We start from the raw sequence: 57165 nt of genomic DNA on the forward strand, positions 1-57165 counted from the left end.
CGCTGTTTGGCAGCCTGTTGTCCCGCTCACAAGGCAATTGGGAACTGTGGACCGCCTTCACCGCCGAAGACCCGGAAGACAACCCGCCAATGGCGCGATGGCTGACCCTGGCCGAAAGCGGTTCGCTGTTCGATATCGAGGTCAATGCCAGCCCGATCCTGGCGGCGGAAATGCTGCGTCGCAACCTGTGGAACGTGGCCTACGGCGCGCTGGTAACCTCCGCCACGCTGACCGCCCTGGGCACGTTCGACCGTTTCCGCATGCGCGCCGGCCTCCCGAAGAAAGCCGTGACCGCCGTGGTCCCGAGCCCCTTCCATCACGCCGATGCTGGCGTGCTGCGGGTGCCGGACCTCAAGGCCGACCCGCGGGATGCCGCCGCCCACACGGCGGCGATCATCCGCGACCTGCCAGAACTGGTGGAAGGCTCACGGGGCACCCTGGTGCTGTTTTCCTCGCGTAAGCAGATGCAGGACGTGTTCGACGGTCTCGACCGTGACTGGCGCAAGCAGGTGTTCATCCAGGGCAACCTGTCGAAGCAGGAAACCCTGAACAAGCACAAGGCACGGGTCGATGGCGGCGATTCCAGCGTGCTGTTCGGCCTGGCGAGTTTTGCCGAAGGCGTGGACTTGCCGGGTGCCTATTGCGAGCACGTGGTGATCGCCAAGATCCCGTTCTCGGTCCCCGATGACCCGGTGGAAGCCGCGCTGGCCGAGTGGATCGAAGCCCGAGGCGGCAACCCGTTCATGGAAATCTCCGTACCGGACGCTTCGCTGAAGCTGGTCCAGGCGTGTGGCCGCTTGCTGCGCACCGAAGAAGACCGCGGCACCATCACCTTGCTCGACCGCAGGCTGGTAACCCAGCGCTATGGCAAGGCGATCCTCAACGCGCTGCCGCCGTTTCGGCGCGAGATTTCCTGAGGCTGCTGCAACTTCACGGTGAGGCAAATGTATTTGTGGGAGCAAGGCTTGCCCGCGATGAAGGTACCTCGGTCTCAGAAAGACCTCACAGACCTCATCGCGGGCAAGCCTTGCTCCCACAGATTCTTCTTGCCACGGGGGCATGCTTAGCCAGCCGTCTTGCGGCGGTTCCCAAAAACCTGAATGGCTGAAACAATGCCAGCCACCTTAAAAGTGTTTGTTTCAAGGGAGTTACGGGTGCAGATTCAAGGCCATTATGAACTTCAGTTCGAGGCGGTGCGTGAAGCGTTCGCGGCACTGTTCGATAATCCCCAGGAGCGCGGCGCGGCGTTGTGCATCCAGGTGGGTGGTCGCACGGTGATCGATCTGTGGGCCGGTACCGCCGACAAGGATGGCCATGAAGCCTGGCACAGCGACACCATCGCCAACCTGTTTTCCTGCACCAAGACCTTCACCGCCGTCACCGCCCTGCAACTGGTGGCCGAAGGCAAGTTGCAGCTGGATGCCCCGGTAGCCCGCTATTGGCCCGAGTTTGCCGCCGCCGGCAAGCAATCCATCACCTTGCGCCAATTGCTCTGCCATCAGGCCGGGCTCCCGGCATTGCATGATTTATTGCCGCCCGAAGCGCTTTATGACTGGCAAGCCATGGTCGATGCCCTGGCCGCCGAAGCCCCTTGGTGGACGCCGGGCGAGGGCCACGGTTATGCCGCGATCACCTATGGCTGGCTGATCGGCGAGCTGCTGCGCAGGGCCGATGGGCGTGGCCCGGGGGAGTCCATCGTGGCCCGTGTGGCCAAGCCGTTGGACCTGGATTTTCACGTTGGCCTGGCCGACGAGGAGTTTCATCGCGTGGCCCATATCGCCCGTGGCAAAGGCAACGTCGGCGATGCCGCGGCCCAACGCCTGCTGCAGGTGACGATGCGCGAACCCACGGCCATGACCACCCGGGCCTTTACCAATCCGCCGTCGATCATGACCAGTACCAACAAGCCGGAATGGCGGCGCATGCAGCAACCGGCGGCCAACGGCCACGGTAACGCCCGCAGCCTGGCCGGGTTCTATGCGGGGCTGCTGGACGGCAGCCTGCTGGAAGGTGAAATGCTCGACGAACTGACTCGCCAGCACAGCTTCGGCGAGGACAAGACGTTGTTGACCCAGACCCGTTTCGGCCTGGGTTGCATGCTCGACCAGCCGGATGTGCCGAATGCGACCTACGGCCTCGGCCCACGGGCGTTCGGTCATCCGGGGGCCGGGGGCTCCATGGGGTTTGCCGACCCGGAACATGATGTGGCTTTTGGCTTCGTGACCAACACGCTCGGGCCTTACGTATTGATGGACCCGCGCGCGCAGAACCTTGCGAGGGTACTTGCCACTTGTCTATAAAACGCCATTGAAGGCGGCGGGCACCGGAACCTCGTTGCCTTTTCAGTTTCCAAGCGTCTGTTTATGCGGCCAAAACATGGCCTTTGTTTTTCCATTTACATCATTTTGTGGATATCCAATGTCATCGAATAAAACCCTCGCTCTGGCGCTGTGCTTCGCTATCACCGGTTGCGCACAAACCCCACAAAATGATGCCGAGGGCGGCGGTAGCTGGTGGTCGTTCGGCTCTTCCGACAAGGTCGTGACCAAGGAAACGGCGCCAGCGGCACCTCTGAAACCGGCCGCCGTCGCACCGCAAGCCAAGGCTGAGAGCGCCACCCACTGGTGGTGGCCGTTTTCTTCCGATGATGCTGCCGACGTTGCGAAGAAAGATGACGTCAAACCCCAGGACAAGCCTGAAGCCAAGGCTCCGGCCGTTGCCAAGGCCGAAGCCGAAAGCAACGGCAAGTGGTGGTGGCCGTTTGGCGGCAAGGATCAGGAAACCGCCAAGGCGGTGCCGATGCCCGATCCTAAAGTCACCCAGGCCTGGCTCGACGACTACGAGCCGAAGCTGCGCACCGCCATCCAGGACAGCAAGCTCCAACTCGAGCGCCGCGACAACGTGTTGGTGGTCACCGCGCCGGTGGACGGCTCCTTCAACCCGGACCGCCCGGCCATGCTGCTGCCGGTGACCCTCGGCCCGTTCACCCGTGTGGCGAAGATCCTTGAAGCCGACCCGAAGACCGCCGTGCTGATCCTCGGCCACGCCGACACCTCGGGCGCCGCACCCGCGAACCTGAAACTCAGCCAGGAGCGTGCCCAGTCCGTGGCGGCGATTTTCCGTCTCAGCGGCCTGCAACGTGATCGCCTGATGCTGCGCGGCATGGGCGCAGTGGCACCACGTGCGGCCAACGACAGTGTGGAAGGTCGTGCTTTGAACCGTCGTGTGGAACTGCTGGTCACGCCGGCCAACACCATGGTTGCGCTGCTGAGCAAATACAACATGCCGGCACCTGCGCCAGTGACGCTGGTGGCGGCCCAGGACGTGAAACCCGCAGCCCCGGCTCCAGCGCCTGCGGCTAAAAAAGCCGTGACCCCGACCAGCAAAAAAGCACCGGCCAAAAAAGCCGTGGCCAAGGCGCCTGCCAAGAAAGCCCCCGCCAAGGCCACTACTGCGGCGAAGAAAACCCAACCGGCCAAAGCCGCCACGGATACCAAGAAAGTCGCGGCCGCCGATACCCCCAAGCAGTGATGGGCTAACCACAAGGAATGCGCCATGACCCAACCGCTGGCTGATATGCGCCGCGACTACACCCGTGATGGCTTGACCGAGGCACAAGCCCCGGCCGAGCCGTTTGCACTGTTCCACCAATGGTTCGCCGACGCGGTGAAAACCGAGCAGGCGCCGGTGGAGGCCAACGCCATGACCCTGGCGACGGTGGATGCAGAAGGGCGCCCGCACTGCCGGATCCTGCTGCTCAAGGGGCTGGATGCCCTGGGCTTCACGTTCTTCACCAACTACGACAGCGCCAAGGGCCAGCAACTGGCCGCGAACCCATTCGCGGCCATGACGTTTTTCTGGCCAGCCCTCGAGCGCCAGGTGCGGATCGAGGGCAAAGTGGTGAAGGTCACGGCGCAGGAGTCGGACGCCTATTACCAGGTTCGCCCGCTGGGTAGCCGTCTCGGCGCCTGGGCCTCACCCCAGAGCCGAGTGATTTCGGGGCGCGCTGAGCTGGACGACTTGCTCAAGGCCACCGAACAACGCTTCAGCGACAGCCAACCGCACTGCCCGGAGCATTGGGGCGGTTATCGTTTGCTGCCCGAGCGCATCGAGTTCTGGCAGGGCCGTCCGAGCCGCCTGCACGATCGCCTCAACTACCGCCTGCAAGGGGCGAACTGGACGCGCGAGCGTCTGGCGCCTTAACTTCGGGGTAACCTGCCGCAGCGGTTTTAAGCCATTGCGGCAAGTCCCGGCGCTTGACCCCTTGCTCCCGGGCGCGGGCCAATTGTTGCAGCATGTAGGTCTTTTTCTGCTCATCCTGCCCCGCCAGGGACAGCGCCAGGTCGCGGTCCATCCAGCGTTTGATTCGTACGTACAGCCACCAGTGGAAGTACAAACCGGCCACGGTGACCGCGACGATGATGAAATAATCCATGAAAAATCCCCGGGTTGATGACGCAGGTTTCGGAAATTGGCGCTACTGTTTGGTGAATTTTTCGGGTGCGCCTGTATCCCACCTGAATGAAAACAATTTTATCCCGGCGAGGCCGTGACAGGCGTCAAGCTGCGGAGTTTAATGAATCCCTGTCTTTTGGAGTTGATGCTATGCGTAAGTCTGTTTTGCTGGTTGCTTCCTTTTCCACGATGGCGATGTTGCTCACTGGCTGTCAGTCGAGCCTGACCGGTGACTCCTACTCCCGTGACGAAGCGCGTCGCGTGCAGACGATTCGCATGGGGACCATCGAATCCTTGCGTCCGGTCAAGATCGAAGGCACCAAGACCCCGATCGGCGGTGCGGCCGGTGCCGTGGTCGGTGGTGTTGGCGGCAGCGCCATTGGCGGTGGCCGTGGCAGCATTGTCGCCGCAGTGATTGGCGCGGTAGCTGGTGGCCTGATTGGTTCTGCTACTGAAGAAGGTCTGACCCGTACCCAGGGTGTGGAAATCACCGTGCGTGAAGATGACGGTAGCATGCGTGCCTATGTGCAGCAGGTTCAGGAGAACGAGGTGTTCCGTGTGGGTGAGCGGGTTCGTATTTCCACTGTGGATGGTACGAGTCGCGTATCGCACTAAGCTTGGTTAGGTAAGAGAAAAAACGGCGCTTGTTCCTGAACGGGAAGGCGTCGTTTTTTTATGGCTTCGTTTCGGGTGACGGCGTGTATATCCGTTTCTTTGGTAACGGCTACTTAGGGTTCCGCCCTTACGGCGGCTCACTTTTGAGAAGCGCAAAAGTAAGCAAAACGCTATATGCCCCACCACTCGGTGCCTCGCCTAGGCTCGGCATGCCTGAACGAAGGCATTGCTCCGTGGGCCGCCGCGAAGGGCCATCCATGGCCCAGCGCGGCTAACCCGGCATCCATGCCGGGTTGCCCACTGCGCAATGCCTTCGTTCAGCCAGCGTGGTTAACGGGGCGCCCCAGATCAAAAACAGAACCGAGGCGGCCTAATAGCCGACCTGGTTCTGGGTGGGACCGCGTTTCTCCTGTGGGAGCGGGCTGTGTTGGATATGAATTTTGTGTCCGCTGAAGATTGAATGTGGGAGCGAGCCTGCTCGCGATAGCGGTGGTTCAGTTATATGGATTTTGGATTTGCCGGCCCCTTCGCGAGCAGGCTCGCTCCCACAGGAGAAACGCGGTCCCACTAGGAACCAGGTCGGCTACTAGGCCGCCTCGCGGTGGACGTTGATCTCGACGCCCCGTTAACCACGATGGCCGAACGCAGGCATTGTGGAGTGGGCATCCCGGCATGGATGCAGGGATAGCCGCGCTGGGCCATGGATGGCCCTTCGCGGCGGGCCCACGGAGCAATGCCGGAGTGAGGGCATGCCGAGCCTAAGCGAGGCACCGAGTGGTGGGGCAGAAGCGCTTTGGTTACTTTCGCGCTTTTCGAAAGTGACCCGCCGTCAGGGCGGAACCTTAAGTAGCCGTTACCGCAGAAACGGATATACACACCATTCCTTAACCTCCCACGGCTCTCAAGACGCTAACGCAGAAGCAAGGATCAGCTTGGCAATGCAGGCTGCTTGCGACTGGCCGCCGCCGTCACCGCATAACCGAGCAACGCCGCCAGGATCGAACCCGTGAGAATCCCCATCCGGTCCATGCCGGCGTAGTCACTCACACCCGGCTCAAACGCGAGGGACCCAACGAACAGGCTCATGGTGAACCCGATACCGCACAAGATCGCCACACCCAATACCTGGCCCCAGTTGGCGCCAAGGGGCAGGCTGGCGATGCCGATCTTCACGGCCAGCCAGGTCAGGCCGAAGACGCCGACGGTCTTGCCCAGCAGCAGGCCAATGGCGATGCCCATCGGCACGTCATGGGTGAAACTCTCGACAGTGATGCCACTCAGGGACAGGCCGGCATTGGCGAAGGCGAACAGCGGCAGGATGCCATAGGCCACCCAGGGATGCAGGGCATGCTCCAGGGTCAGCAGCGGCGAAGTCTCGGCGTTTTTCGTGCGCAGCGGGATGCAGAACGCCAGGGTCACGCCGGCCAGCGTGGCATGGACACCGCTCTTGAGTACGCAGACCCAGAGGATCAGGCCAATGACCATATAGGGCCCGAGCTTGACCACGCCCATCCGGTTCATCGCCACCAGCGCAGCGATGCAGGCGGCTGCCAGCATAAGCGACAGGGTCGACAGGGCGCCGGAGTAAAAGATCGCGATGATGATAATGGCGCCCAGGTCGTCGATGATCGCCAGGGTCATCAGGAACAGCTTGAGCGACACCGGCACCCGTTTGCCGAGCAAGGCCAGCACGCCGAGGGCGAATGCAATGTCGGTGGCCGTCGGAATCGCCCAGCCAGCGAGGGCGGCCGGATTGTCGCGGTTGAGGAACCAGTAGATCAGGGCCGGCACCACCATGCCGCCGATCGCTGCTGCGCCCGGCAAGACGATTTGCGAGGGTTTCGACAGTTGCCCATCGAGGACCTCACGCTTGACCTCGAGGCCGATGAGCAGGAAGAACATCGCCATCAGGCCGTCGTTGATCCACAGCAACAAGGGTTTGGCGATCTTCAACGCGCCGACCTGGGCGACCACCGGCGTGTCCAGCAGGCCGTTGTACAGCCAGGAAAGAGGCGAGTTATTGATGGCCAGGGCCAACACGGCGGCGGCGATCAGCAGCAGGCCGCTGGCAGCCTCCAGTTGGAAAAAACGTGTCAGAGAATTGCGTAGAGCCACGATCGCTCTCCATTCATTGAATCAAAAAGATGGCACACCCTAACCCGTACTGTTAGTTGTTAAAACAAAAGTTATATTCTTTTTTGTTATATGTCGTTACAACGCCAGCGCCACGCAGTCGGGCAGTTATGGGCCATATTGGACCTTAGCTGTACCTGTGCGTGATGTAGGTTTTTTCCTAAGCTTGCGACTGGTTTTTCCGAGACCAAGTTGCGCCTGCATGACCACCAGGTTTCCCAGCGTCGAATCGAGCCAGTGAGAAAACACCATGAACGACCACCGTCAGTGGGCGCGCGAAGCGATCCGCATCATCGAGGCTGACTTCCAGCGCAGCGCCGATACCCACCTGATTCCGCTGCCGTTGCCTGGCCTGCCGGGCATCGAACTGTATTTCAAGGATGAATCCAGCCATCCCACCGGCAGCCTCAAGCATCGGCTGGCGCGTTCGCTGTTTCTCTATGCGTTGTGTAATGGCTGGCTCAAGCCCGGTGCGCCGGTGATCGAGGCCTCCAGCGGCTCGACAGCGATTTCCGAGGCCTACTTCGCCAGGTTGCTGGGCCTGCCGTTCATTGCGGTGATGCCGGCGACCACCTCCCGGGAGAAAATCGCACAGATCGCTTTCTATGGCGGCCAGAGCCACCTGGTGGACGATCCTACGCAGATCTACGCCGAATCCGAGCGCCTGGCCCGCGAGCATGACGGGCATTTCATCGACCAATTCACCTACGCCGAGCGCGCCACGGACTGGCGGGCTAATAACAACATTGCCGAATCGATCTTCCAGCAGATGCGTTTCGAGCAGCATCCAGAGCCCACTTGGCTGATTTCCAGTCCCGGCACCGGCGGCACCACCGCCACCCTGGGGCGCTATGTGCGTTATCGCCAGCACGGCACCCGCGTGCTGTGTGCCGACGCCGAGCGTTCAGTGTTCTTCGACTACTACCGCAGCGGCGATGCCAGCCTGCGCCTGGATTGCGGTTCTCGCATCGAGGGGATCGGCCGGCCCCGGGTCGAAGCGTCGTTCTTGCCGAAAGTCATCGATGCGATGGTCAAGGTCCCGGACGCCTTGTCGCTGGCGGCCATGCATTACCTGGCCCAGCGCTTGGGACGACGGGTTGGCGGGTCCAGCGGCACCAACCTGATCGGCGCCCTCATGGCGGCCCGGCAGATGGTGGATGCGGGTGAGTCGGGGTCGATCGTGGCGATTTTGTGCGACGGTGGCGAGCGCTACGCCACGACCTATTACGACCCGGCGTGGCTCAAGGCCCAGGGGTATGAGTTGAGCGGATTGATGGACGTCGTGGCGGCCAGTGTGGAGCGGGGCGAGGCGCTGCCGGAGAGTGTGTTGCGGGCCAATATCTGAATCACTGAGTTCCCTTGTGGGAGCGAGCTTGCTCGCGATAGCGGTGGATCAGTCGACATCGGTGTTCAATGCCAGGCCGCCATCGCGAGCAAGCTCGCTCCCACAGGGTCATGCTGTCTACTTAGGCTGAGTCATTGGCCCTTCAGGCCTCGAGGCCGAGGATATCCCGAGCCACCGCCTCGGCAATCCGGATTCCGTCCACGCCCGCCGACAGGATTCCGCCGGCATAACCGGCACCTTCACCGGCCGGGAACAGGCCCTTGACGTTCAGGCTCTGCAGCGATTCGTTGCGGGTAATGCGCAGGGGCGATGAGGTGCGGGTTTCGATGCCGGTCAGCACGGCGTCGTGCAGCGAGTAACCGCGAATCTGTTTCTCGAACGCCGGCAGGGCTTCGCGGATGGCTTCGATGGCGAAGTCCGGCAGGGCCAAGGCCAGGTCGCCCAGCGACACCCCTGGCTTGTAGGAAGGTTCGACGCTGCCCAGTGCCGTAGACGGCTTGCCGGCGATGAAATCACCCACCAGTTGCGCCGGGGCCTCGTAGTTACTGCCACCGAGTATGTACGCGTGGGATTCCAGGCGCTCTTGCAGCTCGATCCCGGCCAGCGGGCCACCCGGATAATCCACTTCCGGGGTAATGCCGACGACAATGCCGGAGTTGGCGTTGCGCTCGTTGCGCGAATACTGGCTCATGCCGTTGGTCACGACACGGTTCGGCTCGGACGTCGCGGCCACCACGGTGCCGCCCGGGCACATGCAGAAGCTGTACACCGAACGACCATTCTTGGCGTGGTGCACCAGTTTGTAGTCGGCAGCGCCGAGTTTCGGGTGGCCGGCGTACTTGCCCAGGCGTGCGCTGTCGATCAGCGATTGCGGGTGTTCGATACGGAAGCCCACCGAGAACGGCTTGGCTTCCATGTACACGCCGCGGCTGTGGAGCATGCGGAAGGTGTCCCGGGCGCTGTGGCCCAGGGCCAGGATCACATGTTTCGAATGAATCCGTTCGCCGCTGGCCAGTTCGACGCCGACCAGTTGGCCGTCCTCGATCAGCACATCGGTGACCCGCTGCTGGAAGCGCACTTCGCCACCCAGGGCGCGAATCTGCTCACGCATGGTTTCCACCACACCGGTCAGACGGAACGTGCCAATGTGCGGCTTGCTGACGTAGAGGATTTCTTCCGGCGCCCCGGCCTTGACGAATTCGTGCAAAACCTTGCGGCCAAGGAATTTCGGATCCTTGATCTGGCTGTAGAGCTTGCCGTCGGAAAACGTCCCGGCGCCGCCTTCACCAAATTGCACGTTGGATTCGGGGTTGAGCACGCTTTTACGCCACAGGCCCCAGGTGTCCTTGGTGCGCTGGCGCACTTCCGGGCCACGCTCGAGGATGATCGGCTTGAAGCCCATCTGTGCCAGCAGCAGGGCGGCGAAGATCCCGCACGGGCCGAAGCCGACCACGATCGGCCGCTCGCTCAGGTCAGCCGGTGCCTGGCCCACCACTTTGTAGCTGACATCCGGCGCCTCGTTGACGTTACGGTCATCGGCGAACTTGCGCAGCAGGCTGGCTTCGTCGCGCACCGTCAGGTCGATGGTGTAGATGAAGCACAGTTCGGAGGATTTCTTGCGCGCATCGTAGCTGCGCTTGAACAAGGTGAAGTCGAGCAGGTCATCGCTGGCGATGCCCAGGCGCTGCACGATGGCAGGGCGCAGGTCTTCTTCGGGGTGGTCGATCGGCAGCTTGAGTTCGGTGATTCGTAACATGGTGGGATCCGGTTCGCGGGATGCACAACTGCACCAGGGCGTGAACCGGCGATTATAAGCCAAAAGCTGTGAATCAGTCGTTGCGCGCACCACCGAAGTAGGCGCAGCCGCGCTGGACCTGACCGTTGACCCGCAGTTCGGCGCTCATGTGTTGCACGCTGCCGGTGACGCTGTCGACGCAGCGCTGGGCGGCCACCCACAGTTCGACCTTCTGGCCGTTGGCTTCGGTGCTGAGGTTGAAGCGGCCGTCGCCCAGTTGTTCTTCAAGGAAGGGCACCGCCAGCGTCGGCTGGCCTTCACGCTCAAGCACCATGCCCTTGCCGCTGGCCTTGAGGTTCCACTCCGGGCCATGACCGGCGGCACGCAAGACCAGCAGTTTGAAGTTGCCGTCATCGCAAGCGCTGCCCGAGCGTTCCAGGCGGTACAACTGCTCCAGGTCCAACTGGCTGTCGGTGCCGGCCGCTGCGCTGGAGACGATACGACCGCGCACATCGGCAAATAGCTTGCCTTGGTCATCGGCCAGGCTGGCGGCCTGTTGCAGCACGCTGGTGCCACCGCTGTCGTTGACGATGTAGCGGCGCTGTTCCTGGCACGGCTGGAACACCAGCTTGCCATCGGCCGCCGTGAGCTCGCCCTGCATGCGCGTCTGGCCGGCGTGGGAGGCACTCTGACGAGGGGCGTCGAGCAATTGGCAGCCGCTGAAGAGCGGCAGGAGGGCGACAAACAGCAGGGAGCGGGCGGCACGCATCATTGGGTCTCCAGACAAGTGCCGCCACGTTACTCAGACTGATCCTGCATCACAAGGGGTGTTAGCCCACGTGAAAGGTCTGACCGGTTTGCAGGCCTTCGACACTCTTGGCGTAGGCCAATGCGACATCGATGGCCGGGACTGGTTTGTAGCCGCGAAAGTACGGGGCGTACTTGTCCATGGCTTCCAGCAACACGTTCGGGCTCACCGAGTTGACCCGCAAGCCCCGTGGCAACTCGATTGCCGCAGCGCGCACGAAACTGTCCAGGGCACCGTTGACCAGGGCCGCCGACGCACCGCTCTTGATCGGATCGTGGCTGAGTACGCCGGTGGTGAAGGTGAAGGACGCGCCGTCGTTGGCGAATTCACGACCGATCAGCAGCAGGTTGACCTGGCCCATCAGCTTGTCTTTCAAACCCAGGGCAAAGCTGTCTTCGCTCATGTCGGCCAGGGGCGCAAAGGTGACATTGCCGGCGGCGCAAACCAGGGCATCAAAACGGCCGGTCTTTGCGAACAGGGCGCGAATCGAGGCGCTGTCGCTGATATCCACCTGCAATTCACCGCTGTGGCGGCCGATCCGCACGATTTCGTGGCGGGGCGACAGTTCGTTATCAATGGCCGAACCGATGGTGCCGTTGGCGCCGATCAACAGGATTTTCATGAGCTGTTCCTCAATGGGTTGAATGAGTTTTCAGTCTAGAGAGGTTCTTTCCATTGATAATCATGCTAATAGGCAACCTTTGGTTTTCAATTGGAAACAATCCAATGAGCGAAATGGATGACCTGGCGGCGTTTGCCGTGTTGATGGAGGCCGGCAGCTTCACCCTGGCGGCCCAGCAGTTGGGGTGCAGCAAGGGCCAGTTGTCCAAGCGCATCAGCCTGTTGGAGAGCCGGTTTTCGGTGGTGTTGCTGCAACGCACCACGCGGCGCTTGAGCCTCACGGCGGCAGGGGCGGCGTTGTTGCCCCAGGCCCAGGCGCTGTTGGTGCAGGTGGAACGGGCACGTCAGGCATTGGCGCGTTTGAAGGACGATATTTCTGGGCCGGTGCGTATGACGGTTCCGGTTTCGTTGGGTGAAACGTTCTTCGAGGGCTTGCTGATGGAGTTCGCTCGTACGTATCCCCACGTACAGATCGAACTGGAGCTCAACAACGGTTACCGCGACCTGACCCGCGATGGTTTCGACCTGGCGATCCGCTCCGACGCCGCTATCGATGAGCGGCTGGTGGCCCGGCCATTGCTGGCGTGGCACGAAATGACCTGCGCCAGCCCGGCCTACCTTGAACACTATGGCGAACCCGAGACGCCCCAGGCCCTGGTCGAACATCGCTGCCTGCTCAACAGCCACTACAGCGGCCGGGAAGAATGGCTTTACCACCAGCAACACGAGCTGCTGCGGGTCCGAGTCTCGGGGCCGTTCGCCAGCAACCACTACAGCCTGTTGAAGAAAGCCGCCCTGGCCGGCGCCGGAATCGCCCGGCTGCCGTCGTATTTGCTGCATGAAGAGTTGGCCGATGGACGCCTGCACTGGCTGCTGCGCGACTACCAGACCCGGCGCATGCCGATGTACCTGGTGCACCCGTATCAGGGTGGATTGCCCAAGCGCACCCAGGTGCTGGCTGACTATCTGATCGACTGGTTCAAGCGCAGCGGCGAGGCGTTGGATCGGCTGCAGCGATAGCCCGGTCATCGGCCAGTCCCTGTGGGAGCGAGCTTGCTCGCGAAGGCGGTGGCACATCCGGCATTTGTACAAGCTGACCCGCCGCTATCGCGAGCAAGCTCGCTCCCACAGGGGATCTGTGTTCAGTCGTGGGCGTAACGCTTGGCAATCAGGTGGTCGATGGACAACACCCCCGGCCCACGGGCCATCAGGTAGAGCAAGACCGCCGCCCAGGTGCCATGGGTCGGGTAGGCGTCCGGGTAGACGAACAGCTGGATGGTCATTGTCATGCCCAGCAAGGCCAGCGCTGAAAAACGTGTCGCCAGGCCAAGCAGGATCAGCACCGGGAACACGTGCTCAGCAGCGGCCGCCAGGTACGCGGCCAGTTCCGGCGACAGCAGCGGCAGGGCGTATTCGCTTTTGAACAGGGGAATGGTCGAGTCCGCCAGCCGCGGCAGGCCGATCTGGAAAGTGCCGTCGAACAGGTCGATGGCCAGGCCTTCGATTTTGGTCTGGCCGGATTTCCAGAACACTGCGGCAATCGAGAAGCGCGCGATGAAGGCGATCAGGCTGTGGGGGATTTTTTCCAGCCATTGGATGGAACCGGCAATCAGGGCGTTCATGGGGATATCTCTTCAGCCAGGAGGTGGGTGATGGCCTGGTGGCGGATGAGCCCGGCCAGGGTGTGTTCAAGGTCGAGATCGATCGAGGCTTCAATGGCAGCGCTCAGGGACACCCCCTGTTGCAGGGCCGTGATGAACCCATGGGCCGCGTGACTGATCGCAAACACTTCCACGTCGAGACCGTGGCGCAGCACCAAGGCGTTTTGCGCAGCGAACGCTTCGAACGGCACGGGCGTCTGGTGCTGATGGGCGGCCCAGATCGTCACCACGGCGAAGGGCGATTGCAGCAGCCGCAGTGACGGGTGAAGACCGATCTTCAGGTGCCTTGTCAGCGTGGGAGATGACAGCGCCTCGACGATGGGTTCTTGCGCCATGGGCTCGGCGTCGGCGGCATGCCAGGCTTGCACGTGCAGTCGCTCCAGGCGGGCGACGTCCGCCAGGTACGGCACACAGGCGGCGGGTTCGAATTGCTCGACGAACTCGGCAAAATCATCCCCGTAGTCGCTCATCACCGGGCTTCGCGGCGGTGCCGACTGGACGTAGACCCCGGCCATGCCTCGGAAAAACTCCTCGCCCACCAGTTGCACCACCACCGGGTAGTTGTCGGCCAAGGCGTTGATCAATGAGCTGAGCACGTTGTTGCGGTACACCGCGAAGCGGCTCTGCGGGTCGGCGCCATTGGCGCTGACCACGCCGGGTGGACATGCCTTGCGCGGGTCGAGCAGGGCGGCGGCGAATGCGTGCTGGCCGCTCATGGCCGGGCTCCGGCGGTGGCTAAAAGTTGATCGGCCTGGCGCGCCTCGGCCAGCAGCACCCCCCAGGGAGGGATGTGGTTGTCGCGCTCGATCAGCGTGGCTACCGGCCCGGTCCGCTCCAGTACCTGGAGATACAGTTGCCAGACGTCGTTGTCGATGGGCGCGCCGTGGTTGTCTATCAGCAGGCGTGCGCCGAGGCTGTCGGTGTCCTCGGCAAAGCCGGCCAGGTGAATTTCACCGGTCGCTTGCAGGGGCAGGGCGTCGAGGTAGGCCAGTGGATCGCGGCAGTGGTTGACGCACGAAACGTAGACGTTGTTCACATCCAGCAGCAGGCCGCAGCCGGTGCGCCGGATCACTTCGCTGATGAAGAGGGGCTCGTCGAGGGTCGAGGCCTCGAACGCCAGGTAGGTGGCCGGGTTTTCCAGCAACAGCGTACGTTTGAGGCTGGACTGCACCTGGTCGACGTGTTCGCAGACCCGGTCGAGGGTCGCTTCGTCGTAGGCCAGGGGGAGCAGGTCATTGAGGAACACCGGGCCGTGGCTGGACCAGGCCAGGTGTTCGGAAAAGGATTGGGGCTGATAGCGTTCGACCAATGCGGCCAGGCGCTGCAAATGCGCGACATCCAGCGGCCCCTCCCCACCGATCGACAGGCCGACGCCGTGTAGCGACAGCGGATACTGTTCGCGTATCCGCCCCAAGAAGTGATGAAGCGGCCCGCCGGCGACCATGTAGTTTTCCGCGTGCACTTCGAAAAAGCCCAGATCCGGTCGGGTCTGGAGCACCTCACGAAAATGCTCGCTCTTGAGCCCCAACCCTGCCCTTGGCGGCAGCCGGTTATCAGTGGCGAGGGAGGGGGGATTCAACATGGTGGCGGGCCTCAGGCAGATGCGATCAGGACTTGGCTTTGAACGCTTCGAGCTGGCCGAAACCAGTCGGGGAGGTTTTGCTTTCCATGGTGGTGCAAGTGCCTTTGGGTACCGATTTCCAGGCGTTGCCCTGATAGTCCATTTTTGCCGTACCGGCGCAGGTGGTGCCGGCACCGGCGGCGCAGTCGTTCTTGCCTTTGAGGGCAATGCCGAAGCATTTTTCCATGGTGTCGTCGGCTGCGTGGACGGTCGAGACGGCTGTCATGCTCAGGGCAGAACCCAGGGCCAGGATCAGGGCTGTGGCGGACAGGGTGCGGGTCGAAGCAGTCATGATGATTCTCCAGTCATTCAGGGAAATGAACCGGCGTTAGCGCCGGTCTGCTGAACTAGAGAAGGGGGATAGGGAAGTGTTACAGCGGGTCCTCGATTTTTTTGCTTACCTCAAAAAAAACGGCCCGAAGGCCGTTTTTTTAATGCTGCAGACTCAACCGCCCAGGTACGCCTCGCGCACTTTCGGGTCGGTCAGCAGGGCTTCACCGGTGCCTTGCATCACCACGCGACCGTTCTCCAGCACGTACGCCCGGTCGGCGATTTTCAGCGCCTGGTTGGCGTTCTGCTCCACCAGGAATACCGTCACGCCGTCCTTGCGCAGTTGTTCGATGATGTCGAAGATCTGCTGGATGATGATCGGTGCCAGGCCCAGGGAAGGCTCGTCGAGCAGCAGCAGCTTGGGCTTGCTCATCAGCGCACGGCCGATGGCGAGCATTTGCTGTTCGCCGCCGGACATGGTGCCGCCGCGCTGGGTAAAGCGTTCTTTCAGGCGTGGGAAAAGGTGCAGGACCTTGTCCATTTGTTCCTGAAAGTCGCCCTTGTCGGTGAAGAATCCGCCCATGGCGAGGTTCTCTTCCACGGTCAGTCGGGCAAATACCCGACGGCCTTCCGGCACCACCGCAATGCTCTTGCGCATGATGTGCGACGAGTCCTGGCCCACCAACTCCTCACCCATGTAGCGGATGCTGCCGCTGTGGGCCTGGGGCGAACCGCAGAGCGTCATCAGCAGGGTGGATTTGCCGGCGCCGTTGGCACCGATCAGCGTGACGATTTCGCCCTGGCGGACCTCGACGTTGACGCTGTGCAGGGCCTGGATCTTGCCGTAGAAGGTGGAAACGTTTTCGAATTGCAGCATTTACGCTTCCCCCAGGTAGGCTTTGATCACTTCAGGATTGTCGCGGATCTGTTCCGGCGAGCCGTCGGCCAGGGGGGTGCCCTGGTTGATCACGACGATGTGGTCGGAAATGCTCATGACCAGCTTCATGTCGTGCTCGATCAGCAGCACGGTGACGTTGTGCTCCTCGCGCAGCACGCCGATCAGGGCTTTCAGGTCTTCGGTTTCCTTGGGGTTCAGGCCGGCAGCCGGCTCGTCGAGCATGAGGATCCGCGGACGGGTCATCATGCAGCGGGCGATTTCCAGGCGCCGTTGCTGACCGTAGGCCAGGGTCCCGGCGGTACGGTTGGCGAACTCCTTGAGGTTGACCTTCTCCAGCCAGTACTCGGCGTACTCCATGGCCTCGCGTTCGCTTTTGCGGAACGCCGGGGTCTTGAACAGGCCGGCAAAGAAGTTGGTGTTCAGGTGACGATGCTGGGCGATCAGCAGGTTTTCGACCGCCGTCATGTCCTTGAACAGCCGCACGTTCTGGAAGGTGCGCACCACACCCTTGCGGGCGATCTGGTGACCGGGCAGGCCCTGGATCGGCTCGCCGTCCAGCACGATGGTGCCGCCAGTGGGCTGATAGAAGCCGGTCAGGCAGTTGAACACGGTGGTCTTGCCCGCGCCGTTAGGTCCGATCAGCGCAACGACCTGTTTTTCTTTCACGGTCAGGGCCACACCATTGACCGCCAGCAGACCGCCGAAGCGCATGCTCAAGTTTTCGACTTTCAGGATCTCGCGGCTCATTTGCGCAGCTCCATGTGAGGGCGTTGCATCGGCAGCAGACCTTGAGGACGCCAGATCATCATCAGCACCATCAAGGCGCCGAACATCAACATGCGGTATTCGCTGAATTCACGCATCATTTCGGGCAGCAGGATCATCACGATGGCCGCCAGGATCACGCCCAACTGCGAGCCCATCCCGCCCAGCACCACGATGGCGAGGATGATCGCCGACTCGATGAAGGTGAAGGATTCCGGTGTCACCAGGCCCTGGCGAGCGGCAAAGAAACTGCCGGCAAAACCGGCGAACGCAGCGCCGAGGGTGAAGGCCGACAGTTTGATCACGGTTGGGTTGAGACCCAGCGCACGGCAGGCGATCTCGTCTTCACGCAATGCCTCCCAGGCGCGGCCGATCGGCATGCGCAGCAGGCGGTTGATGACGAACAGCGCGGCCAGGGCCAGCAACAGCGCAACCAGGTAGAGGAAGATCACCTTGTTGATCGAGTTGTATTCCAGGCCGAAGTACTCGTGGAAGGTCTGCAGGCCTTCGGCGGCTTTACGTTCGAAGGTCAGGCCGAAGAACGTCGGTTTCTCGATGTTGCTGATGCCGTTCGGGCCACCGGTGATGTCGGTCAGGTTGCGCAGGAACAGACGGATGATCTCGCCAAAACCCAGGGTCACGATGGCCAGGTAGTCACCGCGCAAGCGCAGGACCGGGAAGCCCAGCAGGAAACCGAAGGTGGCGGCCATCATCCCGGCGATCGGCAGGCAGATCCAGAAGCTCAGGCCGAAGTAGTGGGACAGCAGCGCATAGCTGTAGGCGCCGACGGCGTAGAAGCCGACGTAACCCAGGTCCAGCAGGCCGGCCAGGCCTACGACGATGTTCAGGCCCAGGCCGAGCATCACGTAGATCAGGATCAGCGTGGCGATGTCCACCGCGCCGCGGGAGCCGAAGAACGGCCACACCAGGGCCACGACGATCAGGCCTAGCACGATCCAGCGCTGGGTCGATGGCAGGGTCAGGAAGTTGCTGGCCTTGGCCGGGATCACCGGCAGGCCGGGCGAGGACTTCCACATGGCGCTGATCTGCGTGCTGAACAGCACACGCACGAACATCAGCAGCGAGCACACGGCGATGGTCGCCAGGATGGCCGGGCTGGTGCCGTGCACTTCCAGGTTGATGCCGACGATGGTCAGTTTAAGACCCAGTACCGGGTAGGCCACGGCCCAGACCAGCAGGGCGCTGAAGAGCGCCGATTTGAGATGCCTAGTCATACTTTTTCAACCTCCGGGCGGCCCAGGATGCCGGTCGGCCGGAACAACAGAACCAGAACCAACAAGCCGAATGCCACGACGTCCTTGTACTGGTCGCCGAAGATGTCGGCGCCAAAGGCTTCCGCCACGCCCAGCACCAGCCCGCCGAGCATCGCGCCGGGAATGCTGCCGATACCGCCCAGTACCGCGGCGGTGAAGGCTTTCAGGCCGACGAGGAAGCCGGCGTTGGGGTTGATCACGCCGTATTGCATGCTCAACAGCACCGCGGCGATGGCCGCCAGGGCCGCACCGATGACGAAGGTCAGGGCGATGATGTTGTTGGTGTTGATGCCCAGCAGGTTGGCCATCTTGATGTCCTCGGCACAGGCGCGGCAGGCGCGGCCCAGGCGGGAACGGGAGATGAACAGCGTCAGGCCGAGCATGGCGACCAGGGTCACCACGAACACCACGATTTGCATGTAGGAAATCAGCACTTCATGTGCCCCGCCTGGTCCGATGGCAAAGTTGCCCGGAATCAGGTTGGGTATGGATTTGTCCTTGGAGTCTTGCGAAAGCAGTACCGTGTTCTGCAGGAAAATCGACATGCCGATGGCGGAAATCAGCGGGATCAGACGGTTGCTGCCGCGCAGGGGGCGGTAGGCGATCCGTTCGATGCTGTAGCCATAGGAACTGGTGACGACGATGCTCGCGATGAAAGCCGCGGTCATCAACAGCGGGACACTGTCGAGTCCCATCATGGCCAGCCCGGCGATGGCGATGAACGCCACGTAGGAGCCGATCATGTACACCTCGCCGTGGGCGAAGTTGATCATTCCAATGATGCCGTAAACCATCGTATAGCCGATGGCGATCAGGGCATACGTGCTGCCAACGGTCAGGCCGTTAACCAGCTGCTGGAAGAAGTGATAGATGTCAGGCATTACAGCGCTCCTAAAAACCTGATACGCATTTCACTGGTGGAGTCATTTTCCCGCCCGGGTCCCGTGGATCTGCATCCACTTCGAACACGAGGTTTGCCAGCGAACCGCTGATGACGGTTTTGAGATTTTCAGGTGGGGAGACTGGCGGATCACGCCAGCGCGGCCCAATACATTTAAAACAAAGCCCACGGCACGCCGTGGGCTTTATTGGCAGTCAGTCAGGCCAGGCCTTACTGAGGCGAAGCTTCGGTTTTAGGTTTGCCGAAGTGCCACTCGTAGACCACGAACTTGAAGTCCTTCAGGTCGCCCTTCGCGTCGAAGCTCAGGTCACCGGTTGGGGTCTTGAAGGTGCCGGCGTGGATGGCTTCAGCCACTTTGCCTGCGTCTTCGCTCTTGGCAGCCTTGATAGCGTCGGCGATCACGGTCACTGCGGAGTAGGACGGGAACACGAACGGACCGCTCGGGTCTTCTTTCTTGGCCTTGAAGGCGTCAGCCAGGGCGATGTTGGCAGGGTCCTGGTCGAAAGATTTCGGCAGGGTTACCAGCAAGCCTTCGGAAGATTCCTTGGCGATCTGCGAGATGGAGTCGTTACCCACGCCTTCCGGACCCATGAACTTGGCCTTCAGGCCTTTTTCCTGGGATTGACGCAGGATCAGGCCCAGCTCTGGGTGGTAGCCGCCGTAGTAGACGAAGTCGACGTTGGCTTGCTTGAGCTTGGCGATCATCGAGGAGAAGTCTTTGTCGCCGGCGTTCACGCCTTCGAAGACGGCAACCTTGACGCCTTTGTCTTCGAGGGTTTTCTTCACGGCGCTGGCGATGCCTTCACCGTACTGCTGCTTGTCGTGCAGGACCGCAACGATCTTCGGCTTGACGTGGTCGGCGATGTAGTTGCCGGCCGCAGGGCCTTGGGCGCTGTCCAGGCCGATGGTGCGGAAGATCATCTTGTAGCCGCGAGCGGTGATGTCCGGGCTGGTAGCGGCCGGGGTGATCATGATCACGCCTTCGTCTTCGTAGATGTCCGAAGCGGGCTGGGTGGAGCTGGAGCACAGGTGGCCGACCACGAACTTGATGCCGTCGTTGACGACTTTGTTCGCGACCGCGACCGCTTGTTTTGGATCACAGGCGTCATCGTATTCAACGGCGACGAGTTGCTTGCCGTCGACGCCGCCCTTGGCGTTGATCTGTTCGATGGCCATTTTCGCGCCGCTGAACTGCATGTCGCCGTATTGGGCTACAGGGCCGGTCTTCGGGCCGGCGATGCCGATCTTGATGGTGTCGGCGGCAAACGAATGGCTGGCAACCCCGGCCAGAACCATAGCGGCAAACAGTTTGGAAATCTGCTTAGTAGCCTTAGTCATAGTGCTCCACTCATGCTGTTGTAGTTTTTATAGTCCTGGCGCCGTAGCAGCAGAACCGGGTCAGATATCTTGGATACCCTCGCGGAAAATGCCCCCGGCAACTGTACCGGTACAGTGTAGAGCGCCGATTGTTGGCAAGGGAAGCTGGCGCTTGGGGGCAAAACCTGGGGGTGTCGCTTAATTGAAAGAAAAAGACAGAATAGCGGCGGGGTTTGTCCGGTCATATCGGCAATCCTTGGCTTTCCTGCGCTTTTCATTCGGTACTGCAATTGCTACCGGGTTTTTCTGCCAGACCACCGACGTTATCATTCGCGCCGATTTCTTTTCCGGACAGGTCCCATGAATCAAGAACCTAGCACCCTCTATGCCAAGCTGCTTGGTGAAACCGCATCCATTACCTGGAAAGAGCTGGAGCCGTTCTTTGCCAAGGGTGCCCTATTGTGGGTCGATCCGGCACTGGATTTGATCGCCGCCGCCGAGGCCGTTGCCCAGGACGAAGGTACCAAAGTCGCCGCCTGGCTGGCCGCCGAGCAGCTCGCCAAGCTGTCTGAAACGCGGGCGCTGGATTTTCTGGAGCGCGATCCGCCGCTTTGGGCGGTGGTGGTTTCGCCCTGGATTATGATCCAGGAAAGGGCGTCGAGCTGATCGGCGCACCAAGTTGGTTCGTGTTTTTTGTCCGCTGAAAGTGTGTAGGTGAGTAGCGTGATGGCGTCCTGCCGTGGCGAAACGCCACAAGGGAGGGTGACGTATACGTAACGGGAACAGTTCATGGAGCAGCCTTTGGGCTGCTCAATTGTTTCTGGATGTTGTTCAGGTGCAGGATTCAGGACCGCTATCGCGAGCAAGCTCGCTCCCACAGTGGGTCTGTGTATACCAAACCCTGTGGGAGCGAGCTTGCTCGCGATTGGAGGCAACGTGGTGCTGCGTCAGCCTCAGTAACTCTTGCCAGTATGGTTATTCAGCGAAATAACCTTGGTCTTGCCAATGCGGTGACGGTAGATCTCACGCAGGTACTTGATGGATTTCTTCACGCAGTCGCGGGACAGGCGGATGTCGTTGATCGAGACGAACTTGTCCTTGTCGTTGATCAGCTCGCGATACTTTTTCTCGTACATCGGCTTGATCGCATACCAGTTGGTGTCGAGGATCTTCGCCGGGTTTTCGAATTCGTTGAGCAGGTCGTCGATGCGTGCTTCGTCGAAGTCTTCATTGATGATGAAGTCCAGGATCGAGTTGTCCAGGGTGTCGTCGAAGCGGTACGGGGTGCGGGCGAAGCAGCGTTTGATGAAGGCCACGATCAGGGTCAGGAAATCATCCGACAGGCACGGGCTCTTGGCGATCAGGGTGGTCAGCGACAAGTTGGCCGACGCGCCGATCACCAACGCGTAGCGCTTGAGGGTGGTGTTGGGGAACAGGCTGTTGAGGTGGGTCTTGAGCCGGTTCAGATCCATGTAGGACAGCTTGTAGTCCTTGGGCAAGGAAACGATGGACACCACCGACGAGCAGTTCTTGAAGAAGTGCAGGTCATGCAGGGCGGCTGCGTCGTAGCCGGAATTCTTGTACTGCTCAAGCGATGCCCGGTAGCGCTTGGATTCGATCGGCAACAGGCTGATGCCTTCGATGGCCTGGGTGACCTTGTTGAAGTGCGGCAGGTCGATGGAGCGGAAGAACAGGTCGTCGATGTTCAGGCGTGGCGGCTCTTTCTCGAACACCTTGAACTTGTCGCCGCTCGGCGCCGGGGTTTCCGGGACGACGGACTCGGCGTAGGCAATTGCCACCGGGCCGGCCAGGCTCATGAACAGGTCGTTGGCGTCCAGGCGAATGGTTTCGCCAATGTCGATGCCTGCACGGCGGAAGTAGTTCTGGTCGTAGTCGGTGGTGACCGCCTGGGCCGTCAGGATGTTGAAGATCTGCTGGGAGATGTACTGGTTGGCGTGTTTCTCCATGGCATTGACATCAATGTTCTGGATGTTGCCGTCATCGCTTTCTTCGGCGTAGCGCATGATGTCGTTGGAGATCAGCATCATCGCGTTCCAGGGGCGGATACGCCCCATGACGCTGGCTTCGCTGCTGTCTTCGTTGGCGAAGTTGTACGAGAAATCCCATTCTTCCGACAGGTACTTGCACAGCAGGCGTCCGGCGTTGATGTGCAACGCCTCGGACATTTCGCTGCGGTGGTCGGAAATGTTCGGCAGCACACAGATGCCGCTGGTGAAAATCGGTTCGAAGACGAAGGAATGACCGCTCTTGCTGTCGTGTTCGTCCATCGGCTTGGTGTCGAACGTCTTGTTCATGTACGAGTATTGCTGGGCCAGGCCGAACTCCGAGGCCATGCCTGAACCGGTACCGCCGCCGGCGCTGAAGATCGAGAAGTACAGGCGCGACTGGTTGGCCTTGATGCCGCAGCTGTCGATCAGGTACGAGTGGATCATTTTCCAGTCGGGGCTGGAGAAGCGCTGGGTGTCCTTGTTCAGGATGATCTTGGCCAGGTACTGGCCCAGGATCGGCGCGTTACCGGCGCCACCGGCGTGGACTTCCGAGAGGTCCATGATCTTCATTTTGCTGTAGTCGCGCAAAAAGCCGCTTTTCTCGCCCTTGCGCGAAAAACGGATACGCCCGGCGATGTCCTTGTCCAGGTCGCCGAGCATCACCAGCGGTTCCACCAGGAACACCGGTTTGCTGGCCTTGCTGGTGCCCAGGCGCAGGTTGTTGCGGATCCACTGCGCGGGGCTGTAGCCCTTGTCGCTGTAGGCCTTGTCTTCGGCGTTGAATTCGTTGAGGTAGAACTTGCGGGCGTTGTACACCAGCTCCGCCACGTCCAGGGCGATGTTGGAGCCGCAGCGACCCAGGCCGATCAGGCACACCGACGGGAACTCCTGCTGGGCGCGGTCGCTCTCGTCCTCTACCAGATGGGGTGGTCGCGGGAACACCGCGTCGCGCAGGCCATCAAGGTTGTCGAGGATCCGGTCGGTGTTGGTTTCGGTGAAATACAGATACTGTTGAGTCGATAGGGGACGCGAGCTGCTCGATGGTTTCGAGACTTCAGGGCCGTTGGCGGCCGGGCTCAGGGTCAGATCGGATACCGCAGTGGCTGTTTTTTTGGAAGTCATTGTGCGCCATATGCCTGAACTGGTTGGTTCGACGAGCGCTGTCATCGAACCATCGCGGATGGGAGCTCGCGTCCGTGGATGGCGCGAAGGTCGGCCCGAGCGTCCAGGGCTATAGCCTGAGCGCCGCTCGAGAGATTCTTTCCTGATAGGTTGAATCGGCCACCGGAAGATGATCTTTAATCAGGAATGGGCGAAATGATGGCAATTGTTACAGGAAATTGACCGTTATCAAGAAACGCGCCGCTCGCCATGGGTGGGTATCAGCCTTGCGAATGATTGGAGACAGCCTGCGCGCCGCTGTCTAGATTGCAGATTCCGCTAATGCTCCATAACAATAAAAGAGACGGACCCATGCAGAACTCGACCCAAGCGGCGAATGCCTGGCGCATTCTGTTCCTGTTGTTCCTGGCCAACCTGTTCAACTTCTTCGACCGCACCATCCCGGCGATCATCATCGAGCCGATCCGCATGGAGTGGAGCCTCAGCGACTTCCAGATCGGCATCATCGGCACCGCCTTCACCATCGTCTACGCCATTGCCGGGTTGCCATTGGGACGCATGGCCGATACCGGTTCGCGCAGCAAGTTGATGGGCTGGGGCTTGGCGACCTGGAGCGCGCTGACGGCCGTCAACGGCCTGGTGGGCAGTTTCTGGGCGTTCCTGGTGGTGCGCATGGGCGTGGGGATCGGCGAGGCGAGTTATGCGCCGGCGGCCAACTCACTGATCGGCGATCTGTTCCCGGCCCATCGCCGGGCGCGGGCCATGGGCATCTTCATGTTGGGCCTGCCGATTGGCTTGCTGCTGGCGTTCTTCACCATAGGGGCGATGGTCAAGGCCTTCGACAGCTGGCGCGCGCCGTTCTTTATCGCGGCAGTGCCAGGCCTGGTACTGGCGGTGTTCATGTTCTTCATCAAGGAGCCCAAGCGCGGCGCGGCGGAAGCCGTGCAGGTGTCCCAGGAAAAGATCGACCGGCCGATCCGTCGAGTGTTGGCGATTCCCACTTTCCTGTGGCTGGTGCTGGCCGGGTTGTGCTTCAACTTCGCCACTTATGCCTGCAACTCCTTCCTGGTGCCGATGCTGCAGCGTTATTTCCTGATGCCGCTGCACGAGGCGGCCGTGGCCACCGGGATCATGGTGGGTGTGACGGGGTTGTTCGGACTCACCCTTGGCGGCTGGGTCGCGGACAAGATCCACCAGCGCGTGCCCAACGGCCGCCTGCTGTTCGCAGCGTTCAGCCTGGCGATCTCGACGGTCACCACGGCCTGGGCCCTGCATGCCGGGCGCATTGAGATCGGCGTGTTCGTGGCGGTGTTCAGCGTCGGCTGGCTGTTTGCCTATAACTTTTACACCTGCGTCTACACCGCGATCCAGGATGTGGTGGAGCCGCGCCTGCGCGCCACGGCGATGGCGTTGTACTTTGCCGGGCTGTACTTGCTCGGAGGCGGCCTGGGGCCGGTGGTGGTGGGCGCTTTGTCCGACTACTTCGCCCGCACGGCCATGGCCGCGGCCGGGGTCGACCAGATGACCGAAGCGTTCAAGGCCATCGGCCTGCATGATGCGATGTACCTGATTCCGGTCGCGCTGTTCCTGACCATGGTGTTCCTGTTTTTGGCATCACGTTGTTTTGTGCGCGATGCCAAGCGGATGAAGGACGGGATGAGCACGGTGGTGGTGCCGGAAGGTGTCGTGGCGACGGCCTAAAGAGATTTTGTGGCAATGATGCTTTTGTGGCGAGGGAGCTTGCTCCCGCTGGGCCGGGCTGGCGCTCCAGCGCGAAGCGGCCCCAAAAATGTTGCGGTCGCTGCGCAACCGAGCGGGAGCAAGCTCCCTCGCCACAAAGGCCGTGTGTTACAGGTTATCCAGCCTTTTCGTCCCGCCCACGCAGCAAGCGATTGGGCATCGCCAGCGCCGCGGCCAACCCCAACAGCGACACTGCCGCGCTGATCACCAGCAAATGCCGGAACGTCGCCTGCAATTCCTTGCGCAAGGCGTTCTGCGCCTCGCCTGGGGCGGCGTTCAGGCCGTCCAGCAAGACGTTGCCGGAATGCCCTTCGCCGATCAGCGACGTGCTGGCGAGCTGGGCGAAGCTTGAGTCCTGCAGCAAGGCCAGCAGCAACGCCGACATCAGTGCCACGCCCACCGCGCCGCCAAGGGAGCGGAACAGGTTGGTGGTGCTGGTGGCGACGCCGATGTCCTGTTGGTGTACGGCGTTCTGCGCACCCACCAGCGAAGTGGGAAACTGCATGCCGGAGGCGATGCCGCTGAGCAGCATGAACAGGCTGCTCAGCCAGAGCGCGGCGGGCGGGGTGAAGGCCATGCCGAGGATGGTGAACGGGAAGAGCAGGGCGCCGCTCAGGATCATCGGCTTGTAGCGCCCCGTGACCGAGGTCCGGCGGCCGGCGAAATACGCGCCGATCGGCAGCCCTATCGCCAGCGGCAACAAGTGCAACGCCGCACTGTCGGCGCCCGCGCCGGTCACGCTCTGGAAGCGCAACGGCACCAGCACCGTCAGGGAAATCGCCTGGAAGCTGGTGAAGAACACCGTGCACCAACACAGCACCGCATCGCGGTTGGCGAACAGGTGCATCGGCAACAACGGCTCCCGCGCCCGGCGCTCGTGCCAGGCGAACACCCCCAGCGCCGCTCCTGCGCAACCCAGCAGTCCCAGCACTTCACGGCTGTGCCAGGCATGACCCTGGCCGACCTGGGTAATCCCCAGCAGCAGCGCCGTCAGGCCAATGATCAGCAACACGGTGCCCAGGTAATCGATGATCGGCGTGCGTTGCGGCACTGGCAGCCCGACCAGGCTGCGTCGGGCCACCCACCAGGCCACCAGGCCCAGCGGCAGGTTGATCCAGAACACCCAGCGCCACGACAGGTACTCGGTCATGTAGCCGCCGAGCACCGGCCCGGCCACGCTGGCCACCGCGTACATACTGCTGAAATAACCCTGGTAGCGACCGCGTTCGCGAGGCGCGATGATGTCGCCGATGATCGCCTGGCTCACCGAAATCATGCCGCCGGCGCCGATGCCCTGGAAAATCCGCGCCAGCACCAGTTGCTCCATGTTTTGTGCCAGGCCGCAGAACAGCGAGGCCAGGGTGAACAGGCCCATGCCGAACAGCATCAGCGGCCGGCGACCGTAGAGGTCACCGAGCTTGCCGTAGATCGGCACTGCCACGGTCATGGCGACCATGTAGCCGGAAATCACCCAGGCCAGCAGGCTGACGTCGGCAAACTGTGCGGAGATGGCCGGCATCGAGACGGCGACGATGGTCTGGTCCAGCGCACCCAGGAAAATCGCCAGCATCAGGGCTGCCAGCACGCTGCGGATGGCCGGTTTTGGGGCTTGGAGCGTATTGAACTGAGTCAAGGCAGAACCTGCGGACATCGCGCCGGAGAGGCAAAATGGGACGAAGTCCGCAGTTTAAGTCGATAGGCGACTATTCGATAGCCTCGTAAGGAAGTCCGACGTAATTTTCCGCGATGGTCTTGCGACCGGCCTCGGAGTCGACGAAATATTCCAGCTCGGCTTCGCTGATGCGCTGGTTGAAGGCATCGTCGTCGAAGCGGTGCAGCATCGAGGTCATCCACCAGGAGAACCGTTCGGCTTTCCAGACGCGCCGCAGGCAGATGGCCGAATACTTCTCCAGCAGATCCACACGGCCGTCGCGATAGACCTTGAGCAGGATGTTGAACAGCGTGCTGACATCGCTGGCCGCCAGGTTCAGCCCCTTGGCGCCGGTGGGCGGAACGATGTGGGCCGCGTCGCCCACCAGGAACATCCGCCCATACTGCATCGGCTCGACCACGAAGCTGCGCAGCGGGGCGATGCTTTTCTCGATGGACGGGCCGGTCACCAGGGCTTCGGCCAGGTCGGCGGGCAGGCGGTTTTTCAGTTCATTCCAGAAACGCTCGTCCGGCCAGTCGGCCACTTGTTCCTCGGCGGGCACTTGCAGGTAATAACGGGTGCGGGTCTTGGAGCGCATGCTGCACAAGGCAAAACCGCGTGCGTGGCGAGCGTAGACCAGTTCTTCGTGGACCGGCGGGGTGTCGGCCAGCACGCCGAGCCAGCCAAACGGGTAGACGCGTTCGAAGACCTTGAGTTTTTCCGCAGGAATGGACTGTCGCGCCACGCCGTGGAAACCGTCGCAACCGGCAATGTAGTCGCAGTCCAGGCGCCAGGTTTCCCCTTCATGCTCGAAGGTCACGAAAGGGTTTTCAGTTTGCATGTCGTGGGGTTGAGCATTGCTGGCCAGGTACAGGGTCCGGGCGCCGGCGGCTTCGCGGGCGGCCATCAAGTCACGGGTCACCTCGGTCTGGCCGTAGACCATGACGTTTTTACCGCCGGTCAGGCCCTTGAGGTCGATGTGCACCCGCCGATCGTTGAGCACCAGTTCAAAACCGTCATGGGGCAGGCCTTCGGCGTCCATGCGCTGGCCGACGCCAGCCTGGCGCAGCAGTTCGACCATGCCCTGCTCCAGCACACCGGCGCGGATGCGGCTCAGGACGTATTCCGGGGTCTGGCGTTCGAGGATGACAGTGTCGATCCCGGCGTTGTGCAGCAACTGGCCGAGCAACAGGCCAGAGGGGCCGGCACCGATAATAGCGACTTGGGTCTTGAGGGTTTTCATTGTTCTTATGACTCGCACGAAGCACGCGACCAGGGTCGGTGTTGATTATTAGAAATCGAGTGCCTACATTTTTCGCTTGCGGACCTGTCAATTGAAGGGGAAAACTGAGCCGATACCTGTTCTTTTCGCCAATTGGTGCGATTATCGCCCGCAACCCCAGGCCCGGATCCACGTTATGAAAAAACCTGACCTGCCTTCGATCCCGGTGTTCAAGCTCTACGGTGAGAGCCAGGAATGGCCGACGCCGGACCTGTTGCACTGCGAGACCATCTCCAAGCGCAGCCGCGAGCATCAATGGGAAATCAAACCCCATCGGCATGCCGATCTGTGCCAGTTGTTGTTTGTCTTCAAGGGCCAGGCGGAACTGGAAATCGAGGGCCGGCGCACGCACCTCACCGAACCGGCCGTACAGATCCTGCCGCCGCTGTCGGTCCATGGCTTTCGTTTTTCCGAGGACGTGGAAGGTTACGTGGTGACCCTGGCCGCGCCGCTGGTCACGCACCTGCAAGCGCAACAGGGGCATTCGGTCAACGTCCTGGCCCAGGCTGAAAGCTACCCCGCCCTTGAGAATGCCGAGTACCTCAATAGCCTGTTCAGCGCCTTGCAGAATGAGTACGTGGGGCATCAACCGGCGCGGGAAATGCTGATGCATGCGCTGGTCAGCGTGATCATGGTCTGGGTCAGCCGTCAGGTGATGCAGCGCCACACCCAGGCCCAGCGCCCGCAGCGGGCCCGGGAATACCTCAACGGGTTCATTCAGTTGGTGGAAGAAACCTATCGCGAGCACGTCAAGGTCGAAGACCTGGCCCATCGCCTGGGTATTTCCGTGTCGCACCTCAACGGCACCTGCCGGGAACTGGCGGGGCAACCGGCGTTGCAGATCATGCATGAGCGTCAGTTGCTGGAAGCCAAGCGCCTGCTGACCTACACCGGCATGACCATCTACGAGATTTCCGAAATGCTCGGGTTTTCCGACCCGACCAACTTCACCCGGCTGTTCCGCCGGCGCGTCGGGATCTCGCCCAAGGCGTTCCGCGACCGGCTCAAGACCGATCAACAGGACGACTGACCACGCCTCAGCGCAGGGCGTTCAGGGTCGCGCTGTGGGGGATGCACCGTTCGAAGTTGCAACTGGCGTATTCACGGGGCAGTTGCCGGGCCTGCTCGACCCGATAGGCCGCAGTGCCATACAGCGCTAGCGTGGCGGCGCAGGTGACAAAAATGGCGAGGCGTCTTCTTGTTTTAATGTTCATGGCGGTGACCTCTGAACGAATACCCGGGGGTACTACTTTCAGCATAGGTCAGCTATGGCGAGTTGCCAGCCAGGCAGGCTTTGTGTGTAACCCGATATTCAGAACACTGATAACCCCCTGTTGGGGGAGCAGACCTGTGGGAGCAAGGCTTGCTCCCACAGATCAGTTCCACAGGGGATTGGGGTGGTCTTTTAACCGGGTTATTCCAGGTGTTCTGGCTTCATCGGGTCGCCTGGCTTGACGTCCAGTTGCTTGCGCACGTCTTCGAACATTTCGTCGTAGTACTTGTGCATCGAGCCGATGCTGGCGGTCTTGGGCAAGCCGTATTTCTGGGCGATGCGCGTGGCATGGCGGGCGAAGTCGAAGGCCTGGTCCTTGGCCAGGAAGAACGTCTCGTCCAGGGTCTTGTCCTCGATGGTGCCATGCACCCGGAACGACATGCCCGTGCCCTCCTTGCCGTCCTGATCGACCTTGTAGTCGATGCACAGGTTGTAGCTGAAATCGTCCTTGTTCAGCGCATGGCGCTCCATGTGCAGGTGTCCGGGTTCGAACATGGCCATAAGCAACTCTCCTTCGAAGGCATGGGGAGTAGGGCAGACCCTGGATCCGCCCCGCAAGTTTCCTGTTATCGATAAGTGATGCCGGGTGTCGCCGTGCTGATGCGGGTGCCGGCCTTGCCCTGGACGATCGCGTCGATGTCCGAGAGTGAACCGATCACGGCGACCTTGCCAGTGTTGCGCGCGAATTCGCAGGCCGCCTGGACCTTCGGCCCCATGGAACCGGCGGCGAAGCCGAGCTTTTCCATGTCGTCGGGGTGGGCCTGGGCAATGGCTTTCTGGGTCGGCTTGCCGAAATCGATGAACGCGGCGTTGACGTCGGTGGCGATCACCAGCAGATCGCTTTCCAGCTGTTCGGCCAGCAGCGCCGAGCACAGGTCCTTGTCGATCACCGCTTCCACGCCTTGCAGCTTGCCGTCGGCGTCGTACATCGTCGGAATGCCGCCGCCGCCGGCACAGATCACGATGCTGCCTTTTTCCAGCAGCCATTTGATCGGGCGGATTTCAAAGATGCGCTTGGGCCTGGGGCTTGCGACCACGCGACGGAATTTGTCGCCGTCGGGGGCGATGGACCAGCCCTTCTCCGCCGCGAGCTTTTCCGCCTCGCTTTTGCTGTAGACCGGGCCGATGGGCTTGCTGGGCTTCTGGAAGGCCGGGTCGTTGCCATCCACTTCCACCTGGGTCAGGAGCGTGGCGAAGGGGACTTCGAAGTCCAGCAGATTGCCCAGTTCCTGTTCGATGATGTAGCCGATCATGCCTTCGGTTTCGGCGCCGAGCACGTCCAGCGGATACGGCGTGACCGAGGTGTAGGCCGCCGCCTGCAACGACAGCAGGCCGACCTGCGGGCCGTTGCCGTGGGCGATGACCAGTTGATTGCCCGGGTGGATTTTCGCGATCTGTTCGGTCGCGGTGCGGATGTTGATGCGTTGATTGTCTGCGGTCATGGGTTCACCCCGACGCAGTAGGGCGTTACCGCCCAGGGCAACGACGATACGCATGGTGCTGTCCTTTCAAAAATGGAACGAGAACGCAGTGATGATCGTTCCCACGCTCTGCGTGGGAACGCCGCCCGGGACGCTCCGCGTCCCTGTGACGCAGAGCGTCACCGGATGCATTCCCACGCAGAGCGTGGGAACGATCACTCTTCAAGCGCCTAGATATCCGCCAACGCCGAGACCAGGATCGCCTTGATGGTATGCATGCGGTTTTCCGCTTGCTCAAAGGCGATGTTGGCCGGCGATTCGAACACTTCTTCGGTCACTTCCACACCATTGGCCAGGTTCGGATAACGGGCGGCGATGTCTTTGCCGACCTTGGTTTCGCTGTTATGGAACGCCGGCAGGCAGTGCATGAACTTCACCCGCGGGTTGCCCGAGGCCTTCATCATTTGTGCGTTGACCTGGTAGGGCAGCAATTGCTCGATGCGCTCATCCCAGGCCTCCACTGGCTCGCCCATGGACACCCAGATGTCGGTGTGGATGAAGTCCACGCCCTTGACGGCTTCCTTCGGGTCTTCGGTGATGGTGAGGCGCGCGCCACTTTCGGCGGCGAAGGCCTGGCACTGGTCGATGAAGTCCTGATGCGGCCACAAGGCTTTCGGCGCGCCGATGCGCACGTCCATGCCCAGTTTGGCGCCGATCATCAGCAGCGAATTGCCCATGTTGTAGCGCGCGTCGCCCAGGTAGGCGTAGCTGATGTCATGCAGCGGCTTGTCGCTGTGTTCGCGCATGGTCAGGGTGTCGGCGATCATTTGGGTGGGGTGGAATTCGGCGGTCAGGCCGTTGAACACCGGCACCCCGGCGAACTTGGCCAGTTCCTCGACGATCTCCTGTTCGAAGCCACGGTACTCGATGGCGTCGAACATCCGCCCCAGCACTCGGGCGGTGTCTTTCATGCTTTCCTTGTGACCGATCTGTGACGACACCGGGTCGATGTAGGTGACGTGGGCGCCCTGGTCATGGGCCGCGACTTCGAAGGCGCAGCGGGTGCGGGTCGAGGTTTTCTCGAAGATCAGCGCGATGTTTTTGCCTTGCAGGTGTGGACGCTCGGTGCCGGTGTATTTGGCACGCTTGAGGTCTCGGGACAGGTCCAGCAAATAGTGCAGCTCGCGAGGGGTGTGGTGCATCAAACTCAGCAGGCTGCGGTTGCGCATGTTGAACGCCATGATGTGGATCTCCTCAGGTGTAGGTTATCCCCGGGGCCGGTCTCTGCCGTGGGATGCAGAGCAGTGCCGGCCCAGGCTCAAAGGTTAGTAATCGATCGGGTCGCGGATGATCGGGCAGGTCATGCAGTGACCACCGCCCCGGCCTCGGCCCAGCTCACTGGCGCTGATGGTGATGACTTCCACACCGGCCTTGCGCAGCAGGGTGTTGGTGTAGGTGTTGCGGTCGTAGCCGATCACCACGCCCGGTTCCACGGCCACCACGTTGTTGCCGTCGTCCCATTGCTCGCGCTCGGCGGCGAAGCTGTTGCCGCCGGTTTCGACCACCCGCAGGGCCGGCAGCTTGAGGGCCGCGGCCACGGTGTCGAGGAAGCTGCCGTCCTCGCGACGTACATCGATGCCGCCGGGCTTGCTTTCGTCAGGGCGTAGGGAGAAGGCGACGATCTGGCTCACCACTTCCGGGAAAATCGTGACCAGGTCGCGGTCGCAGAAGCTGAACACGGTGTCCAGGTGCATGGCGGCGCGGGATTTCGGCAAGCCGGCGACGATCACCCGCTCCACGGCTTTGTTCTTGAACAGGTTCAGCGCCAGTTGGCCGATGGCCTGGCGGGACGAACGTTCGCCCATGCCGATCAGTACCACGCCGTTGCCAATGGGCATCACGTCGCCGCCTTCGAGGGTGGCGTTGCCGTGATCCTGGTCCGGGTCGCCGTACCAGATCTGGAAGTCAGCCTGGGTGAACTCAGGGTGGAATTTGTAGATGGCGCTGGCCAGTAGGGTTTCCTGGCGGCGCGCCGGCCAATACATCGGGTTCAGGGTCACGCCGCCGTAGATCCAGCAAGTGGTGTCGCGGGTGAACTGGGTGTTGGGCAGCGGCGGCAGGATGAAACTGGAATGCCCGAGGAAGTCGCGGAACATCTGGATGGTCTTGCCACCGAAGCTGTCCGGCAGGTCATCGGCCGAGACGCCGCCGATCAGGAATTCGGCGATATGGCGCGGCTCCAGGCTGCGCAGCCACGAACCGACTTCATTCACCAGGCCCAGGCCCACCGAGTTGGCGGTGATCTTGCGTTGCAGGATCCAGTCCAGGGCTTCGGGGATGGCGACGATGTCGGTCAGCAGGTTGTGCATTTCCAGTACGTCGATGTCACGCTCGCGCATCTTGGTGACGAAATCGAAATGATCGCGCTTGGCCTGGTTGACCCAGATCACATCGTCGAACAGCAGCTCGTCGCAGTTGTTCGGGGTCAGCCGCTGGTGGGCCAGGCCTGGGGAACACACCATGACTTTACGTAGTTTGCCGGCTTCGGAATGAACGCCGTATTTCACTTTTTCCGTGGTCATTACAAATCCTCCCGTTAGAACAATCAGCCAACTACAAGGTCAGGAAGCCGTCGTAGAGCCCGTAGGCCGCCACCAGGGCGCCTGCGATCACTGCGGCGAAAATCAGCTTCTCGACAGAGGTGAAAATCGGTTTGCCCAGCTCGCGCTTGGCCTTGGCGAACAGGATCGCGCCGGGGGCATAGAGCAGGGCGGAGAGCAGCAGGTACTTGATCCCGCCGGCATACAGCAGCCACACCGCATAGATCAGGGCGATGGCGCCGATGGCCAGGTCCTTGCGCCGCTCGGCCGCGAAGCCTTCGTAGGTCTCGCCGCGCACCGCCAGCAACACGGCGTAGGCCGCCGACCACAGGTACGGCACCAGGATCATCGAGGTGGCGAGGTAGATCAGTGACAGGTAAGTGCTGGCCGAAAACAGGGTGATGACCAAAAACACCTGGACCATCGCGTTGGTCAGCCACAGGGCGTTGGCCGGTACGTGGTTGGCGTTCTCCCGGCGCAGGAACTCGGGCATGGTGTGGTCTTTGGCGGCGGCGAACATGATTTCGGCGCACAGCAGCACCCAGGACAGCAGGGCGCCGAGCAGCGAGATGATCAGGCCGACGCTGATCAGCACCGCGCCCCAGTGCCCCACGACGTGTTCCAGCACGGCGGCCATGGAGGGGTTCTGCAACTTCGCCAGTTCCGGCTGGGTCATGATGCCCAGGGACAGCACGTTTACCAGCACCAGGAACAGCAATACGGTGATGAAGCCGATGACGGTGGCCTTGCCCACGTCGGTGCGTTTCTCGGCGCGGGCGGAAAAAATACTCGCGCCCTCGATGCCGATGAACACCCACACGGTGACCAACATCATCTTGCGCACCTGGTTCATCACGCTGCCCAGGTCCGGGTTCATCGTGCCCCAGATGTCCCGGGTGAAGATCTCGAGCTTGAAGGCGAACACCGCGATCAACACGAACAGCACCAGCGGCACGACCTTGGCGACGGTGGTCACCAGGTTGATGAACGCGGCTTCCTTGATGCCGCGCAGCACCAGCCAATGCACCGCCCACAACAACACCGAGGCGCCAATCACCGCAGCGACGGTGTTGCCTTCACCAAAAATCGGGAAAAAGTAGCCCAAGGTGCTGAACAACAATACGAAGTAGCCGACGTTGCCCAGCCAGGCGCTGATCCAGTAACCCCAGGCGGATGAGAAACCCATGTAGTCGCCGAACCCGGCCTTGGCGTAGGCATACACCCCGCCATCCAGATCGGGTTTGCGGTTGGCCAGGGTCTGGAACACAAAGGCCAGGGTCAGCATGCCGACGGCGGTAATCGCCCAGCCGATCAGCACGGCACCGACATCGGCACTGGCCGCCATGTTTTGTGGCAAGGAAAAGATTCCCCCGCCGATCATTGAGCCGACCACCAGTGCAACCAGCGCACCCAATCGAAGTTTTCCGGGCGTATCAGACATTTGCGAGACTCCAGTGCAGGAGAAGAGAGTCAACAGACTAAGTCGATTTGAAAGTTGAATATCTGATCTGGATCAGTGCATGACAACATTCCATTGTTAATGAAGGAGTTAACACCGTCCGTTGGCGTCTTTAAGTTGCTCGAAAGGCCCGTTTCAGGGCCTTTGGCAAAGGGTTTGTGAAGGTTTTCTTGCCGCAGGATTATTCAAGCTAGTTGATTTCCGTTGAGTCGCAACTATTTTGTAGGCTGCATTCATGACAAAAAAATAACGGGCGTCATGGTCTTTTTAATTACGCTCTTGGAGAATGGCCGAGTCATAAGGCTTTGGACTTTCTATGGGTGACGTTATTCAAAAACGTTATGTCGCTTTATTTACTTAATTTAATAGTGAGAAAAAATGCCGCAGCCGATTGAAAAGTTGCCACTGGGCGCGCTGATCGCGCTGGTGGTGGGGTCGATGATCGGCGGCGGGATCTTTTCCCTGCCGCAAAACATGGCGGCTCGGGCCGATGTCGGTGCGGTGCTGATCGGCTGGACCATCACCGCCGTCGGCATGCTGACCCTGGCCTTCGTGTTCCAGACCCTGGCCAATCGCAAGCCGGAGTTGGACTCGGGCGTGTACGCCTATGCCAAGGCCGGGTTTGGTGACTACATGGGCTTCTCGTCTGCCTGGGGCTACTGGATCAGCGCCTGGATGGGCAATGTCGGCTATTTCGTGCTGCTGTTCAGTACCTTGGGCTATTTCTTCCCGGTGTTCGGCCAAGGCAACACGCCGGTGGCCATCGGGTGTGCGTCGTTGTTGCTGTGGGCGGTGCATTTCCTGGTGTTGCGCGGGATCAAGGAGGCGGCGTTCATCAACCTGGTGACCACCGTGGCCAAGGTTGTGCCGCTGTTGATGTTCGTCGTCATGGCCGCCGTGGCCTTCAAGGCCGAGATTTTCACCCGCGATATCTGGGGCGCGATGAACCCGGACCTGGGCAGTGTGATGGACCAGGTGCGGCACATGATGCTGGTGACGGTGTTCGTGTTCATCGGCATCGAAGGCGCCAGCGTCTATTCGGCACGGGCAGAAAGACGTGCGGACGTAGGGCGTGCGACGGTGATCGGCTTCCTCGGGGTATTGGCGCTGCTGGTGCTGGTGAATGTGTTGTCCCTGGGGGTCATGAGCCAGCCAGAACTGGCGCAGTTGCAGAACCCATCCCTGGCCGGCGTCCTGGAGCACATTGTCGGGCCCTGGGGTGCGTTGTTGATCAGCCTGGGGCTGGCGGTTTCACTGTTGGGAGCCTTGCTGTCCTGGGCGCTGTTGTGCGCTGAAATCCTCTACGCCACCGCCCGGGACAAGACCATGCCGGCGTTCCTGACCAAGGAAAATGCCAACCATGCGCCGGTCAACGCGCTGTGGCTGACCAATGGCATGATCCAGCTGTTTTTGCTGATCACTCTATTTTCCGCAGGCACCTACACCAGCCTGATCTATCTCGCCTCGTCGATGATCCTGGTGCCATACCTGTGGTCGGCGGCCTATGCGGTGCTGCTTTGCGCCCGCGGGGAAACCTACGAACAGGGCTCGGCCCGGCGCATGAAAGACCTGTGCATCGGTGGCGTCGCACTGTGCTACGCGGTGTGGCTGTTGTATGCCGGTGGAGTGAAATATCTGCTGTTGTCGGCGCTGTTGTATGCCCCTGGGGTGATCCTGTTTGCCCAGGCCAAGCGGGAGCAGGGACAACCCTTGTTCACCCATGTGGAAAAGGGGATTTTTGCTTGCGTGATGTCAGGGGCGGGAGTGGCGGCGTATGGGTTGTACAGTGGGTTTTTGGCGTTGTGAGGCGAAGGTCACCTTTTTGGGAGAGTGAAGGGGGTCTGTGGGAGCAAGGCTTGCCCGCGATGCAAACACCTCGGTGTAGCTGATAGGCCGAGGCGATACCATCGCGGGCAAGCCTTGCTCCCACATAAATCCCCTCGCCACAATGAACTGTCGTCGACACACAGGCATGGGCCATCACCATCGTGCTCGATGCGCGCCCAGTTCCGCCGCCGGCAAGGTCCATTGCAGCGGCGTCCCGGTGATTTTCAAGGGCACCTGCAGGCGATGGGCCGGCCCCCACGGCGTCTGCTCGACCACCAGGCCCTGATCATCCTCGGCTTCAGCCCGCAATGGGGTCGAGTCCCCAGCGCCACGTTCGATCAACAGCTTCGCGGTGCGTGCCAGTGACATGCGTGCCGAACCGCCGTGACCGCTTGCCAGGCGCCGGGACAACAGCACCAGGGCGCTGGCTGCCAGCAGATAGCCGGTGCCGTGATCCAGCGCTTGCACCGGCAGCGGCGTCGGTTTGTCGGTGTGTTTCCAGCCCATGCCGGCTTCGGCGATGCCGCTGCTCATTTGCACCAGGCTGTCGAAGCCGCGCCGGTTCTGCCACGGGCCGCTCCAGCCGTAGGCGTTGAGGCTGACGTCGATCAGGCCCGGGGCCATTTGCCGACGCTGCTCGGCGCCGTAGCCCAGGCGCTCGAGGGCGTTGGCACGGTAGCCGTGCAGGAGGATGTCGGTGTCCTTGAGCAGTGCCTCGAATGCCGCGCGGTCTTCGGCCCGATGCAAGTCGAGGCGGGCGCAGCGTTTGCCCAGGGTGACTTCCGGCACCACGCCGGGTTCGTTCCAGGTCGGCGGGTCGATGCGCAGCACGTCGGCCCCGAGGCCGGCCAGGAAGCGGCTGGCGACGGGGCCGGCCAGCACGCGGGTCAGGTCCAGCACCTTGAGGCCCGCCAGTGGCTGGGTCACGGAGCCGAGCCAGGGTTTGCGCTGCTCTCCAGGCGTTTCACTCAGGTGCACCAGCGGCTCGGCATTGACTGCCAGGCCTTGGGGGTGGGTTTGCCAGGCCTGCCACGAACGCATCTCGGCGGCGCACCCGTCGGCGTCGACCACGGCCTGCTCCAGCTCGGCCTTGTTCCATCGGGCCACCCTGGCCGCCATGTCGGCGCGGTCGGTGCAGGTGCCGAGGACTTTTTCCGCCGCAAGGCGATGATGCGGCGCGTTGGTGTGCAGGCGAATCCAGCCGTCGGCACTGGCGTAGTCACCGGCCACCGGGTCCCACATCGGCGGCACGCTCCAGCCGATGGGGCGCAGGGAGGTGGAGAACCAGAACGACGCCAGGCGCCGGTCGACCTCAATGGGTGGCAGGCGGCCGGTTTGCTGGTGGATGAGCTCGGCGGTGGCTTGGCTGGCCACGGCGATGCTGGCGCTGGCCAGCTCCGTGACGGCGAAGGCCGAGGGAAGGGCGCCGTCGCCGGTGAAGGTGATTGGGGTCGTGGGCAAGCCGAGTGCGGTTTGCATGGACGTGAGCAGATCTGACATCGAAAGCCCTCCAGTACGAGAGGGCGATCATAGATCAAAAATCCGTTGGGGGTCGCTTTGCGGCCCAGCGGGAGCAAGCTCCCTCGCCACAAGAGCCCAGTGCCTGTTCCGGGCGCGACCAGATCCACAGATTGCCCAGGCCCATGCCGGCGAGCGCGAGGTAAACCGGCCAGCCGTGGTCGAGCAGCACCAGCATCAAGCCTGCGCAGAGCAGCATGCTGGCGGTGGCACCGACCTTGGCCCGGCGCGGGATGACCTTGCCGTTGCGCCAGTTGTGCAGCATCGGCCCGAACAGGCGATGGTTCTCCAGCCAGGCGCTCAGGCGCGGCGAACTTCGGGTCGCGGCCCAGGCGGCCAACAGGATGAACTCGGTGGTCGGCAGGCCGGGCACGACGATGGCGACCAGGCCGATAGCCAGGCTGCTGTAGGCGAGCAGTGCGAAGAGCAGTTGGGTGATTTTCGAGGGCGTGCGGCTCATGTATTTCTATCCGACATGCACTTTACCTTGTGGGAGCGAGCTTGCTCGCGATGGCGAACGGTCAGCTACCCTATTGGTCGCCTGATACACCGCTATCGCGAGCAAGCTCGCTCCCACACTGGTTTCTGGGTGACTGCAAGATATGCATCCACCCTAAATCCCTTGGGGAGTCAGGCCAACTCGGCCGCGTAGGCCTGTTCCAGCAGCACCGTAAATCGGTTGAACGCATCCAGTGCGCCTTTGTCCGCCTCGGCTTCCTGCTGTTCGGTAAAGGCCAGGCTGTCGAGGGTGCGGGTGAAGGATTTCCAGCCTTCGGCGCGCCCACCGGCAGGTTCTGCCAGATGCCGGGCGCCAAAGGTTTCGCTCAACCCCAGGCCCACGGCACGCTTGATCAAGAACGCGGCGCCGAGCTTGGAGCCCTCGGAGACGAACAGCCAGCCCAGGGCTTCGGCCTGGGTCGGGTTTTTCACCGAGCCGGCCACTGGCGCAGGGACTTCGGTGTCCAGGTCGGCAAGATCCGCCTTGGCCGCTTCCGCCCGGCATCGGGCCGGAAGGTCAGGGATCAGGGCGGACAGTTCGGCGTCGTTGTACAGCGCCACCAGTTCCGACTGGAACAGGTACTGGGCGACGACGAAACGGGCGAAGCTGGCCGGGGTTTCGAACGGGGCGTGGGCCTTGACCAGCGCGTCGAGCTTGCTGTGGGGCTCGTGGGTGATCTGGTTCAGGCGTTGGGAGCGTGAAGTGGGGCGTTGTGTGGTCATGAACAATTCCTTCGAGTTGGAACATTGTGGCGAGGGAGCTTGCTCCCGCTCGGTTGCGCAGCGACCGCAAGTTCTTGGGACTGCTGCGCAGTCCAGCGGGAGCAAGCTCCCTCGCCACAGGGCATTTGGCTTGTCGACAAAAATCTTGGTCAGATATCCCAGATCAGATTCACCGCGAAGTTACGCCCGGGCGCCGTCAGCCGATCGAGGTTGGCGGGGCTCAGCACCGCCGCTTCGCCGACGCTGTCGTAGCCGCGCACGTCGTCCCACAGCCAGTACTTCTTGTCGGTGAGGTTGTAGAGGCCGCCGCTGACGGTGACGTCGTCGGTCACCTTGTAGAAACCGCTCAGGTCGAGGATGCCGAAGCCTGGCGTCTTGAACTGGCTGCTCACGCCATCGGGCGAGTTGAAGTTGCTGTCGTCGACGCGGTCCTTTTTCCTGACCAGGGTCCAACTGAGCAAGGTGCCGTAGCGGTCCTGGTCGTAGCCCAGGCCGAACACGCCGGTGAGCGGGTTGATGCTGTTGAGCGGCTCACCCGTGTCGTTGTTGCGACCATAGAGGTAGGCCACCGAACCTTGGGTGTAGAGGCCCTTCGGTGCGCCAAACACGTCCAGGTCCAGGCGTCCCTTGACTTCGGCGCCCTTGATGGTGGCGTGCTTGATGTTGTTGCTCTGGAAGGTCAACTGGTCGTCACCGGGGGTGATGGCGTCCTCGTTGATGAAATCGCGGTACTTGTTGTAGAACACCGCCACGTCGAACGAACCGGAATCGAAACGACCGCGCAGGCCGGTCTCGTAGCTCTTGCTTTTTTCCGGTTCCAGATCGGGGTTGGGTTCTACGCTGTAGCCGACGTCGGGGTTGTCGAAACGACCGTACAGGGCCTTGGCGGTTGGGGTGCGGAAACCTTCAGCGTACTGGCCGTACCAGGTGTACTCATCGCTCAAGGCATAGGTCAGGCCGAACTTCGGTGAGACGCGATGCCAGGTCTTGTTCTTGCCGCTGACTGTACCGCCGCCGGTAGGGTCCACGGAGTTGAGGAATTCCTCGGTCAGGTGTGGCTTGAGCCGGGTGTAGTCGTAGCGCAGGCCCGGTGTGAAGGTCCAGCGGTCCCAACTGATCTGGTCCTGGGCGAACAGGCTGTAGGTGTTGATGGTCGGGTCCGGGAAGTCACTGACCTTTGCCAGGACGTCCCGGGTACTGATGGCGCCGACGGCGGAGCAACCCACGCCGACCGCCAGGCACACACCATTGCCGCTGCGCGAACCGGTGACTTTCTGTTGCTTGAGGGTGGTGCCGTAAGTCAGCGCGTGATCGGTGTCGGCGACGCTGAAGGCCTTGTCCAGTTGCGCATCGAAGACCCACTGTTTCTCTTCGTAGAGGGTATCCCGGGTACGCAGGACCTGGCGGGTGATGGGGAAGTAGAACTCGGCGGTGCTCTCATCGGTCTTGGCAACTTGGTGGTTCAGGCTCCACTTGACGTGATCGGCCAGCAGGCTGTCGAGGGCGAAGCTGTGCTCCAGGCCGAAACGCTCGCGGGTGATGGTGTCGTTGCCGGTGCGCCACTGGTACATGCCGCCGGGCAGCACAGAGGCGGGGATGGCCGGTTGGCCGTTGGCATAGGGGCCGCCATAGGCGCTTTTCAGGTCGGTGTCGCGGTCGTCCTTGTATTTCTCGTAGATCAGGCCAAGGCGTGCGTCATCGCTGTAGTTCCAGCCGAGCTTGGCCAGCACGTTGTTGGCGCGCACGTCTTCCGGGTTGGCCGCGGTGCGGTCCAGGCCGGTGCCGTTGTGGCTGCCGTAGGATTCGGTTTCATGACCGTCGCGTTGGCTGTAGTGCAACAGGCCGTCGAACTGTCCGCTGCGACCGGCCACTGTGGCGGACTTGAGCCAGCTCTCGTCGGCGGAGCTGTAGCCGGTCTTCAGGCGGGCGCCAACGTCCTCGCCCGGCTTGATGATGTCGTCCGGATCGAGAGTGAAATAGCTGACGGCACCGCCAATGGCATTGCTGCCGTACAGCACCGAGGCCGGACCGCGCAGGATTTCCACGCGCTTGATGATTTCCGGGTCGACGTAGTTGCGCTGGGTCTTGGCGTAGGGGCCGTTGAAGAAACTGCCGGGGATTTCCACGCCGTCGACCTGGGTCAGGATCCGGTTGCCGTCGATGCCGCGGATGTTGTAGCCGCTGATACCGCCGCGTTGGCCCGCGCCGCCCACCGATACGCCCGGCTCATAGCGCACCAGGTCCTTGAGGGTATTGACGTTGTTGCGATCCAGTTCCTGGCGGTCGTGGACCGTGACCGTGCTCGGTACGCTGGTGATGTCCTGTTCCTGGCGGGTGGCGCTGATGGTCACCTGTTGCAACTCCAGCGCGCTGCCGGCGCTGCGTTTTTCCAGGACGATGCTGTTGTCGCCCAGTTTGCGGTAGCTCAGGTTGGTCCCCACCAACAGGCGCTCCAAGGCTTTTTCAGGTGGCAGCGAGCCGTTCACCCCTGGCGAGGCGACGCCTGCGGCCAGTTCCGCGGGCATCCCGACCTGCCAGCCGGTGACCGCGGTGAATGCATTCAGGGCCGAGACCAGTGGCTGCCGGGCGATGGCAAAGGTGTAGTCGCCCATGTTGCGTGCAGCGGGTTGCACGGTGGTGGCGGCCAGGGCGAGCGGCGCGGTGCCGGCCATCAGGATGGCGGCGGTGAGCAGTGACAGCGTGCAAGAGGGGGCAAGAAACCGGCAAGTAAGGCGAGAGGACATCAATAGCGCTCCGTGTCGCATCTGTTATAGGTGCAGATTCACATCGCTGGATGCGAATCAATTGCATTGGCTATAACGAGACGAATCAGCGGAGACTATCGAGTAAAAATAATTCTCATTTAGTTCAGAATCACCAGCGCCGGGAACTCCTGAAGCCGCGCCGAGGTGATATGGGCCAGTGAGCGGACCACGTCCAGCGGCTGGTCGAGGCGGTAATTGCCGGTCACAGCGACGTTGGCCAATTGTTCGTTACTGTTGATGATCCAGCCGGGGTAATAGCGTTGCAGCTCGGCCAGTACCTGGCCCAGCGGCCGGTTTTCGAACACCAGCCGACCCTGGACCCAGGCCAGGTCCGTGTTGGCCTCGAGCCGGACCGGGCGGTCGAAGCCGTTGGGGCCGATGCGGATGCTTTCGCCGGCCGACAGCCGCACATGGGCGTCGTTGCGGGTGGCCCGCAGGTCCACGTCGCCGCGCTGCACCTGGACTTGCGCCACGCCGTCGAGGTAACGCACGGCGAATGTGGTGTCGCTGACGCTGGCCGTGACCGGGCCGGCATCGATTTCCAGCGGCAGGTTACGGTTGCCCGGGACTTCGAAAAACGCCTCGCCCTTGTACAGGCGCGCGACATGCCGTTGTTCGTTGAACGTGCTGGAGAAGGCCGAGTCGGTGTTGAGCAGTACTTTGGAGCCGTCCTCCAACTGCAGGCGCTGGCGCTCACCGACCACGGTCAGGTGGTCGGCCTGCAAGCGCAGGGGCAGGTCGCTGAAATTGAACAGGCCGAGAAACAGCACGGCGGCGGTGGCCAGGGGTTTCCAGTGGGCGCGCAGGCGCGACAGCGCGGTGACCTTGGGCGCGGCTGCAAGTCGGCGGGCACTTTCCATCACCTGCGGGCCGTTCCAGATCGCCTGGGCCCGGGCGAACGCCTCGCCGTGGCGTGGATCGGCCGCCAGCCAGGCGTGGAACTGCCGCGTCTGTTCCTCGCTGGGGTTGTCCAGCAGGATCAGCCAGTCCAGCGCCTGCTCCATGGCATGGGCGGTTTCCGGCGTCGCAGTGGGCTCGGCAGAGCGGTGATTGTCCGTCACAGTGGGTTCTCGGTTTTAGCGGCACGGGCTCAAGCTACAAGCTGTATGCAGCAAGTGGCAAGCGTGTACGCAGCTTATGGCCTGAAGCGTGAGGCGGGTCACTGCTCGCCGTGGCTGCGTTCAGCCACTCCCACACAGATCGCCATGATCAGTTTCAGTTCCTTTTGCACGGTGCTCAGGGATACGCCCAGGCGTTCGGCGATTTGCTGGTAACTGTGGCCATGCAGGCGGCTGAGGATGAAGATCTGCTGCTGTCGCGAACTCAGGGCCTGGAGGCTGACGTTCAGGCGCTCAAGCAGTTGTTGGGCATGGGCGGCGTCCTCGGCACTGCTCTGGGGGGCGACGACGTTGTGGACGACCTCCGGCGGTACGTCATCGAGCAAGGTCCGCGACTGGATGCGCCGGGCACGCAGATGGTCCAGCGCCAGGTTGCGGGCGGTCTGGAAAACAAAGGGTTCGAGGTGTTCGACCGTGCGTTCACTCAAAGCGCGGGTGACGCGCAGGTAGGTTTCCTGGAGCAGGTCTTCGGCGGTACTGGGGTTGCTGACCATGCGCTCAAGGGTGCGCAGCAGCGGCGTGCGCTGGGCGAGGAAGACGTGATGAAAGCGCGATTGACTCACGGTAGGGCCCGATCCGGTTCGAGTAGATGATAATGCTTATCATCTGCTCGACAGGTCAAGCCTTCATTTCATCACGCCGAGCCCATGTGAGGAGCAAACCTTGGGGCAAACCTGTGGGAGCAAAGCTTGCTCGCGATAGCGTTCTCAAAGCCTGCACAGTTGCTGCATGTGACGGTGTCATCGCGAGCAAGCTTTGCTCCCACTGGCCTGCTCCCAAGGTTTGCTCTTACAGGCTCGCTCCACATTGGCCAGCAGTCAGTTACTCGGCGTTACACAACGCCAGGCAGTTATCCAGCATGCGGTTGGAGAAGCCCCATTCGTTGTCATACCAGGCCAGTACCTTGAGCAGCTTGCCGCTGGCCTTGGTGTGGTTGGCGTCGAAGATCGACGACAGCGGGTTGTGGTTGAAGTCACTGGAGACCAGCGGCAGGGTGTTGTAGCCGAGGATCTTCGAATGCTGGCTGGCATGGCGCAGCAGTTCGTTGACTTCTTCGGCCGACGCTTCGCGCTTGAGTTGCACGGTGAGGTCGACCAGGGAGACGTTGATCACCGGTACGCGCACTGCCATGCCGGTCAGCTTGCCCGCCAGTTCCGGCAGCACCAGGCCCACCGCCTCGGCGGCGCCGGTCTTGCTCGGGATCATGTTCTGGGTGGCCGAACGGGCGCGGTACGGGTCGCTGTGGTAGACGTCGGTCAGGTTCTGGTCGTTGGTGTAGGCATGGATGGTGGTCATCAGGCCGCTTTCGATGCCCAGCTCGCGGTGCAGCACCTGGGCCACCGGGGCCAGGCAGTTGGTGGTGCACGAAGCGTTGGAGATGATCTGGTGGGACTGGCGCAGGATATCGTGGTTCACGCCATACACGACGGTAGCATCGGCACCCTTGGCCGGGGCCGAGATGATCACCTTGCGGGCGCCGGCGCTGATATGCGCGGCAGCCTTGGCACGGTCGGTAAACAGGCCGGTGCATTCGAACACGACGTCGATTTTTTCAGCAGCCCAAGGCAGTTCGGCCGGGTTGCGGATGGCGCTGACCGAGATGCGGTCGCCATTGACCGTCAGGCTTTCGTGGTCGTGCTGCACATCGGCATCGAAGGTGCCGTGGACGGTGTCGAACTTGAGCAGATGAGCATTGATTGCACTGTCACCCAGGTCGTTGATGGCGACGATCTGCAGGTCGCGACGATAGCCTTGGGTATACAGTGCACGGAGGACGTTGCGGCCGATGCGGCCAAAACCATTAATTGCGATTCGAAGAGTCATTAACTGCGCCGCCGTCGATTTGTTGTTGGAATTACAAGATTATTCGCATAAAAATAGAAAACAAGCCTTTTTAGTGGCAATATTTTGTTTTATCTACAACGAGTGACCTGAATCAACTGGTCCGAATGGTCAAGAAACCGTCTGTCGCCTCGCTTTTTACACAGCGTGCCGCGGGCTTTTGACCAGCATAGACAATCAGGTCGCCACACCCGTTAGCCTGGAGTTCTACACATGCATCCCCGCGTTCTTGAGGTCACCGAACGGCTTATCGCCCGCAGCCGCGCCACGCGTCAGGCTTACCTTGCATTGATCCACGGTGCAGCCAGCGACGGTCCGATGCGCGGCAAGCTGCAGTGCGCCAACTTCGCTCACGGCGTGGCTGGTTGCGGCACCGAAGACAAGCACCACCTGCGGATGATGAACGCCGCCAACATCGCCATCGTGTCGTCCTATAACGACATGCTCTCGGCCCACCAGCCCTACGAAACCTTCCCGGAGCAGATCAAGAAAGCCCTGCGCGAGATCGGCTCGGTCGGCCAGTTCGCCGGCGGCACGCCGGCGATGTGCGACGGCGTGACCCAGGGCGAGGCGGGGATGGAACTGAGCCTGCCGAGCCGCGAAGTGATCGCGCTCTCCACGGCGGTGGCGCTGTCCCACAACATGTTTGACGGCGCACTGATGCTCGGCATCTGCGACAAGATCGTCCCGGGCCTGATGATGGGCGCGCTGCGCTTTGGTCACTTGCCGACGATCTTCGTGCCAGGCGGGCCAATGGTCTCAGGCATTTCCAACAAGGAAAAAGCCGACGTGCGCCAGCGCTACGCCGAAGGCAAGGCCACCCGCGAAGAGCTGCTGGAGTCGGAGATGAAGTCCTACCACAGCCCTGGCACCTGCACCTTCTACGGCACCGCCAATACCAACCAGTTGTTGATGGAAGTGATGGGCCTGCACTTGCCGGGCGCCTCGTTCGTCAACCCGAACACGCCGCTACGCGATGCCCTGACCCGTGAAGCGGCGTTCCAGGTCACGCGCATGACCAAGCAAAGCGGCAACTTCATGCCCATCGGCGAAATCGTCGACGAACGCTCGCTGGTCAACTCCATCGTCGCGCTGCATGCCACTGGCGGCTCCACCAACCACACCCTGCACATGCCGGCCATCGCCATGGCGGCGGGTATCCAGCTGACCTGGCAGGACATGGCCGACCTCTCCGAGGTGGTGCCGACCCTGAGCCACGTCTACCCGAACGGCAAGGCCGACATCAACCACTTCCAGGCAGCGGGCGGCATGTCGTTCCTGATCCGTGAATTGCTGGAAGCCGGTTTGCTCCACGAAAACGTCAACACCGTGCTCGGTCACGGCCTGAGCCGCTACACCCAGGAACCGTTCCTCGAGGACGGCGAGCTGGTGTGGCGCGACGGCCCGATCGAAAGCCTCGACGAAAACATCCTGCGCCCGGTGGCCCGTGCGTTCTCGTCTGAAGGCGGCCTGCGGGTGATGGAAGGCAACCTGGGCCGTGGGGTGATGAAGGTCTCGGCCGTGGCCCTGGAAAACCAGATTGTCGAAGCACCGGCCATGGTCTTCCAGGACCAACAGGACCTGGCGGATGCGTTCAAGGCCGGTCTGCTGGAAAAGGATTTTGTCGCGGTGATGCGCTTCCAGGGCCCGCGCTCCAACGGCATGCCGGAGCTGCACAAGATGACGCCGTTCCTCGGCGTATTGCAGGACCGTGGCTTCAAAGTGGCGCTGGTGACCGACGGGCGCATGTCTGGCGCGTCGGGGAAAATCCCGGCGGCCATTCATGTCAGCCCCGAAGCTTATGTCGGCGGTGCGTTGGCCCGGGTGCAGGAGGGCGATATCATCCGTGTCGATGGCGTCAAAGGCACCTTGGAACTGAAGGTGGACGCCGAGGAATTCGCCGCGCGCGAGCCTGCCAAAGGCCTGTTGGGCAACAACATTGGCACCGGTCGCGAGCTGTTCGGTTTCATGCGCATGGCCTTCAGCTCGGCGGAGCAGGGCGCCAGCGCCTTCACTTCTGCCCTGGAGACGCTTAATTGAAATTGGCTTTGGTCGGTGACATCGGTGGGACCAACGCACGCTTCGCGCTGTGGAAAAACCACACCCTGGAAAACATCCAGGTGTTGGCAACGGCGGATTACGCCTGCCCGGAGGATGCCATCCAGGTGTACCTGAACGGCATGGGCCTGAAACCGGGCGCGATCGGTTCGGTGTGCCTGTCGGTGGCCGGTCCGGTGAGCGGCGATGAGTTTCGCTTTACCAACAATCACTGGCGCCTGAGCAACCTGGCGTTCTGCCAGACCTTGCAAGTGGAGAAGCTGTTGCTGGTCAACGACTTCTCGGCCATGGCCCTGGGCATGACCCGTTTGCGTCCCGATGAATATCGGGTCGTGTGCGAAGGCACCCCGGAGCCGTTGCGCCCGGCAGTGGTGATCGGCCCGGGCACCGGGCTGGGCGTCGGTACGCTGCTGGATCTGGGCGAAGGTCGTTTCGCGGCGTTGCCGGGGGAGGGCGGCCATGTCGACCTGCCCATGAGCAGCCCGCGGGAAACCCAGCTGTGGCAGCACATCTACAACGAAATCGGCCACGTCAGCGCCGAAACCGCCCTGAGTGGCAGCGGTTTGCCTCGGGTGTACCGGGCCATTTGCGCGGTGGACGGCCATGTGCCGGTACTCGACACCCCCGAATCCATCACCGCCGCCGGCCTGGCCGGCGACCCCATTGCCCTGGAAGTGCTCGAGCAGTTCTGCCGCTGGCTGGGGCGCGTGGCCGGCAACAATGTGTTGACGCTGGGCGGGCGTGGTGGTGTCTACATCGTCGGGGGTGTGGTCCCAAGGTTTGCCGATTTCTTCCTCGAAAGTGGTTTCGCTCGCTGCTTCGCCGACAAGGGCTGCATGAGCGATTACTTCAAGGGCATTCCGGTCTGGCTGGTGACCGCGCCGTACTCGGGCCTGATGGGCGCGGGTGTGGCGTTGGAGCAGTCGACTCCCGTTTGAAATGTGATCCCCTGTGGGAGCGAGCTTGCTCGCGATAGCGGCGTATCAGTCAGCATCAATGGCGACTGACACTCCGTCATCGCGAGCAAGCTCGCTCCCACAGGGGTTTTGTAGTGTGTTTGTAGTCCTCATCCATCAGGCATAATCGCCCCCATCCAAACAACAAGGACGAGGCCCGTGAGTTCAGTGAACAAATCGATTTTGTTGGTCGACGACGACCAGGAGATTCGCGAACTGTTGGACACCTACCTCAGCCGTGCGGGTTTCCAGGTGCGGACCACACCCGACGGCGCCGGGTTTCGCCAGGCGCTGAACGATGCACCGAGCGACCTGGTGATCCTTGATGTGATGCTGCCTGATGAGGACGGCTTCAGCCTTTGCCGCTGGGTCCGCCAGCACCCGCGCCAGGCCCATGTGCCGATCATCATGCTCACCGCCAGTTCCGACGAGGCCGACCGGGTCATTGGTCTTGAACTGGGCGCCGATGATTACCTGGGCAAACCTTTCAGCCCACGTGAATTGCAGGCGCGCATCAAGGCGCTGCTGCGTCGGGCGCAATTCGGCCAGGAACGCACCGGGGGTGAAGTGCTGGCCTTCGATGAGTGGCGGCTGGACATGGTCAGCCATCGGCTGTTTCACACCGACGGTGAAGAAGTGATTCTCTCCGGTGCCGATTTCGCCCTGCTCAAGTTGTTTCTCGATCATCCCCAGGAAATCCTCGACCGCGACACCATCGGCAATGCGACCCGCGGTCGTGAGCTGATGCCCCTGGACCGAATCGTTGACATGGCGGTCAGTCGCTTGCGCCAGCGCCTGCGTGACACCGACAAGCCGCCGCGGCTGATTCGCACGGTGCGCGGCAGTGGTTATCAACTGGCGGCCAGTGTGGTTGCCAGCAATGGTCATTGACTGGATCAAAAAAATCGCCCGACGGGTACCGGTACCGCGCTCGTTGCTGGGCCGGATGCTGCTGCTGACCTTGCTGGTGGTGCTGTTCGCCCAGACCCTGTCCAGCCTGATCTGGGTCTCGCAACTGCGCGCCACCCAGCTCGAAGGCCTGGTCACCAGTGCCCGCAGCCTGGCCCATTCGATGACCGCCAGCGTCAGCTATTTGCGTTCGCTGCCAGTGGCGTACCGGCCATTGGTGCTGGACCAGTTGCGCAGCATGGGTGGTACGCGGTTTGTCGTTACCCTCAACGACAAGCCCCTGGGCATGGATGTGCTGCCGATCACCCCGCGCAAACTGGCGGTGCTCAAGGCGGTGGACGATGTGCTGCGCCGTTCATTGGGCAGTAACGCCGACATCTCGGTGAATTTTGTCAGCCCCGACGACCTGCGAATTTTCAACGCCGGGCTCAAGCTCGATGAACTGCCCCGTTCGTGGGCTCACTACGCCTTGACCCTGGAACCGGTGAACCCGCCGGTACTGGTCACGCAAATCCAGATGGCGCCTGGGGAGTGGCTGTACATCGCCTCGCTGTTGCCCGAACCCTACACCAGCCTCGAAGAGCAAGACCTGCCCACGCAACAGGTCGGTTTCATCGTGCTCACCAGCAGCTTGCTGTTGCTGTTCATCGGCTTGCTGGTGCACTGGCAGAGCCGGCCGCTCAAGCGTTTGGCCCGGGCCGCGCGGGACATGTCCCTGGGCGCCGAGGTGGAGCCGGTGGCCGAGGGCGGCGGCAGTGAAGTGGTGGAGGTGGGGCGCGCGTTCAATGCCATGCGCGAACGCATCAGCCGTTACCTGACGGAACGCAGCCAGTTGTTCAGCGCGATTTCCCATGACTTGCGCACACCGATCACCCGCTTGCGGCTGCGGGTCGAGCTGCTGGAAGACGAGAACCTGCAGGCCAAGTTCGGTCGTGACCTGGATGAGCTGGAACTGCTGGTCAAAGGCGCGCTGCAATGCGTCAAGGACACCGACATCCACGAAAATATCGAGCCGGTGGACCTCAATCATGTGCTCGATTGCCTGGTCGAACCTTACCTGGCGCCCAACGGCAACGGCCGGGTGACCCAGGATGGCCGGGCGCTGGCGCCGTATCCCGGCAAGCCGCTGGCCCTCAAGCGCTGCATCGGCAACCTGATCGACAACGCCTTGAAATACGGACAGAACGCCCACCTGCACATCGATGACGATGAAACCGCCTTCATCCTGCACGTCGACGACGAAGGCCCCGGCGTGCCGGAACAGCGCCTGGAGCAAGTCTTCGAACCGCACTTCCGCCTCGCCGGGCAACAGCAGGGTTATGGCCTGGGCCTGGGCATTGCCCGCAACATCGCCCACAGCCATGGCGGCGAAGTGAGCTTGCAGAACCTGCGTGAAGGCGGGTTGCGGGTGACGTTGCAGTTGCCTCGCAGTGTGGATTGATTCGACCGCGTTATCGTTCATCGCGAGCAAGCTCGCTCCCACAGGGGTTTTGTGAACGCCGAGGATCCAGTGTGGGAGCGAGCTTGCTCCGGGCGGCGTTCCGACGATGGCGCCAGTAGCCTCACCCCATCTCCCAGGTAAATGTCACAACTCGGTGACATAACTCGCCCCTTTCGTTACGTGCCCCTCGCCATCCCTTGTTTAGACTCCCTGCGTCAAAACAACAAAAAAGGTACCACCCAATGGACACCTTCCAACCGGCCTTCAGCAGTTGGCTGAACGCCCCTGCCCACCAGCAATGGCTTGCCGACGAAGGCTTGCGGTTGCTGGCGTTCGCCAAGGCGTCGAAGCTGGCGGACGGCTTTGGCAACCTGGACGAGCGCGGCCACCTGCCGGCCTATGCCCGGGCCGAGACCATGAACACCGCGCGCATGACCCACAGCTTCGCCATGGCCCACATCCAGGGCCTGCCGGGTTTCGCCGAGCTGGTAGACCACGGCGTCCAGGCGCTGAGCGGCCCCTTGCGCGACGCCGAGCACGGTGGCTGGTTTGCCACGACGCGGCCTGATGAAGACGGCGCGGGCAAGGCGGCCTACCTGCATGCATTCGTTGCCCTGGCGGCCAGTTCCGCGGTGGTGGCCCAGCGTCCCGGCGCCCAGGCGTTGCTGGACGAAGCGGTGCGGATCATCGATGAGCATTTCTGGAGCGAAGAAGAGGGGGCACTGCGCGAATCCTTCAACCGCGACTGGAGCGAGGAGGAGGCCTATCGTGGCGCCAACAGCAACATGCACGCCACCGAAGCCTTCCTCGCCCTGGCCGATGCTACCGACGACCCACGCTGGCTGGCCCGCGCCCTGCACATCGTCGAACGGGTGATCCACGGCCATGCCGCCGCCAACGACTACCTGGTGGTGGAGCATTTCGATCGCCACTGGCAGCCGCTGCGCGAATACAACCAGGACAACCCTGCCGATGGTTTCCGTCCCTACGGCACCACCCCTGGCCACGGTTTCGAATGGGCGCGACTGCTGCTGCACCTTGAAGCGGCACGCGTCCAGATCGGCATGCTGACCCCGGGTTGGCTGGCCCAGGACGCACAAAAACTCTTCGACCAGAACTGCCGTCACGGCTGGGACGTCGATGGTGCGCCGGGCATTGTCTATACCCTGGATTGGGACAACCGCGCCGTGGTTCGCCATCGCCTGCACTGGGTCCACGCTGAAGCGGCGGCCGCTGCCAGCGCCTTGCTCAAGCGCACCGACGAGGCGAAGTACGAAGCCTGGTACCGGCGATTCTGGGAGTTCTGTGACAAACATTTCATCGACCGCTGCAACGGCAGCTGGCATCACGAACTCGATCCGCAAAATTGCCCCAGCGCCGACATCTGGCCGGGCAAGCCGGACCTGTATCACGCCTGGCAGGCGGTCTTGATTCCGCGCCTGCCCCTGGCGCCAAGCATGGCGTCAGCCCTGGCGCGGTTATCCAGCGCTTCGCCTGTGTAACCATGTCGTGACATTTGCACGTCCCTTCGTTACCTGCGAAGGGATTCCCTCTGATTAGAATCCATGCAGCGCAAGCACCAGACTTGCATGCATAACAACAAGAAAGGTAATTCTAGATGAATGCGATTTCTCGCCTCGCTACTGTCATTTCTCTTGCTTCCTTGCTTCCCGTCGCAGCATTCCCTGTCACTACCCTTGCCGCCGAATCGAAAGGTTCCGTGGAAGTCGTTCACTGGTGGACGTCGGGTGGTGAAAAAGCCGCGGTCGATGTGCTCAAGGCCCAGGTAGAAAAAGACGGCTTTACCTGGAAGGACGGCGCTGTCGCCGGTGGTGGCGGTTCCACTGCCATGACCGTGCTCAAGAGCCGTGCCGTGGCCGGCAACCCACCTGGCGTCGCCCAGATCAAGGGCCCGGACATCCAGGAATGGGCGTCCACCGGGCTGCTCGACAGCGACGTCCTGAAAGACGTGGCCAAGGCCGAGAAGTGGGACAGCCTGCTCGACAAGAAAGTCTCCGATACCGTGAAGTACGAAGGTGACTACGTCGCCGTGCCGGTGAACATCCACCGCGTCAACTGGCTGTGGATCAACCCGGAAGTCTTCAAGAAAGCCGGCATCACCAAGAACCCGACCACCCTCGAAGAATTCTACGCGGCCGGTGACAAGCTCAAGGCCGCGGGCTTTATTGCGCTCGCCCACGGCGGCCAGCCTTGGCAGGACAGCACCGTATTCGAAGCCGTGGTGCTCTCGGTCATGGGGGCTGATGGCTACAAGAAAGCCCTGGTCGACCTGGACAACAAGGCGCTGACTGGCCCTGAAATGGTCAAGGCGCTGACCGAGCTGAAGAAAGTCGCGACCTACATGGACGCCGACGGCAAGGGCCAGGACTGGAACCTGGAAGCAGCCAAGGTCATCAACGGCAAGGCCGGCATGCAGATCATGGGTGACTGGGCCAAGAGCGAGTGGACCGCGGCGAAGAAAGTCGCCGGCAAGGACTACGAGTGCGTCGCCTTCCCGGGCACCGACAAGGCCTTCACCTACAACATCGACTCCCTGGCGGTGTTCAAGCAGAAGGACGCAGGCACTGCGGCTGGCCAGCAGGACATCGCCAAGGTCGTGTTGGGCGAGAACTTCCAGAAAGTCTTCAGCATCAACAAGGGTTCGATCCCGGTTCGTAACGACATGCTCGGCGACATGGCCAAGTACGGTTTCGATTCCTGTGCCCAGACCGCTGCCAAGGACTTCCTGACGGACGCCAAGTCCGGCGGCCTGCAGCCAAGCATGGCGCACAACATGGCGACCACGCTGGCCGTACAGGGTGCGTTCTTCGATGTGGTGACCAACTACATCAACGACCCGAAAGCCGACCCTGCCGATGCTGCCAAGAAACTGGGCGCAGCGGTTCAGTCAGCCAAGTAATTAGCACCGCTTCCTTTGTGGGAGCGAGCCTGTGGGAGCAAAGCTTGCTCGCGATGCACGATAACGCGGTCATTGGAAAGACCGAGGTGCCTTCATCGCGAGCAAGCTCAGCTCCCACACAAGCCCGCTCCCACACAGGGAATGTTCTGTAGTCTTTTTCTCTTGTACTGGATCTTCCCATGAGTTCTGTTGCTGTGTTCAGCAAGGCCTCGCCGTTCGATGCATTGCAGCGCTGGCTCCCGAAACTGGTGCTGGCGCCGAGCATGTTCATCGTCCTGGTGGGCTTCTATGGCTATATCTTGTGGACGTTCGTTCTGTCGTTCACCACCTCGACGTTCCTGCCGAACTACAAATGGGCAGGCCTGGCGCAGTATGCGCGGCTGATGGACAACGACCGCTGGTGGGTGGCGAGCAAGAACCTGGCACTGTTCGGCGGTTTGTTCATCGGCATCACCCTGGTGATCGGCGTGTTGCTGGCGGTGTTCCTCGACCAGCGCATTCGTCGCGAAGGTTTCATCCGCACCATTTACCTGTACCCGATGGCGCTCTCGATGATCGTCACCGGTACGGCCTGGAAATGGCTGCTCAACCCGGGCATGGGCCTGGACAAATTGTTGCGTGACTGGGGTTGGGAAGGCTTCCGCCTGGATTGGCTGATCGACCCGGATCGCGTGGTGTACTGCCTGGTGATCGCCGCGGTTTGGCAGGCCTCGGGCTTCATCATGGCGATGTTCCTGGCCGGCCTGCGGGGTGTCGATCAATCGATCATCCGTGCCGCGCAGATCGATGGCGCAAGCATGCCGCGCATCTACTGGAAAGTGGTGCTGCCGAGCCTGCGTCCGGTGTTCTTCAGCGCCGTGATGATCCTGGCACACATCGCGATCAAGAGCTTCGACCTGGTGGCGGCGATGACTGCCGGCGGCCCCGGTTACTCCTCCGACCTGCCAGCCATGTTCATGTATTCCTTCACGTTCAGTCGCGGTCAGATGGGCATGGGCTCGGCCAGTGCAATCCTGATGCTCGGTGCGATTCTCGCAATCATCGTGCCTTACCTGTACTCCGAGCTGAGGACCAAGCGTCATGACTAGTCTCGCTGCCAAACCTTCCATCAGCCTGAGTCGCATCGCCATCTACGCGGTGCTGATCCTCGCCGTACTGCTTTACCTGGTGCCGTTGGTGGTCATGCTGTTGACCAGCTTCAAGACGCCGGAAGACATCAGCACCGGCAACCTGCTGAGCTGGCCGACCGTGGTCAGTGGTATCGGCTGGGTCAAGGCCTGGGCCACCGTCGACGGCTACTTCTGGAACTCGATCAAGATCACCGTCCCGGCGGTGCTGATCTCTACCGCCATCGGTGCCTTGAACGGCTACGTGTTGTCGATGTGGCGTTTTCGCGGTTCGCAGTTGTTCTTCGGCCTGTTGCTGTTCGGTTGCTTCCTGCCGTTCCAGACCGTCCTGCTGCCGGCCTCGTTCACCCTCGGCAAGATGGGCCTGGCCAGTACCACCACGGGCCTGGTGTTCGTGCACGTGGTCTACGGCCTGGCATTCACCACGCTGTTCTTCCGCAACTACTACGTCAGCATTCCCGATGCACTGGTGAAGGCGGCGCGGCTGGACGGTGCGGGGTTCTTCACCATCTTCCGGCGGATCATCCTGCCGATGTCCACCCCGATCATCATGGTCTGCCTGATCTGGCAGTTCACCCAGATCTGGAACGACTTCCTGTTCGGCGTGGTGTTTTCCAGCGGTGATTCGCAGCCCATCACGGTGGCGCTGAACAACTTGGTCAACACCAGTACCGGGGCCAAGGAATACAACGTGGACATGGCGGCGGCGATGATCGCCGGGCTGCCGACCCTGCTGGTCTATGTGGTCGCAGGCAAGTATTTCGTGCGCGGTCTGACGGCCGGCGCAGTCAAGGGGTAATCATGGCAACGCTTGAACTTCGCAACGTAAACAAGACCTATGGTGCCGGCCTGCCGGACACCCTGAAGAACATCGAGTTGTCGATCAAGGACGGTGAGTTCCTGATCCTCGTCGGGCCTTCGGGCTGTGGCAAGTCGACGCTGATGAACTGCATCGCCGGCCTCGAGACCATCACCGGTGGCGCGATCATGATCGGCGACCAGGACGTCAGCGGCATGAGCCCGAAGGATCGCGACATCGCCATGGTGTTCCAGTCCTACGCGCTGTACCCGACCATGAGCGTGCGCGAGAACATCGAGTTCGGTCTGAAAATCCGCAAGATGAAACAGTCGGACATCGACGAAGAGGTCACCCGCGTGGCCAAGCTGCTGCAGATCGAGCATCTGCTCAATCGCAAGCCCGGCCAGCTCTCCGGCGGCCAGCAACAGCGCGTGGCCATGGGCCGGGCGCTGGCGCGGCGGCCGAAGATCTACCTGTTCGACGAACCGCTGTCCAACCTCGACGCCAAGCTGCGGGTCGAGATGCGTACCGAAATGAAACTGATGCACCAGCGCCTGAAGACCACCACGGTCTACGTGACCCACGACCAGATCGAAGCCATGACCCTGGGCGACAAAGTGGCGGTGATGAAGGACGGGATCATCCAGCAGTTCGGCACGCCGAAAGACATCTACACCAACCCGGCCAATCTGTTCGTGGCGAGCTTCATCGGTTCGCCACCGATGAACTTCATCCCGTTGCGCCTGCAACGCAAGGACGGTCGCCTGCTGGCGCTGCTCGACAGCGGCCAGGCCCGTTGCGAACTGCCGATGGGCATGCAGGACGCCGGCCTGGAGGACCGCGAAGTGATCCTGGGCATGCGCCCGGAGCAGATCATGCTGGCCGGCAGCGAGCCCAATGGCTTGCCGACCATTCGCGCCGAAGTCCAGGTCACCGAGCCCACCGGGCCGGACACCCTGGTGTTCGTCAACCTCAACGACACCAAGGTCTGCTGCCGCCTGGCGCCGGATGTGGCGCCGCAAGTCGGGGAGACCCTGACGCTGCAATTCGATCCATCGAAAGTGCTGCTGTTCGACGCCAAGTCCGGCGAACGCCTGGGCGTGGCCGGCCAGCCGCAAGCCGATGCCCGATCGGCGAACGTGGCGCAGTTCAAAGGTCGATGAAGAACAAATGTGGGAGCAGGCCTGCTTCCACAGGAAGGAGTATGCGGTGGATGGGGACATCCGCCGCAATCGTTGTAAACCGCGTTAGATAAAAACAGTTAATAACAATAAAGACGAGGATGTAGGGATGAAGAAGAAAAATAACGCCCAGCTTATCTGCCAGTTGTCAGCCGTTGCGGCGATGATGCTGGCCGGTAGCGCACACGCTGCCGACGCGTTCAGCGCCGATTCGCAGTGGATGACGGGTGACTGGGGTGGCGAACGGACCAAGCTGATCGAGCAAGGTATCGATATCAAGGCTGACTTCGTCGGCGAGATGGGCGCCAACCTCCACGGCGGCTACAACGATGACAAGACCGCGCGCTGGTCCCAGCAGTTTGGCCTGGGGGTCGCCCTCGACCTGGAAAAACTGGCGGGCTGGGGTGATACGGAAGCCAAGATCCAGTTCACCCGGCGTGACGGTCGCAACATCTCCAACGACCGTATCGGTGATCCACGTGCCGGTACCCTCAGTTCCTCCCAGGA

Annotated in this window: 51 protein-coding genes (2 of these 51 cut by a window edge); 21 read left to right on the forward strand and 30 right to left on the reverse strand. The window is 61.9% G+C overall.

All coding sequences use genetic code 11. The annotated features are described in order from the left end of the window. From dinG to pdxH, 4 genes are all read left to right on the forward strand, one after another. Nucleotides 1-917 carry the end of an ATP-dependent DNA helicase DinG gene (dinG, locus tag Q7F16_RS06895; protein WP_003198440.1) on the forward strand. It extends 1228 nt beyond the left edge of the window, so the window shows 917 of its 2145 coding nt (coding positions 1229-2145); the start codon falls outside the window, past its left edge; it ends in the stop codon at nucleotides 915-917. Nucleotides 918-1154: 237 nt separating this feature from the next. Next, entirely contained in the window at nucleotides 1155-2300 is a 1146-nt protein-coding gene (locus Q7F16_RS06900) for a serine hydrolase domain-containing protein (protein WP_409555872.1), read from the forward strand. Between the two features lie 118 nt (nucleotides 2301-2418). Then, nucleotides 2419-3531, forward strand: a complete 1113-nt coding sequence (locus Q7F16_RS06905) for an OmpA family protein (protein WP_409555871.1) — start codon at nucleotides 2419-2421, stop codon at nucleotides 3529-3531. Nucleotides 3532-3555: 24 nt separating this feature from the next. Then, the gene (gene pdxH / locus Q7F16_RS06910) at nucleotides 3556-4203 is read left to right on the forward strand and encodes a pyridoxamine 5'-phosphate oxidase (RefSeq protein WP_003198446.1); all 648 of its coding nucleotides are present in this window, start codon (nucleotides 3556-3558) and stop codon (nucleotides 4201-4203) included. On the opposite strand, the gene Q7F16_RS06915 is transcribed toward pdxH, so the two are convergent. Continuing rightward, nucleotides 4151-4435 (reverse strand): hypothetical protein, encoded by a 285-nt coding sequence (locus Q7F16_RS06915; RefSeq protein ID WP_046065440.1) that lies wholly within the window; start codon nucleotides 4433-4435, stop codon nucleotides 4151-4153. The two genes, pdxH and Q7F16_RS06915, sit on opposite strands and share 53 nt — an antisense overlap. A gap of 170 nt (nucleotides 4436-4605) precedes the next feature. Between Q7F16_RS06915 and Q7F16_RS06920 the strand changes: the two genes are divergently transcribed. Beyond that, nucleotides 4606-5070: a glycine zipper 2TM domain-containing protein gene (locus tag Q7F16_RS06920; protein ID WP_003184697.1), complete on the forward strand. Its 465-nt coding sequence runs from the start codon at nucleotides 4606-4608 to the stop codon at nucleotides 5068-5070. A gap of 927 nt (nucleotides 5071-5997) precedes the next feature. Here Q7F16_RS06920 and nhaA read toward each other — a convergent pair. After that, entirely contained in the window at nucleotides 5998-7185 is a 1188-nt protein-coding gene (gene nhaA / locus Q7F16_RS06925; RefSeq protein ID WP_079303669.1) for a Na+/H+ antiporter NhaA, read from the reverse strand. Nucleotides 7186-7453: 268 nt separating this feature from the next. On the opposite strand from nhaA, the gene Q7F16_RS06930 reads away from it, so the two are divergent. Further along, nucleotides 7454-8548 (forward strand): PLP-dependent cysteine synthase family protein, encoded by a 1095-nt coding sequence (locus Q7F16_RS06930; protein WP_014336880.1) that lies wholly within the window; start codon nucleotides 7454-7456, stop codon nucleotides 8546-8548. A gap of 142 nt (nucleotides 8549-8690) precedes the next feature. On the opposite strand, the gene Q7F16_RS06935 is transcribed toward Q7F16_RS06930, so the two are convergent. From Q7F16_RS06935 to Q7F16_RS06945, 3 genes are all read right to left on the reverse strand, one after another. Next, entirely contained in the window at nucleotides 8691-10304 is a 1614-nt protein-coding gene (locus Q7F16_RS06935; RefSeq protein ID WP_046065438.1) for an NAD(P)/FAD-dependent oxidoreductase, read from the reverse strand. A gap of 73 nt (nucleotides 10305-10377) precedes the next feature. Then, nucleotides 10378-11052 (reverse strand): COG3650 family protein, encoded by a 675-nt coding sequence (locus Q7F16_RS06940; RefSeq protein WP_046065451.1) that lies wholly within the window; start codon nucleotides 11050-11052, stop codon nucleotides 10378-10380. Nucleotides 11053-11113: 61 nt separating this feature from the next. Further along, nucleotides 11114-11713, reverse strand: coding sequence for a short chain dehydrogenase (locus tag Q7F16_RS06945; RefSeq protein WP_014336883.1), 600 nt, complete (start codon nucleotides 11711-11713; stop codon nucleotides 11114-11116). Between the two features lie 104 nt (nucleotides 11714-11817). Between Q7F16_RS06945 and Q7F16_RS06950 the strand changes: the two genes are divergently transcribed. Continuing rightward, on the forward strand, nucleotides 11818-12732 hold the full coding sequence (locus Q7F16_RS06950) for a LysR family transcriptional regulator (RefSeq protein WP_046065437.1): 915 nt from the start codon (nucleotides 11818-11820) through the stop codon (nucleotides 12730-12732). A 122-nt stretch (nucleotides 12733-12854) separates the two neighbouring features. Here the strand turns inward: Q7F16_RS06950 and Q7F16_RS06955 are convergent, their stop codons facing one another. The 9 genes from Q7F16_RS06955 to Q7F16_RS06995 form a co-directional block, all read right to left on the reverse strand. Next, a complete protein-coding gene (locus Q7F16_RS06955) occupies nucleotides 12855-13334 on the reverse strand; it encodes a DoxX family protein (RefSeq protein WP_046065436.1) in 480 nt (159 codons plus the stop codon). Next, nucleotides 13331-14089 carry an HvfC/BufC N-terminal domain-containing protein gene (locus tag Q7F16_RS06960; protein WP_046065435.1) on the reverse strand — a complete coding sequence of 253 codons (759 nt, stop codon included), beginning with the start codon at nucleotides 14087-14089 and terminating at the stop codon, nucleotides 13331-13333. The genes Q7F16_RS06955 and Q7F16_RS06960 overlap by 4 nt, the downstream gene beginning before the upstream one ends. Next, nucleotides 14086-14955, reverse strand: coding sequence for an MNIO family bufferin maturase (gene bufB, locus Q7F16_RS06965; protein ID WP_046065434.1), 870 nt, complete (start codon nucleotides 14953-14955; stop codon nucleotides 14086-14088). The genes Q7F16_RS06960 and bufB overlap by 4 nt, the downstream gene beginning before the upstream one ends. A 25-nt stretch (nucleotides 14956-14980) precedes the next feature. Beyond that, complete coding sequence (locus Q7F16_RS06970; protein ID WP_046065433.1) at nucleotides 14981-15286, reverse strand: BufA1 family periplasmic bufferin-type metallophore; 306 nt, start codon at nucleotides 15284-15286, stop codon at nucleotides 14981-14983. Nucleotides 15287-15439: 153 nt separating this feature from the next. Then, the gene (locus Q7F16_RS06975; protein ID WP_014336889.1) at nucleotides 15440-16141 is read right to left on the reverse strand and encodes an ABC transporter ATP-binding protein; all 702 of its coding nucleotides are present in this window, start codon (nucleotides 16139-16141) and stop codon (nucleotides 15440-15442) included. Next, on the reverse strand, nucleotides 16142-16909 hold the full coding sequence (gene livG, locus Q7F16_RS06980) for a high-affinity branched-chain amino acid ABC transporter ATP-binding protein LivG (protein WP_046065432.1): 768 nt from the start codon (nucleotides 16907-16909) through the stop codon (nucleotides 16142-16144). After that, complete coding sequence (locus tag Q7F16_RS06985) at nucleotides 16906-18162, reverse strand: high-affinity branched-chain amino acid ABC transporter permease LivM (protein WP_024619164.1); 1257 nt, start codon at nucleotides 18160-18162, stop codon at nucleotides 16906-16908. The genes livG and Q7F16_RS06985 overlap by 4 nt, the downstream gene beginning before the upstream one ends. After that, nucleotides 18159-19082, reverse strand: coding sequence for a high-affinity branched-chain amino acid ABC transporter permease LivH (gene livH, locus Q7F16_RS06990; protein ID WP_014336891.1), 924 nt, complete (start codon nucleotides 19080-19082; stop codon nucleotides 18159-18161). Before livH ends, Q7F16_RS06985 begins: the two co-directional genes overlap by 4 nt. 230 nt (nucleotides 19083-19312) lie before the next feature. Then, nucleotides 19313-20440: a branched-chain amino acid ABC transporter substrate-binding protein gene (locus tag Q7F16_RS06995; protein WP_046065430.1), complete on the reverse strand. Its 1128-nt coding sequence runs from the start codon at nucleotides 20438-20440 to the stop codon at nucleotides 19313-19315. Nucleotides 20441-20779: 339 nt separating this feature from the next. Here Q7F16_RS06995 and Q7F16_RS07000 point away from each other — a divergent pair, with 339 nt between their 5' ends. Continuing rightward, a complete protein-coding gene (locus tag Q7F16_RS07000; protein ID WP_409555870.1) occupies nucleotides 20780-21085 on the forward strand; it encodes a DUF2288 domain-containing protein in 306 nt (101 codons plus the stop codon). A gap of 287 nt (nucleotides 21086-21372) precedes the next feature. Here the strand turns inward: Q7F16_RS07000 and Q7F16_RS07005 are convergent, their stop codons facing one another. After that, nucleotides 21373-23550, reverse strand: a complete 2178-nt coding sequence (locus Q7F16_RS07005; protein WP_079303682.1) for a hypothetical protein — start codon at nucleotides 23548-23550, stop codon at nucleotides 21373-21375. Between the two features lie 351 nt (nucleotides 23551-23901). Between Q7F16_RS07005 and Q7F16_RS07010 the strand changes: the two genes are divergently transcribed. Then, nucleotides 23902-25251 carry a spinster family MFS transporter gene (locus tag Q7F16_RS07010; RefSeq protein WP_046065427.1) on the forward strand — a complete coding sequence of 450 codons (1350 nt, stop codon included), beginning with the start codon at nucleotides 23902-23904 and terminating at the stop codon, nucleotides 25249-25251. A 154-nt stretch (nucleotides 25252-25405) separates the two neighbouring features. Here the strand turns inward: Q7F16_RS07010 and Q7F16_RS07015 are convergent, their stop codons facing one another. Together Q7F16_RS07015 and pobA are read right to left on the reverse strand one after the other, a co-directional pair. Further along, complete coding sequence (locus Q7F16_RS07015; RefSeq protein ID WP_409555869.1) at nucleotides 25406-26941, reverse strand: MDR family MFS transporter; 1536 nt, start codon at nucleotides 26939-26941, stop codon at nucleotides 25406-25408. 52 nt (nucleotides 26942-26993) lie between these two features. Next, entirely contained in the window at nucleotides 26994-28184 is a 1191-nt protein-coding gene (gene pobA / locus Q7F16_RS07020; protein ID WP_409555868.1) for a 4-hydroxybenzoate 3-monooxygenase, read from the reverse strand. A 175-nt stretch (nucleotides 28185-28359) separates the two neighbouring features. Here pobA and Q7F16_RS07025 point away from each other — a divergent pair, with 175 nt between their 5' ends. Further along, entirely contained in the window at nucleotides 28360-29253 is an 894-nt protein-coding gene (locus Q7F16_RS07025) for a helix-turn-helix domain-containing protein (protein WP_409555867.1), read from the forward strand. A 7-nt stretch (nucleotides 29254-29260) separates the two neighbouring features. Here the strand turns inward: Q7F16_RS07025 and Q7F16_RS07030 are convergent, their stop codons facing one another. The 6 genes from Q7F16_RS07030 to arcD (Q7F16_RS07055) all read right to left on the reverse strand — a co-directional run bounded on the left by Q7F16_RS07030 (nucleotide 29261) and on the right by arcD (Q7F16_RS07055) (nucleotide 34958). Next, nucleotides 29261-29437 carry a hypothetical protein gene (locus Q7F16_RS07030; protein ID WP_162843733.1) on the reverse strand — a complete coding sequence of 59 codons (177 nt, stop codon included), beginning with the start codon at nucleotides 29435-29437 and terminating at the stop codon, nucleotides 29261-29263. Nucleotides 29438-29637: 200 nt separating this feature from the next. Further along, nucleotides 29638-29997, reverse strand: coding sequence for a DUF5064 family protein (locus tag Q7F16_RS07035; RefSeq protein WP_018610734.1), 360 nt, complete (start codon nucleotides 29995-29997; stop codon nucleotides 29638-29640). A gap of 65 nt (nucleotides 29998-30062) precedes the next feature. Further along, complete coding sequence (arcC, locus tag Q7F16_RS07040) at nucleotides 30063-30992, reverse strand: carbamate kinase (protein WP_409555866.1); 930 nt, start codon at nucleotides 30990-30992, stop codon at nucleotides 30063-30065. 155 nt (nucleotides 30993-31147) lie between these two features. Then, on the reverse strand, nucleotides 31148-32158 hold the full coding sequence (locus Q7F16_RS07045; protein WP_046065424.1) for an ornithine carbamoyltransferase: 1011 nt from the start codon (nucleotides 32156-32158) through the stop codon (nucleotides 31148-31150). A gap of 84 nt (nucleotides 32159-32242) precedes the next feature. Next, on the reverse strand, nucleotides 32243-33499 hold the full coding sequence (gene arcA, locus Q7F16_RS07050) for an arginine deiminase (protein WP_046065423.1): 1257 nt from the start codon (nucleotides 33497-33499) through the stop codon (nucleotides 32243-32245). 31 nt (nucleotides 33500-33530) lie between these two features. After that, the gene (gene arcD, locus Q7F16_RS07055; protein ID WP_046065422.1) at nucleotides 33531-34958 is read right to left on the reverse strand and encodes an arginine-ornithine antiporter; all 1428 of its coding nucleotides are present in this window, start codon (nucleotides 34956-34958) and stop codon (nucleotides 33531-33533) included. 396 nt (nucleotides 34959-35354) lie between these two features. On the opposite strand from arcD (Q7F16_RS07055), the gene arcD (Q7F16_RS07060) reads away from it, so the two are divergent. Further along, nucleotides 35355-36782, forward strand: a complete 1428-nt coding sequence (gene arcD / locus Q7F16_RS07060) for an arginine-ornithine antiporter (RefSeq protein ID WP_409555865.1) — start codon at nucleotides 35355-35357, stop codon at nucleotides 36780-36782. Between the two features lie 174 nt (nucleotides 36783-36956). On the opposite strand, the gene Q7F16_RS07065 is transcribed toward arcD (Q7F16_RS07060), so the two are convergent. The 7 genes from Q7F16_RS07065 to gap form a co-directional block, all read right to left on the reverse strand. Then, nucleotides 36957-38303: a CoA transferase gene (locus Q7F16_RS07065; protein WP_409555864.1), complete on the reverse strand. Its 1347-nt coding sequence runs from the start codon at nucleotides 38301-38303 to the stop codon at nucleotides 36957-36959. 34 nt (nucleotides 38304-38337) lie between these two features. Then, entirely contained in the window at nucleotides 38338-38781 is a 444-nt protein-coding gene (locus tag Q7F16_RS07070) for a YbaN family protein (RefSeq protein ID WP_046065420.1), read from the reverse strand. A gap of 170 nt (nucleotides 38782-38951) precedes the next feature. Further along, entirely contained in the window at nucleotides 38952-39542 is a 591-nt protein-coding gene (locus tag Q7F16_RS07075; RefSeq protein ID WP_409555863.1) for a biliverdin-producing heme oxygenase, read from the reverse strand. 149 nt (nucleotides 39543-39691) lie between these two features. Continuing rightward, entirely contained in the window at nucleotides 39692-42286 is a 2595-nt protein-coding gene (locus tag Q7F16_RS07080; RefSeq protein WP_046065418.1) for a TonB-dependent receptor, read from the reverse strand. 119 nt (nucleotides 42287-42405) lie between these two features. Next, a complete protein-coding gene (locus Q7F16_RS07085; protein ID WP_409555862.1) occupies nucleotides 42406-43368 on the reverse strand; it encodes a FecR family protein in 963 nt (320 codons plus the stop codon). A gap of 98 nt (nucleotides 43369-43466) precedes the next feature. After that, complete coding sequence (locus Q7F16_RS07090; protein ID WP_409555861.1) at nucleotides 43467-43988, reverse strand: RNA polymerase sigma factor; 522 nt, start codon at nucleotides 43986-43988, stop codon at nucleotides 43467-43469. 259 nt (nucleotides 43989-44247) lie between these two features. Continuing rightward, complete coding sequence (gene gap / locus Q7F16_RS07095) at nucleotides 44248-45249, reverse strand: type I glyceraldehyde-3-phosphate dehydrogenase (protein WP_003184623.1); 1002 nt, start codon at nucleotides 45247-45249, stop codon at nucleotides 44248-44250. A gap of 231 nt (nucleotides 45250-45480) precedes the next feature. Between gap and edd the strand changes: the two genes are divergently transcribed. The 10 genes from edd to Q7F16_RS07145 form a co-directional block, all read left to right on the forward strand. After that, nucleotides 45481-47307, forward strand: coding sequence for a phosphogluconate dehydratase (gene edd, locus Q7F16_RS07100; protein ID WP_057448912.1), 1827 nt, complete (start codon nucleotides 45481-45483; stop codon nucleotides 47305-47307). Continuing rightward, on the forward strand, nucleotides 47304-48263 hold the full coding sequence (locus Q7F16_RS07105) for a glucokinase (protein ID WP_079303700.1): 960 nt from the start codon (nucleotides 47304-47306) through the stop codon (nucleotides 48261-48263). Before edd ends, Q7F16_RS07105 begins: the two co-directional genes overlap by 4 nt. A gap of 177 nt (nucleotides 48264-48440) precedes the next feature. Further along, entirely contained in the window at nucleotides 48441-49172 is a 732-nt protein-coding gene (locus Q7F16_RS07110) for a response regulator (protein WP_095963335.1), read from the forward strand. After that, nucleotides 49162-50631: an ATP-binding protein gene (locus Q7F16_RS07115; protein WP_053178355.1), complete on the forward strand. Its 1470-nt coding sequence runs from the start codon at nucleotides 49162-49164 to the stop codon at nucleotides 50629-50631. The genes Q7F16_RS07110 and Q7F16_RS07115 overlap by 11 nt, the downstream gene beginning before the upstream one ends. A 242-nt stretch (nucleotides 50632-50873) precedes the next feature. Further along, nucleotides 50874-52133, forward strand: coding sequence for a D-mannose isomerase (locus Q7F16_RS07120; RefSeq protein ID WP_409555860.1), 1260 nt, complete (start codon nucleotides 50874-50876; stop codon nucleotides 52131-52133). Between the two features lie 116 nt (nucleotides 52134-52249). Then, entirely contained in the window at nucleotides 52250-53551 is a 1302-nt protein-coding gene (locus tag Q7F16_RS07125; RefSeq protein ID WP_057448916.1) for an ABC transporter substrate-binding protein, read from the forward strand. A 179-nt stretch (nucleotides 53552-53730) separates the two neighbouring features. Then, nucleotides 53731-54639 (forward strand): carbohydrate ABC transporter permease, encoded by a 909-nt coding sequence (locus Q7F16_RS07130; protein ID WP_003198535.1) that lies wholly within the window; start codon nucleotides 53731-53733, stop codon nucleotides 54637-54639. Further along, nucleotides 54632-55477, forward strand: a complete 846-nt coding sequence (locus tag Q7F16_RS07135) for a carbohydrate ABC transporter permease (protein ID WP_003198539.1) — start codon at nucleotides 54632-54634, stop codon at nucleotides 55475-55477. Before Q7F16_RS07130 ends, Q7F16_RS07135 begins: the two co-directional genes overlap by 8 nt. 2 nt (nucleotides 55478-55479) lie before the next feature. Beyond that, nucleotides 55480-56640, forward strand: coding sequence for an ABC transporter ATP-binding protein (locus Q7F16_RS07140; protein ID WP_014336918.1), 1161 nt, complete (start codon nucleotides 55480-55482; stop codon nucleotides 56638-56640). Nucleotides 56641-56767: 127 nt separating this feature from the next. After that, nucleotides 56768-57165, forward strand: the 5' portion of a protein-coding gene (locus tag Q7F16_RS07145) for a carbohydrate porin (RefSeq protein WP_046065411.1). Its footprint extends 949 nt past the window's final position; 398 of the gene's 1347 nt are visible here — the first part of the coding sequence; the start codon lies at nucleotides 56768-56770; its stop codon lies beyond the right edge, outside the window.

Source organism: Pseudomonas sp. Lb2C2 (assembly GCF_052112205.1).
GTDB classification, from domain to species: Bacteria; Pseudomonadota; Gammaproteobacteria; order Pseudomonadales; family Pseudomonadaceae; genus Aquipseudomonas; species Aquipseudomonas kilonensis.

What these genes read in the sequence shown, in the direction of transcription:
- Q7F16_RS06905 (WP_409555871.1), top strand. Translation starts at nt 2,419, where the DNA reads ATGTCATCGAATAAAACCCTCGCTCTGGCGCTGTGCTTCGCTATCACC.
- pdxH (WP_003198446.1), top strand. Translation starts at nt 3,556, where the DNA reads ATGACCCAACCGCTGGCTGATATGCGCCGCGACTACACCCGTGATGGC.
- Q7F16_RS06915 (WP_046065440.1), bottom strand. Translation starts at nt 4,435, where the DNA reads ATGGATTATTTCATCATCGTCGCGGTCACCGTGGCCGGTTTGTACTTC.
- Q7F16_RS06920 (WP_003184697.1), top strand. Translation starts at nt 4,606, where the DNA reads ATGCGTAAGTCTGTTTTGCTGGTTGCTTCCTTTTCCACGATGGCGATG.
- Q7F16_RS06930 (WP_014336880.1), top strand. Translation starts at nt 7,454, where the DNA reads ATGAACGACCACCGTCAGTGGGCGCGCGAAGCGATCCGCATCATCGAG.
- Q7F16_RS06935 (WP_046065438.1), bottom strand. Translation starts at nt 10,304, where the DNA reads ATGTTACGAATCACCGAACTCAAGCTGCCGATCGACCACCCCGAAGAA.
- Q7F16_RS06940 (WP_046065451.1), bottom strand. Translation starts at nt 11,052, where the DNA reads ATGCGTGCCGCCCGCTCCCTGCTGTTTGTCGCCCTCCTGCCGCTCTTC.
- Q7F16_RS06945 (WP_014336883.1), bottom strand. Translation starts at nt 11,713, where the DNA reads ATGAAAATCCTGTTGATCGGCGCCAACGGCACCATCGGTTCGGCCATT.
- Q7F16_RS06950 (WP_046065437.1), top strand. Translation starts at nt 11,818, where the DNA reads ATGAGCGAAATGGATGACCTGGCGGCGTTTGCCGTGTTGATGGAGGCC.
- Q7F16_RS06955 (WP_046065436.1), bottom strand. Translation starts at nt 13,334, where the DNA reads ATGAACGCCCTGATTGCCGGTTCCATCCAATGGCTGGAAAAAATCCCC.
- Q7F16_RS06960 (WP_046065435.1), bottom strand. Translation starts at nt 14,089, where the DNA reads ATGAGCGGCCAGCACGCATTCGCCGCCGCCCTGCTCGACCCGCGCAAG.
- bufB (WP_046065434.1), bottom strand. Translation starts at nt 14,955, where the DNA reads ATGTTGAATCCCCCCTCCCTCGCCACTGATAACCGGCTGCCGCCAAGG.
- Q7F16_RS06970 (WP_046065433.1), bottom strand. Translation starts at nt 15,286, where the DNA reads ATGACTGCTTCGACCCGCACCCTGTCCGCCACAGCCCTGATCCTGGCC.
- Q7F16_RS06975 (WP_014336889.1), bottom strand. Translation starts at nt 16,141, where the DNA reads ATGCTGCAATTCGAAAACGTTTCCACCTTCTACGGCAAGATCCAGGCC.
- livG (WP_046065432.1), bottom strand. Translation starts at nt 16,909, where the DNA reads ATGAGCCGCGAGATCCTGAAAGTCGAAAACTTGAGCATGCGCTTCGGC.
- Q7F16_RS06985 (WP_024619164.1), bottom strand. Translation starts at nt 18,162, where the DNA reads ATGACTAGGCATCTCAAATCGGCGCTCTTCAGCGCCCTGCTGGTCTGG.
- livH (WP_014336891.1), bottom strand. Translation starts at nt 19,082, where the DNA reads ATGCCTGACATCTATCACTTCTTCCAGCAGCTGGTTAACGGCCTGACC.
- Q7F16_RS06995 (WP_046065430.1), bottom strand. Translation starts at nt 20,440, where the DNA reads ATGACTAAGGCTACTAAGCAGATTTCCAAACTGTTTGCCGCTATGGTT.
- Q7F16_RS07000 (WP_409555870.1), top strand. Translation starts at nt 20,780, where the DNA reads ATGAATCAAGAACCTAGCACCCTCTATGCCAAGCTGCTTGGTGAAACC.
- Q7F16_RS07005 (WP_079303682.1), bottom strand. Translation starts at nt 23,550, where the DNA reads ATGACTTCCAAAAAAACAGCCACTGCGGTATCCGATCTGACCCTGAGC.
- Q7F16_RS07010 (WP_046065427.1), top strand. Translation starts at nt 23,902, where the DNA reads ATGCAGAACTCGACCCAAGCGGCGAATGCCTGGCGCATTCTGTTCCTG.
- Q7F16_RS07015 (WP_409555869.1), bottom strand. Translation starts at nt 26,941, where the DNA reads ATGTCCGCAGGTTCTGCCTTGACTCAGTTCAATACGCTCCAAGCCCCA.
- pobA (WP_409555868.1), bottom strand. Translation starts at nt 28,184, where the DNA reads ATGAAAACCCTCAAGACCCAAGTCGCTATTATCGGTGCCGGCCCCTCT.
- Q7F16_RS07025 (WP_409555867.1), top strand. Translation starts at nt 28,360, where the DNA reads ATGAAAAAACCTGACCTGCCTTCGATCCCGGTGTTCAAGCTCTACGGT.
- Q7F16_RS07030 (WP_162843733.1), bottom strand. Translation starts at nt 29,437, where the DNA reads ATGAACATTAAAACAAGAAGACGCCTCGCCATTTTTGTCACCTGCGCC.
- Q7F16_RS07035 (WP_018610734.1), bottom strand. Translation starts at nt 29,997, where the DNA reads ATGGCCATGTTCGAACCCGGACACCTGCACATGGAGCGCCATGCGCTG.
- arcC (WP_409555866.1), bottom strand. Translation starts at nt 30,992, where the DNA reads ATGCGTATCGTCGTTGCCCTGGGCGGTAACGCCCTACTGCGTCGGGGT.
- Q7F16_RS07045 (WP_046065424.1), bottom strand. Translation starts at nt 32,158, where the DNA reads ATGGCGTTCAACATGCGCAACCGCAGCCTGCTGAGTTTGATGCACCAC.
- arcA (WP_046065423.1), bottom strand. Translation starts at nt 33,499, where the DNA reads ATGACCACGGAAAAAGTGAAATACGGCGTTCATTCCGAAGCCGGCAAA.
- arcD (WP_046065422.1), bottom strand. Translation starts at nt 34,958, where the DNA reads ATGTCTGATACGCCCGGAAAACTTCGATTGGGTGCGCTGGTTGCACTG.
- arcD (WP_409555865.1), top strand. Translation starts at nt 35,355, where the DNA reads ATGCCGCAGCCGATTGAAAAGTTGCCACTGGGCGCGCTGATCGCGCTG.
- Q7F16_RS07065 (WP_409555864.1), bottom strand. Translation starts at nt 38,303, where the DNA reads ATGTCAGATCTGCTCACGTCCATGCAAACCGCACTCGGCTTGCCCACG.
- Q7F16_RS07070 (WP_046065420.1), bottom strand. Translation starts at nt 38,781, where the DNA reads ATGAGCCGCACGCCCTCGAAAATCACCCAACTGCTCTTCGCACTGCTC.
- Q7F16_RS07075 (WP_409555863.1), bottom strand. Translation starts at nt 39,542, where the DNA reads ATGACCACACAACGCCCCACTTCACGCTCCCAACGCCTGAACCAGATC.
- Q7F16_RS07080 (WP_046065418.1), bottom strand. Translation starts at nt 42,286, where the DNA reads ATGTCCTCTCGCCTTACTTGCCGGTTTCTTGCCCCCTCTTGCACGCTG.
- gap (WP_003184623.1), bottom strand. Translation starts at nt 45,249, where the DNA reads ATGACTCTTCGAATCGCAATTAATGGTTTTGGCCGCATCGGCCGCAAC.
- edd (WP_057448912.1), top strand. Translation starts at nt 45,481, where the DNA reads ATGCATCCCCGCGTTCTTGAGGTCACCGAACGGCTTATCGCCCGCAGC.
- Q7F16_RS07115 (WP_053178355.1), top strand. Translation starts at nt 49,162, where the DNA reads ATGGTCATTGACTGGATCAAAAAAATCGCCCGACGGGTACCGGTACCG.
- Q7F16_RS07120 (WP_409555860.1), top strand. Translation starts at nt 50,874, where the DNA reads ATGGACACCTTCCAACCGGCCTTCAGCAGTTGGCTGAACGCCCCTGCC.
- Q7F16_RS07125 (WP_057448916.1), top strand. Translation starts at nt 52,250, where the DNA reads ATGAATGCGATTTCTCGCCTCGCTACTGTCATTTCTCTTGCTTCCTTG.
- Q7F16_RS07130 (WP_003198535.1), top strand. Translation starts at nt 53,731, where the DNA reads ATGAGTTCTGTTGCTGTGTTCAGCAAGGCCTCGCCGTTCGATGCATTG.
- Q7F16_RS07135 (WP_003198539.1), top strand. Translation starts at nt 54,632, where the DNA reads ATGACTAGTCTCGCTGCCAAACCTTCCATCAGCCTGAGTCGCATCGCC.
- Q7F16_RS07140 (WP_014336918.1), top strand. Translation starts at nt 55,480, where the DNA reads ATGGCAACGCTTGAACTTCGCAACGTAAACAAGACCTATGGTGCCGGC.